This is a genomic window from Candidatus Methanocrinis alkalitolerans (assembly GCF_029167205.1).
GTDB classification, from domain to species: domain Archaea; phylum Halobacteriota; class Methanosarcinia; order Methanotrichales; family Methanotrichaceae; genus Methanocrinis; species Methanocrinis alkalitolerans.
The window spans coordinates 1-56,337 of sequence record NZ_JARFPL010000003.1 but is presented as its reverse complement, the minus strand read 5'-3'; the positions used below and the strand labels follow the sequence as shown (position 1 = coordinate 56,337).

Genomic DNA, 56,337 nt, shown 5'->3' with positions numbered 1-56,337 from the left:
GCGGATCCTGGATAGGTCAGTCTCTTACGCACCATCCCCGTTCCCCCCCGGCCATCCCGCAAAGGCTTTACCCCCCCAGAACGATCCCTCATCCGGAGAGTTTCAGGATGGAGATTCTGGCGGACGTCGGCGGAAGGCCCGGGATAGACTGCAAGGGCTTTTGCAGCTACTGCTACTTCAAAGGCGTGAAGACCAACGAGCTTTCGCCCTTCGGATGCAAGAGGTGCCTCCCCTTCAAAAAGGGTTGCGACTACTGCTCCCGGGCGATCGCCGAGGCGTACCCCGGCTTCAAGCCGATGGAGACGGTGGTGATGGAGGTGGCGGGGGCCACCTTCGGCAGAAGGCCCGAGAAGGTGACGATCAGCGGCGGCGGCGACCTCAGCTGCTACCCCCGCCTCCTGGATCTCGCCCGGATGGTGGGGCAGGGAGGGGTGCCGATCCACCTCGGCTACACCAGCGGGAAGGGGTTTGTCAGGGGGGACGAGGCCGAACCCCTCATGGAGGCTGGGGTGAAGGAGGTCTCCTTCACCGTCTTCTCCACCGACCCGGAGCTTCGGAGGAGGTACATGAACGACCGTCACCCCGAGGCCGCCCTCGCCAACCTCCGGAAGTTCGCCGAAGGCTGCGACGTCTACGCCGCCTCCGTCCTGATACCGGGGGTCAACGACGGCCCTGAGCTGGACCGGACCTGCAGGGACCTGGAGGAGATGGGGGTCAAGAACCTGATCCTCATGAGGTTCGCCAACACCCGGGAGCAGGGGCTCATCCTGGGAAACGAGCCGATCATCCCCGGCGTCGTCCCCCACTCCGTCCAGGAGTTTCGAGATATCGTGACGGAGACGAACGAGAAGCACTCCTTCAGGGTGGCGGGGACCCCCCTCTGGGACCCGGTGACCAAATCCCCCTTCGCCCTGGCGTACCATAAAGAAGAGATCCGGCGACTTCCCGCCGTCCGGAAGGGGGCGACGGTCATCACCAGCTCCGTCGCAGCCCCCCTCTTATCGGCGATCTTCGCAGAGCTCGGAGATCTTGTGAACGTCGTCGCCGTCGATAAGGATATCGGATGCCTCATAACCATCCGAGACCTCCTCACCCTCGACCTCGCCGACGTAAAAGAGACTGTGATCCTCCCCGGAAGGACGATGGCCTTCGACCCGGAGATGAGAAAGGTCCTATCGAGGGACGGGGTCGCACGGCTCGTCCGGCGCGGCCCCGACAGGCTCACCGTCGACGGCGAGATGTCCATCAGCATGACCCCCGAAGAGGTGATCGAGGTGGAGGTGGAGGCCTTCACCGAACTGATCGAGGAGATCAACGGCCTTGGGGTATGAATATGAAGACGACGATAGTATCACCGAAGATCTACACCTACGGCTCTCTCGTCCTGGGCGGAGTCCTCAGGGACCGGGGCCACTCAGTCTCCATCACCCGGGACCTCCGATCCAAGGGAGAGGTGACCCTCTTAAGCCTCTTCTCCACCTCCCAGCTCCTCGACCCCGAGATCCGAGAGTTTGCAAAGGGCTCTTCGAGGATATACGTCGGGGGTCCCGTCGGCCTCGTCCCCGAGATCGTCCTGGGAGAGCTCGATGTCGACGGCGTCGTGATGGGGGAAGGAGAAGAGGTCGCCCCTGACCTCGTCGAAAGAGGGGCCTGCGCCGAGATCCCCGGCGTTGCCTTCCGTCGGGGGGAGGTGGTGGTCAAGACCGAGCCGGTCCCCATCGCCGACCTCGACCACGCCATGCCCCTGATCCCCCAAGACCTACGGAGCCAGAACGTCCGAGGCGCCAACGTCTACATCGAGACCCACCGGGGCTGCCTCGGAGGATGCACCTTCTGCCAGGTCCCCCCCGGCCCTTAGGGATCGAGTCCGGGACCGATGGATACTGAAGGCGATGAAGAAGAGGACGTCGCTCAAGAAGAACATCCGACCATTCTATGAGAGAAGGGGTCAAAGTGGGCCTTCTTCCCCCACTTCTTCATCTCCTCCTTTAAGAGATTTAATCCTGGCATTGAGCAGCTCCAACCTGGCGCTCAAGAGCTCCAGCTCCCTTTCAAGAAGGGAGATCTCCGCATCCTTTGAGGTCACAGCTGCATCCCCCATTCCGTCCCCGGACTTCTGATCCCTCAGGACGTAGCTTCCACCTTCGATGCGGATCCCCATACCATAGACTAGAGCCGTGGCGATCTTATTTCTGGCACTGGTGAGATCGTTCCAGAAGGCCCTTCTCGAGATCCCCATGTAAAAGGCCGCCTCCTCCTGCTCCAGCTCCAGAAGATCCACCAGCCGCACCGCCTCCAGCTCCTCCAGGTTCAGAGAGGCCGCCTCGGTTCGAGGGCTGCCGTCCGGCAGAAAGCACCTCACGGCGGGAATTTCAGAGATCCAGCGCCTACCTTTTCTTCTGCCTCTAGGGGGGGTCATAATTATCACTATGCAAAGGCTGTATGTAAACTACCCCTGTGAAGAAGGGTATTTTCTTTAGCTCGAGACTTTTTTTGCCTTGTTTGAGCAGAAGAATCCCGGACCTTCAAATCCGTTTACCTTCCCTTCCGGCGCTCTTTAGAGGTATCTTCAGACCTAACCGGTATGGATTTGGACGAAAACTGCGAATACGGAAGCTCGCAAAAAAGAAAAAAGGGGTTGTAGGCTTCTTCCGCCTACAGTGCTGGCATGACCAGAGATCTCTCGCCGGCTGCGCGGAACTCTCTTGCTCCACCCATTCCGAATCCCTTGCGGATGTCGTCCCAGGTGAAGACGAGCGCGGGGTTTGCGAAGCAGACCTTGATCAGGGGGTTGACGGTGTAGGCGTCCTGTCTGGCGGCGTGGGCCGCGGAGGAGATGCCTGCATACTCGCCCTGGTGGCCGACGTTCATGGCGTAGTTCGGATAGTTCGCGCCTCTCAGCTCGACGGGGCTACCCTCGTCGCCCTGGTAGCTGAAGACGTTGGTGGGACCGCACTGGTCCTGCAGGTCGTATCCGAAGAAGCCGAGTCTTCCCCAGGCCTCCTTGTGGACCAGCATGCTGCAGTACCAGCCCGCAAGGCCGATCTGGCTGTTGCCGGTGGCGATGGCGGAAGATATGCCGGATGCTGCGGCCAGGACGGAAGCCCTCTGGGAGCCGCCGAAGTGGTCCTCCAGGACCGTCGGGAATGCCTCATACTGCTCTATGCCGTAGAGGGTCGTCTCGGTGGCGACGTCCTTGGCGGTAGCGAGGTCTACGGGGGCTGCGCACATATCGCCGTACTTGTCCACTGCATAATCGACGCCGTAGTATGAGAAGTCGTCGAGGATGTCGTTGGTGTAGGCTGCCGTGGCGTACTGGGTGAACCCGACACCGCCGGACATGTAGCTTCCGAGCCAGATCTGGTCGTAGAGCATCGTTCCTGCGGCGACGACGTTCAAAGAGACCTGAGCCGGGTCGTAGGCCTTCGTCCTGGAGGTCTGGACCATGTCGGCCATGAAGCCGAAGGAGAGTCCGCCGGGCTCGTTGGGGCCTCTAGCCCTCCTGGCGGGGAGCATGTCGGCCATCTGGATGACGGCAGCGTGCTTCGCGGCGAAGGCAAGGTCGGCGACAGCGGCCTCACCGGCGCACATGTTGTAGGCGTCGATGAAGGTCATGGACAGCTGCATCGCGCTCCACCTGGATGTGGTGCCGCCGTCACAGGTCCTGGATACGATCGTCGGGATGTGGATCGCCTGCCAGGTCGTCTTGCCCATGGCCGCCTTGATCTGCTCGGCCTGATCCTCGGGGAAGAGCTGGTTTATGTTGATGACGTACTGGTCATCGATCTCGTCCGCGAGATCGTCGTCTCCAGTGAAGATCCTGACGTTACAGTCATCGACGAGGGCGGGGTGGGTCTCCACCATGTGCTCCTGGACGACGGCCGCGCCGGGCATGGCGTGGTTGAGGATCTCCAGGTAGTTGTTGATCGTCTCGGGGGTGACCTCCTTGCCCAGACGCTTCTCCAGCACCTCGTGGGCCATATCCAGACCGACGACGATCGTCCTTCGAATGTCGTCCCACATCTGCTGCATGGCAGGGTTGTTTACAAAGTGAAGGTCGTCGCCCTCAACCACATACTCTGTCGTGGAGAGCTTGTAGGGAACGAGCTGCCTCTGGCCCAGCGGCACGCCGCCGGCGTGGACGTACGGGTTATATCCGGAAATGCCTCTCTTCCCTTCCAGCTTCTTTGCAGCCTCCATGAACTCGACTTTACGGGCGTTCTGGGTCGGCCCCTTCCTCTCATAGGTGGTCGTTGTGCCTGAAAGGTCGAAGTCCTTGCCGAACTTCTTATTGAGAGCCTTTACGAACAGCTTTTTAGTGTGAATCTTTCCCATCTTTAATCACCACCATTTACTCTGGCCTGAATCCCCACTTGCTTCTCCGCTCCCACATGTGGTGCAGGGCGATCAGACCCTCATCGAACTTACGTGCGCCCTGGGCACCACCGAAGGCCACGTTGTCGTGCCTGAATATGGTGGTCTTCTTGGCGACCTCTGCATCGCTCATCGGCTTTCCGACGTTTACCTTCCTGTCCAGGGGGATACCTACCTGGTCCTTGACGTAAGATACGTTTCCGTCAGGGCCCATCTCGGTTCTGGCCAGCATGTCGAACATGGTGCCGTCCTCAGCGAGCCTCAGGGAGTGGCCGTGAACCGTGCAGCCCCTCATGGAAGAGAGGGCAACGTCGGTCATCTCGGTGTCCATCTGAACCTTGGTATACTGCTCAATGTCCCTCTCTCTCGCCTCGATGATCTGTCTGCCGGATAGGGTTCCTGGGTCTGCGCCTCTGCAGTTGATCGCTCCCCAGTAGCTCCTCCAGTAGGGGATGGCAGGGGCGTTGTACATGGAGTCGGCGAACTGGGAGTACCTGATCCTGTCTCCAGCGGCGGCTCCGGGGGTGGGCGTGACGAGCTGCCTTATGGGGCAGTCGGGCTCTCCCATCTCGGCCAGGGGCGGGTGGGTGCTGGGGTAGTCTGAGCCGGGCGCCCTGTGGCCCATTATGGTTACGACGTCCGCGTCGGAGATGTCTCTGAGCTTCTCCAGATCGCCGGACATGTGCTTGCGCCTGTTAATTCCAACAGACGTAGTGCCGGGATAATATTGGGGTTTGTATGCCATATCCTAAACCTCCTTGTGAAAATGTTACGAGTCACCTCTGCTATCAGACAGCATGGCCAAATCTCTCTCCTTCTTGGCCTTCGGATCGACCAGTCCGAGGATCCTCTTATCCTCCACCTCGCTCCCGTACTTGGCGTAGTCCGAGACGGTAGGTCTGGTGTGGAAGAGCTGCCTCTTCTTGATATCGAAGGAGAAGGGCAACGTTCGCTCACACGCCGCTCTGACGCCCTCAATATCCTCTTCGCTCTCCAGCTCCAACCCGATCCGTCCCACCTTCACCCTCAGCTCCAGGGCCTGGTCTCCCAGCTCAAGGAGCATATTCTTATGCTCTTCTATTGGGAGGCCCTTGCCCGGACCGTAGGGGACCGCCCTTGGAAGGTTCGGCCCCTGGATCATGATCCGGAGGACGCCCCCCGACCTGTATATCTCGTCGAGGAGGCGCTGGGCGGTATCCGGGTTGAGAAACCTTCGAGGGAAGATCTCAATCTGGACCGGTTCCGTGTCTGATTTAGTGACCATGCACACTCAACCTATCTATACAGCCTCCGCAACTGCTACGATAGGCTCGCGGAACTCCTTGATCTCGCCATAAACGGTGCCCACCAGCCCGGAGGTCATCTCCGGAGTGAACATCTGGGTTCCTGCATCCAGGGCGACGGCCGCAGAGACGCAGGGGATGGCGAACCCTCGAGAGTGCCTCGTCACGACGTGGTTGCCGTTGAAGACGCCGGGTCCGCCGCCGCCGTAGATGGAGTGGCTGAAGAAGGAAAAGCCGACGGCAGTTCCCTGAACCTTGCCCCAGTCGCAGCCGGGCAGTGCAGTCTCTTTCTCCATGACGTCGTTGAAGTACAGCAGGGTTGAGGAGACGGCCTGAGCGCCTCGAAGGGCGCCGCAGTTGACCATGGTGGCGGCGAGGGTGCCTGCCGCGCAGTATGCGTTCCACTTGGGGACGTCGTTGGCCTCATACATGACAAACCCGGAGGGGAGCTTCTCGCCGGCCTTGATGACTCCGTCCTCTATGGCCCTCTCGACGACGCTCTGGACGACGGTTCCGATGGTTCCGGTCTTGCCGTTGGCCTTCACCAGGTCGTAGACCATGTTGTTGGCGTTGAGCCCCTGGTAGGCGAGGCCGAGCATCTGGTACCTCTCGAAGATGCCTATGGCGTTGCCCATCTCGAAGTTTCCGATCTGCTCGTAGATGGAAGAGAGGGCTGCGGCGTTCATGGCGTTCCTCTTGGTGATGGCCGCGATGTGGTTTGCCATGATGTTCCTCAGAGCGAAGCCGAGACCTTCATCGTTCTGGGGGATGTTGAGGACAGAGGCTATGTTTCCGCCCGACATGGGGACTGTCTGCGGGTACTGGCCCCAGACAGCGGCGTGGACCATGGGGGCGTCGACCATACCTGCCTTGAAGTTGGTGATGAGCGCCTCGGTGGTGGCGGCTGCGGCGGCCGTCATTCCGACGACGAACTCAGAGGCTGCGTCGACCCTGGCGGTGGGGATCTGGACGAGGAGCTGCTTTCCTCCGCCCAGGACCTGGACGTTGGTGTCGTCTCCATCTTCTACCTGGAGCAGCGTCTTGACGCTGGCGGCGAGGGCGTCGGCGTTGGCGGTGACGTCGTATTTCAGCTCGCGTCCCTTGATCTGCCTCCCCTGCCCTCCGACCTTGCCGGACTTCAGAGCGTTCTCGATTCCTGCCAGGTTGACAGCCACGGTCCGCTTGGTCAGGTTGATCAGTTTCTTCATCGCCGCGTTCTTGAGTGGGCTGACGGCGCTCAGGTCAACGTCACTCTTTAAAAGAACGCCACGGTCACTATAGAGGTCTATTTTGTCAGACACGTTCTTTATCCTCCTTTACCTTTTGGCAGGAGACCGAAGAGATCAGGGCTGCCGGAGCGAACGGTATGACCAAATCCTAAATCCATCATACCCGGCGACGATCCCATCAACTACAGTCTCCCGCTTAACTCTCCATGGTCATATCGCTACTTAAAGTTTTTGTGCGATCCGTTTTATAACAATACATTTATTTGAATGTGTAAAAATATGTTCTGGAGTGTGAAAAACCGATAAATTGATGGCCTTGCGGGCTCATAGAACAAAATACAGATGATATAGCTATATAATACACCCGATAGTCAGAATTATGGCCCCATTATGAACAAACTATCCCCCTATATCGATCTTGCTGCCTCTGAGGGCGAGGCAGATATCTGACGAAATTTTCCGAATAAGTATACCAAATGTATGTGATTGTGTTACAATGGGATAACAGTCTCAGACCAGTTTCACATAATAAGTATCATCTGTAAATATACGTTCGAGGGGGAGGGCGCGATGAGAGGGGAATAGAACTCATGAGAGGAGAGGACCGGAGAGCGACCCTTTCCTCGGCCTTGCGCCCTCCGGCGCCCACCGTTGACGGTCGCCGGCCGGATTGCGATAGTTACTTATATCATATCCAGAACTGGCGGAGAGCGGATGCATCTCATCATTGCGGAAAAGCACAACGTTGCCAAGAGGATTGCCCAGATCCTCGCCGGCACCAAGCCCAAGGTCAAACGGGTCCACGGGGTCGAGACATTCCATTTCGACGAAAAGGTGGTGATGGGGCTCTCCGGCCATATCGTCGGGGTGGACTATCCGCCCGGATATAACAACTGGCAGAAGGTGGACTATCGAGATCTTATCCACGCCCAGGTGGTGACGAAGCCCACCCAGGCGAAGATAGTATCCGCCCTCAAAGACCTCGGTGCGGATGCAGACAGGATCACCATAGCCACCGACTACGACCGGGAGGGGGAGCTGATCGGCGTCGAGGCGCTCCGGATAGCAGAAGAGGCGAATCCGAAGATCGAGGCCGACAGGGTCAGGTTCAGCGCCATAACCAAAGGGGAGATCCTGGACGCCTTCGAATCCCCCGGGGAGGTGGACTTCAACCTCGCATCCTCCGGAGAGGCGAGGCAGGTGGTGGACCTGATATGGGGCGCAGCCCTCACCCGGTTCATATCCATCACCTCCGGAAGGCTCGGGAAGGGCTTTCTCTCGGTGGGGAGGGTCCAGTCTCCGACCCTGGCCCTCATCGTCGATCGGGAGAAGGAGATCGAGGCATTCAAGCCCCAGCCGTACTGGGAGATATATGCAGACCTGGAGAAGGACCTCCGGGTGAAGCACGAGAAGGGGAGGATCTGGGACGGCGACCTGGCGAGGTCCATATTCGAGAACCTCGGGGACGAGGCCACCGTCCTATCCATAAAGGAGAAGACGAGGACCGACAGGCCCCCAGCCCCCTTCGACACCACCTCCTTCATCAGCGCCGCCAGCGGCATCGGCTTTTCAGCATCCAACGCCATGAGGATCGCAGAGTGGCTCTACACCAGCGGGTTCATCAGCTACCCCCGGACCGAGAACACCGTCTACCCCCCCACCCTCGACCTCCGGGACCTCGTCTCGGCCTTCAAGAAGGGACCGTTCCGGGAGGACGCCGAGAGGGTGCTGAAGGGGCCTATGGTCCCCACCAGGGGGAAGAGGTTCTCGACCGACCACCCCCCGATATACCCGACGGCTCCGGCCACCAAGAAGGATATGAAGCCCGATCAGTGGAAGATCTACGAGCTGGTGGTCAGGCGCTTCTTTGCTACCCTCTCTGAGCCGTCCCGGTGGATCGTCATGAACGTCCAGCTCGACATCGGAGGAGAGCCCTTCAGGGCCATGGGCGCCCGGCAGATCGAGGCAGGATGGAGGGCATCTTACCCCTACAGCAAGGCGGCAGAGCAGATCCTCCCCGACCTCTCCCAGGGGGAGAAGCTATCGGTACTGGGAAAAGAGATTATGGACAAGGAGACGCAACCCCCTTCAAGATACGGCCAGGGGAGGCTGGTGAAGCTGATGGACGAGCTCGGCCTTGGGACTAAGTCGACTAGGCACGAGATAATAAGCAAGCTCTACGCCCGAGCCTACGTCCAGGGAAACCCCATGAAGCCGACGAACACCGCCTACGCCGTCATCGAGGCGCTGGAACGCCATTCTCCCACCATCACAAAGCCGGATATGACCCGGACCCTGGAGGAGGAGATGACGAAGATCGCCGAGCGGAAGATCGGAGAAGAGAAGGTGATCGAGGAGTCCAGATCGATGCTCGATGCCGTCTTCGACGACCTCCTCCAGCATCAGGGGGAGATAGAGACGACCCTCCGGGAGGGGCTGCGGACAGACAAGATCGTCGGCGACTGCCCTTCCTGCGGCAACGAGCTGATCATCAGGAGGGGGAGGCGGGGGAGCAGGTTCATCGGATGCGCCGGCTACCCCGAATGCACCAAAACGCTCCCCCTCCCCAAGTTCGGGATGATCATCGTCACCGACAAAATCTGCTCCGACCACGGGATGTACCACATCAGGATCATCAACAAGGGAAAACGCCCCTGGGACCTGGGCTGCCCCCAGTGCAACTTCGACCAGTGGCAGGCGAAGAAGGCTGAGGAGGCGAAGAAGAAGGCAGAGATCGACGCCCTGGCCAAGATCCCGGGGATCGGCCCCAAGACCCTGGAGAAGCTCGAAACCGCCGGGGTCAGGACCGCCCTGGACCTGGCCGAGGCCAGTGCCGAGGAGCTGGCCGAGAAGACCGGCCTCAAAATTAATAAAATATCCTCCTGGCAGCTCCTCGCCAAGAGCGTGGCAGAAGAGCCATCCGGCTGCTGAGACGGCAGCCGGGCTTTTTTATTTGAGATGATGGGCCTGGCCGGATTTGAACCGGCGACCACTCGGTTATGAGCCGAGCGCTCTAACCGGACTAAGCTACAGGCCCAAGAAACGTTTATTTTGGACGCCGCCAACAGGGCTCGAACCTGTGACGATCTGGTTAACAGCCAGACACTCTACCAACTGAGTTATGGCGGCTCGAACCCTGCCTTTTCGGGCAATCCATTTAAGCCTTTTGATCAGAGGGGTACCTCATGCGCGTTCTCAGAAAGAGCCTCCGCGGCCTGGAGGGGGAGATCGGCCTCGTTCCCGAGTCGATCGACGACCTCTGGCACCTCAAATACCTGATAGCTCCCGGAGACCTCGTCTTCGCCCTCACCCACCGGAAGGCGACCGCATCCACCGATAAGCTCCGGCCCGAGAAGCTCGAACGAAGGCCCGTGAGGCTCGGGATAAGGGCGGAGTCGGTGGAGTTTCACACCTCCTCCAACTGGCTCCGGGTCCACGGGTTGATCGAGGTGGGGCCGGAGGTCGCGTCCTACCATACCCTCAACCTGGAGCCGGGAGCCGACGTCTCCATCGTCAAGACTTGGCGCCCCGACGAGCTCGACCGGATCCGGGAGGCCGTCGCCGAGTCGAAGAGGCCGAAGGTGGTGATCTGCCTCATAGAGGAGGGGGAAGCGGCGATCGGGGTCCTCCGGCAGTTCGGGGTCGAGACCGCCTCAGAGATCAAGATGGGCGGGGGGAAGGGGATGGGAGGAAAAGGGGGCGACCGAAGATCCGAGTTCCTCGATGAGGTGGGAAAGGAGGCGGCCAGGGTTGCCGCCACCGACTCGAAGGTGATCCTGGCGGGGCCGGGCTTCACCAAGGAGGACCTCAAAAAGAGGATCGACGCCTCCCACCCGGACCTGGCCCCCCGGATCATCCTCTATGACGCCACCGCCATGGGAGTCTCCGGCTTCCAGGAGGTCCTCCGCCGGGGCGCCATCGACAAGATTCTGGAGGATAGCAGGCTCGCCCTGGAGACGACGCTGATGGAGGACCTCCTCCGAGAGATCGCCACCGACGGCCGGGCGGCCTATGGACCCGCCGAGGTGACGGCGGCGGCGTCCCAGGGAGCGGTCGAGACCCTGATGGTGGCAGATCAGCTCGTCCGAAGCGCCGAGGTGGAGGAGCTGATGAGGTCCGTCTCCGAGGCCAGGGGTAGGGTCGTCATATTCAGCTCGGAGTTTGAGCCTGGAAAGAGGCTCTCGGCCCTGGGGGGCCTGGCAGCGATAACGAGGTACAAGCTCGGCCGGTGACGGGATAAAGCCGACGGAGCTGGATACGTTCTTATATACCGTAAGATCCCGATACCGGTACCATGATCTCATGCGACAGGTGCTCGCAACGGGCGGTCATATTTCAGAAGTACTCGGGACGGCACCTCTGCTCCCGTCACTTCCAGGAGGACGTCCACCGGAGGGTGAGGGAGGTCCTCCGGACATACAGGATCTTCGGAAAATCCTGCAGGATAGCGGTGGCGGTATCCGGCGGCAAAGACAGCTCTTCCCTCCTCTCGATCCTCCACCACCTCTTCTCATACAGAGAAGACGTGGAGCTCTTGGCGGTATCCGTCGACGAGGGGATCGAAGGGTACAGGGCTAAGACCCTGGCGGCGGCGGCATCGGTCGCTGAAGAGCTGGGGGTCGAACACGTAGTCGTGAGCCACCAGGACGAGTTCGGCGTCACCACAGACCGTCTCGCCTCCGGGGACCACCCCCAGGGTCCCTGCAGCTTCTGCGGCGTCCTCCGGAAGGGGCTCCTCAACAAAACCGCCCGAGACCTGGGGGCCGACGCCGTCGCCACCGGCCACAACCTCGACGACGAGGCCCAGACGGTGATGCTCAACTACCTCAAAGGGGACGTAGACCGGCTATACAGGCTCAGGCCGAAGAGGGCTATAGCGGGGATGGTCCCTAGGATCAAGCCCCTATCCCGGATCCCCGAGAAGGAGATGGGCCTTTACGCCATAGTCCAACACATCCCCTTCGAGACGGCGGCCTGCCCCTACATAGCCAGGGCCATGAGGCAGGAGGTGAAGGACGTCTTGAACGACCTGGAGGCAAACCACCCGGGGACGAAGTACTCCATCATGAGGGGTTTTGAGAAGATCCTCGACCTCCAGCCCCCCGGATCCTACGAAGCCGTCCCATGCGAGAGGTGCGGCGAGCCCTCCAGCGACGGAGTCTGCGCCAGCTGCAGGCTCCTGGAACGGGTGAGGGGAGAGGAAAGTCTTTAAATGTTGAAGAGGGAGGGTGAGGCGGGCCTCGGTGGCTCAGCTGGCTAGAGCGAGTGACTTGTAATCACTAGGTCGCGTGTTCGAATCACGCCCGGGGCTTAAATAAGGTTCTATATATTCCGGAGGGAATACGTGCGTCTATTATTCTTCCTGCTCTTCTCGATGGTGGCGGCGGCATCGGCCGCTTTCGACCCCCTCGCCCTCAACTTCACAGGCGACCTCGACGAGCTGGAGGCGCTCCTGGCGGGCGCTGGGATCGGCGTTGTTAACCGATCGGCAGGAGACGGCATCTTCAATGATACCGGGGCAGACGCCGAGACTGAGCCGCCCTTCTACCATCTCATGAGAGGCGTGAGCATATTCCACGACTTCCAGAACCTGACAGCCCCGAGGGATCCGGCCCCCTTCAGCGTCGAAGCCCTGATGAACAAGTCATTCTTCGAGACCCTCCTCAGGGACTGGTGGTGAGGCGAACCCTTGCGAATGGGCCATCGCCCCCGTATCGCGGGGGCGACGACGGCGGACGAGCGTGAGGGGAGACGGGAAGGAGGAGGAAAGGAAAACTATAATCCTTTTCAGATCGGATGGGGATGATCTATGAGGGACTTGGCCAAAGAGATCTTGGAGGTTTTGGAGGAGAACGCCAGGGCCACCCCCGGGGAGATCGCGACCCTGGTAGGCCTTTCAGAGGAGGAGGTCGGTGGAGAGATCAAACGCCTGGAGGATGCGGGGGTCATAAGGAAGTACATGACCATGATCAACTGGGAGAAGATAGATGACGGGTACGTCTACGCCATCGTCGAGCTGAAGGTCTCCCTCCATCGGGACAAGGGTTACGACGCCATCGCCGAGAGGATCTCCCGGTTCTCAGAGGTCCAGTCGGTGAGGCTGATATCCGGGGACCACGACATATCCTTCACCGTCAGGGGAAAGTCGATGAAGGACGTCGCCTTCTTCGTCACCGAGAAGATAGCAACCCTGGAGGGGGTGGAGTCGACCTGCACCCACTTCGTCCTCAAGAGCTACAAGGAGCATGGGGTCATACTATACGATAGGGCCCAGCCGAAACGACTGGTGGTCACTGCATGACCAACGGCGATATCGGCGCGGGGAAGAAGAGGCTCGCGATGGAGAAGCCTGCCCTCTGGCGCCCCGACTCCCACCTATCGACGACGGTGAGGGATATGCCCCCTTCGGGGATCAGAAAGTTCTTCGACATCGTGGTGGGGATGGAGGACGTCATCAGCCTGGGGGTCGGAGAGCCTGACTTTCCGACCCCCTGGCACATCCGGGAGGCGTGCATCTACTCCCTCGAAGGCGGCCACACATCCTACACCTCAAATAAGGGGCTCATCGAGCTGAGGGAGATCTTGGCCGAGTCGGCGAAAGAGGATCTGGGCCTCGACTACGACCCCGAAGAGGAGGTCCTGATCACCACCGGCGTCTCCGAGGCCGTCGACCTCGCCTTTCGGGCGACTTTGAACCCCGGCGACGAGGTGATCGTCCCCCAGCCCTGCTACGTCGCCTACGTCCCCGACGTCCTCCTGGCGGGAGGCGTCCCCCGGCCTGTGGCTACGAGGCTCTCCGAGGAGTTCAAGCTGCGCCCCGAAGATTTCCGGGACGAAATAAACGATAGGACGAAGGCCCTGGTCCTCAGCTACCCCAACAACCCCACAGGAGCCGTAATGACCCGAGAGGACCTGGAGGAGATCGCCGACCTGGTGGCAGAAAAAGACCTTTTGGTCATATCCGACGAGGTCTATGACAAGCTCACCTACGATGGAAAGCACACCAGCTTCGCCCAGCTGGAGGGGATGCAAGAGAGGACGGTCCTTCTGAACGGCCTCTCCAAGTCCTGCGCCATGACGGGGTGGAGAGTAGGCTACGCCCTCGGCGACCCCGCCATCGTCGGGGCGATGACCAAGGTCCACCAGTACACGATGCTCTGTGCACCCACCATGGCCCAGGTGGCGGCGATCGAGGCGCTCCGGCGGGGCGAAGCCGAGGTCATGGCTATGAAGCGGGAGTACGATCGGAGGCGTCGGCTCTTCATCTCGGAGCTGGAGAGGCTCGGCCTCCCATGCTTCGAGCCGAAGGGGGCATTCTATGCCTTCCCCTCCATCGTGGGGACGGGCCTCTCCTCCGAGGAGTTCGCAGAGCAGCTCTTAAAAGAGCAGAAAGTGGCGGCAGTCCCCGGAAACGCCTTCGGCGAGAGCGGCGAGGGGTTCATCCGATGCTCATATGCGACTTCGAGAGAGGAGATCCTGGAGGCGGTCGACAGGATCGAGCGGTTCCTCGCGGACCTCGCAGCATAAGAGCGGGTTGCGACGGAGATAAAAAGTGTTTAATACCTACTTTCCGTTTCGACCTCTCGATGCTCAAGTCCCGTCTGGTGGACGGAAAGAAGATGGATAGGCGGCTCGCGGTGCTCGCCCGCCTCGGCATATCCCCCAACGGCTGGACAGCCCTCGCCCTGGCGGTCGCCGTCGGCGGCTTCTTAGCCCTCTGGAGAGGCGAGCTCCTTGCCGGCTTCCTTCTATTCCTGATATCAGGAGCCCTCGACATCGTCGACGGGGCGGTGGCGAGGGCGACTGGGAGGGCCTCGGCGGCTGGGGCCTTCCTCGACGGCGTCCTGGACAGGTACGTCGAGGCGCTCCTGATCCTCGGCCTCCTCTTCTACCTCGGCCCCGGCGCGGAATTTCTCATCCCCGTCGGCGCCTGGATCGCGATCCTCATCTTCGGGGCGGTAATGACCTCCTTCGTCCGGGCCTACGCCGACCACAGGGGGCTGGTCAAAGACCAGGAGGTTCTGGCAAAGGAGATGGGAGGGGTCCTCGAGAGGGCCGAGAGGCTGATGCTCATCTACGCCGGGATGGTGGGAGCCCTCCTCTTCGGCGACGGCTGGCTTTTGGGCGCGATAGTCCTCGCCGCCGTCCTCTCTAACCTCACCGCGGCCCAGAGGATACATCTCGCCATCAAGTACGGCGGACGGATCTGACGCCATATTTAAGACGGGTAAAAGCGGGAGAGCGGGGGCGAAGGTCGCTCAACCTTGGAGCCCCCTTCTGTCTAAATGGGCAGAGTTTCGGCATGGACTTCTTGCGGTGGAGGTCAGGATTTCGCTTCCTGGCGCGGCGTTACGTCCCATGATCATATTTAGTAATAAGCTTTTCGGTTAGGTTGCTACAAGACGGGCTGAGGTGGATCGGGATGGACTAGAGCTCCGAAGGGTTGGTGTCATATCGAGGATGTGCGTTCTACCTTTTCGAGGTGTAGCAGGCCAATAGGCGTGGATCTGAAGCCGCTGCCCCAGGGTTCCACCACCATGGCCTTCTCCAGCATCGCCAGGTGGAAGGCCGCCCGCCTTTCATCGATGTCGAACTCTGTGGCGACCTCCTCTGCCGATCGGATCTCCTCGCCGATGAACTTCAAAATATCCCTCCTCACCGCGAGCTGGAGGACCTCCAGGGCGAACCTGTGCCCCTCAGCCGACTCCCACCACCTCGGCTCCTCTCCGCCGCCTTCGGCGAGTTCAATCCTCGTTTCCGCTCCGGATCGGACCATTGATCCATCCTCCAGACCTGTCTCCTCAGAAACCATCTTAAGGCCTTTGTCGGACCAGGGCCGAAAGCCCACCGGCAGGAGACAGAAGGTCGCTGAAAGGAGGAAGCAATTTTGAAATATGTTGAGATTCTAAGACGGTTCGCGAGATGTCGGCGAAGCATTCCACGGACCTGAGCCCATCGATATCGATCCGGACCGACCTGCTGCCCGGCGACATAGGGATGGTGGTCCACCTCCATGGAGCCATCTATGCCCAGGAGCAGGGGTGGGACTCCACCTTCGATGCCTACGTTGCGGGGCCGATCGCCAAGTTCGTCAGGTCTCGATCCCATCGGGACCGGATCTGGATCGTCGAATTGGAGGCCGGCGAAGTTGGAGGAGGAACCTCGAAGCGGATCGTGGGGTCCGTCGCCATCGTCAAGGTCTCCGAGACCGAAGCCCAGCTGAGGTGGCTCCTTCTGGACCCGGTGGCGAGGGGGCTCGGCCTGGGCAGGAAGCTCGCGGAAGAGGCGGTGGAGTTCTCCAAGTCCGCTGGGTACTCCTCCATATTCCTATGGACCGTCCGGGGTCTGGAGGCGGCGACGGGCCTCTACGAGTCCCTGGGATTTGAGGAGAAGGAGGAGAAGACCTCCGAGATCTAGGGGAGGACCATCACCGAGGTGAGGTACGACCTCAGACTTTGAGATGGTGAGATCGAAATTGAGATCATAATTGAAATCGGAGACAAAGATGGAAAAAGCGATGGCAGGGAGATGCTGATCGATGGGCGAGGAGATATTCAAGGCGATCCAAAAGAGGGTCGAAGAGGAGGCCTACGCAAAGAAGATGGGGCTCGAACTGGTCGAGGTGGAAGAGGGGCGCGCCCTGGTGGAGATGGAGTTCACCGAGGATATGGAGAACATCTTCGGGATGGCCCATGGAGGTGCTATATTCTCCCTCATAGACGAGGCCTTCGAGGTCGCCGCCAACTCCCACGGCACCGTCTCCGTCGCCCTCAGCATGACCGTCAACTACGTCAGCAGCCCCAAGAAGGGCGACAGCCTCCTGGCGGAGGCGAGGGAGGTGAACAGGTCGAACCGGATCGGTACCTACGAGATCCATGTCAGAAGGGAGGAAGGCGATCTCATCGCCGTATGCCAGGCCCTCGTCTACAGAAAGAGGGAGCCTCTGCCTTTTCTGTGAAGGGCGCAAAAGAGATCGAAGCTTTGGTCGTCGATGGGTAGTTTCGGATTCTGGATGATGGGTATCGATGGGCCCAACGGCTCACCGTTTCTCTTCTGTTGAGAGCTTCAAGGCCTTGAGCTTTGAGAGCATCTTCTTCGCTCCAAAAGCGGCGGGAACGATGACGACATCCTTTCTCAGACCGGCAGCTTCAACGTGCTCGCTCGTTACGAACCCGAGACCTTTGAGATCTTTGCCGTCGAATCTGATCTCCAAAAATACGTTCAAAGATACGAACTCGTCGAACTGGTCGTCGTTCTCAGGGACGATCGCCAGGGGCAGATCCTGCCATGCCAGCCACGAGTAACATTTCTGTAGCGCCCGATGATCCTCTCGACCTTCCGGGACGGGCCATCCCTGGGGGGTCCACCTGATCCTTTCGGCTATCTCCGATGCGATGCACATCCCACCGGGGTTCAACCCCCCGGCCATATCTTCCCTCATATCAGTTCACTTTCTCGTTCGATCTCTCGACGGGGTCTGACTGATGCGCCCCATCTCTCTTCATTTTCTTCAACTGCGATCTGAGGGTCCTCATGCTCACATGGTGGACGACCGATATGGCCACCAGATCTCCATAGCCTTCAGCGGCCTCTTTTAGTGTACGTTCCAGGTTCTCTTCCGAGATCGATCCATCTTCTGCCATCATATCCAAATTGCTTCCTCCTCGATATTCAATATTTTATTCGTTTTTTCCCATATTTATCTTCGCCCATACCGATGGCCGCACCGCAAAAAGAGCGAGAACGTCAAAAGGAATAAGTCAAACCGATCCCATCGAGGACTAGAAAGACGATTCATCAGTAAAGCGGCCGAGGGCGGCGAAGAATCGCCGCCCAGGACCCTAAAGACGTTTAAGGCGGATGATAACTTCAGACCTTGTGAGCTATAGCGAACCTCTGCATAACCTTGTCGACCATTATGGTGGCTTTATCGCCAACACCGGTCTCCGGAACGAAGATAACGAACCCCTCGATCCTGGCTATGCCGTCTCCTTGCTTTGATATGTCTTCGATCTCAACTTCGTATTCCTTTCCGCTCTCCACTGGCGCAGAGGGACCAAACCCGCTGCCACCAAAGGAGCCTCTGTTATTGCCGTACAAACTTTGCACCATCCTTTGCGAAAAACCTTAAAACAGACCAGCTTAACGCGTGGATCAGAAAGGTCTGCGGCTATTTAAGCCTTTGCATGTGCGGGGCGGGGCCGAGCACAAATTGAAACCTGCCATCAATTTCGATCAAGGCGAATTCGATACGGAAGGCTCGGGTGATTAGAATGAGAATGGTCATCAAATGGTAGGTTATGATATTCTCGGTCGCGTACCCAGATTACTGAATAGCGCTAACGGGTGACGTAATGGCTGTTTGGCGGAAAATACGTCCCTTGAATTCGATTCGAGTGGCGATTTTCAGTAGATCGAGTACGCGACCATATTCTCATTGGCAACCCCAATCAATCCTTGTATCGCCCTGAGCGACGTTACAGGAACGTTCGGATGAGGGATGGAACTGTCTGGCCCCTACCAAGCAGAGAGAGCATAAATGGGATTCAAGATCGTAACCTCAAGCCTAAGGGGCGAAAGCCCCAAGATCTTCAAAACGAGGAACAAAACCGGGCCTTAATCGGCTCGGGGGAGCTGCACTCTGCTGGACAGCTCCCTCGTTTATTAAGCTTCTGCGGTCTCGTAGTCGGTATCCATGGTATCCTGCAACCCGTCCTTGGAGATGTGGGTGACCATCCGCTCGGATACGTCCTGGTCGGATATGATCTCCTCAAAGCGCTTGGTAAATCCGTCCTTCTCAGCAGCCTCCTGGCACTCGAAGATGTTCTTGTACTCGCTGATGGTGGAGGGGGCAACTCCCAGCCTTTCGCTCATCTCCTTCACCGATAGGCCAGCATCGTTCAGCTTTACGAACTCCTGCTTTTCAAAGGGCGGCTTCAGGTCTGACTCCCGGAAGAGGTGGAGCTTGATCCTGGCGCGACTGACGGTCTTGTTGAGCGCTCGATCCTCCAGCTCCTCGGCGATCTCGGTATCGCTGAGCCCTTTATAAAATAGCCTCACCACGGTGGCCAGCTGTTCGGGGGTGAGCTTGGTCTGTATGTTGTACCGCTTGGACATATCGGATACAACCACCAGAAGCTTACGTTCGATCTCTTCACTCCCCTTGAGATCGCCGTGCAGCGTGGCCTGCTTCTCGACCACTTTGGTGTTGCTTGATATCTTCAAGAACAGCTCTTTCAACTGCTCCGTCCTATCGCTCATCTAAGTAGACACCCCTTCGATAACTCCCTTGTTTATACTATAAAGAGATTTCCCATAATATTGATCGGCGGCTCTAATAAAAAATATATTAAAGAATTTTTGGTCATGTAAATCAAAATTTTTTGATATAAGCGTCGCCCTCCGCGGATTAGTCCCCGCGAAAAATCGATCGCCTGGAGGGCTGGAGCAGAGTCTATCCGGCCAGATAATTCACGAAAATCTCAGCAGGATGCCCCCGACTTCAGTCGGGGGAGGAATGCGCGCCTACTCCCGCTTTTCCTTGGCACCGAAATGTTCATCTCCATAGATGTTATACATCTATACACATGATGCAGACGCTCAAGGTCAAACTTGAACCTACTCCAGAACAGGTTCAAGCTATTCGCGAGACGATGCATCAGTTCAACGCCGCCTGCAACTTCGTGGCTGACAGAGCGTTTGAGCTTCGTACCGCCAATAAAATCGAGCTGCAGAAGGTCGTTTATTATCCGATTCGGGAACAATTTAACCTCTCCGCTCAGATGGCGGTCAGAGCCATCTCTAAGACCTGCGAAGCCTACAAGAGAGATAAATCGATCAAACCGACCTTCGATCCTGACGGATCTGTCGTCTACGATCAGAGACTCATGTCCTGGAAAGGTCTCGATCTCGTTTCTCTCTTGACTCTCGAAGGCAGGATAAAGGTCCCTGTTGTCATCTGCGAGTACCACGAACCCCGGCTCAATCGGATCCGAGGACAGGCCGACCTCATTTTCGAACGGGGTGAGTTCTATCTCTGCGTCGTCGTCGAAGTTCCCGAGTCTCCGAAGATCGAACCGATTGGTGTTATCGGCGTCGATCTTGGGATCAAGAACATTGCCGTTGATTCGACCGGCGAAGAGTTCTCCGGTGACGGTATCGAGAACGTTCGATCCAAGATAGATAACCTCAAGGCCGATCTTCAAAGCTGTGGGACCGATAGCGCCAAACGTCATCTCAAGAAACTCTCGGGTCGAGAGGCTAGGTTTCGTCGGGACGTGAACCACTGCATCTCCAAAAAGATGGTTGCGAAAGCCAAAGACACCTCTTCTGTGATCGCCCTCGAAGATCTTCAGGGTATCCGGGAGGGGATGACGGTTTCGAAGGCTCAGAGACGCAAACAGCATAGCTGGGGATTCTATCAGCTCAGGCAGTTCGTCGAGTACAAGGCAGCGATCGCTGGAGTTCCAGTGGTCTACATCGACCCTGCCTATACGTCCCAGGAATGCTCCGTTTGTCATCATATATCCCGGTCAAACCGACCTACTCGGGATCAGTTTGCCTGTGTCTGCTGTGGTTTCTCTGGCCCTGCTGACACCGTCGCAGCTCGGAACATAGCTGCAAGGGTGGGCTGTCAACCTGCCCATCGTGGCCCGATTTTTTGCGGAGCCGCAAGCCCCCAATACTGGCGAGCATCATGCCCGCCAATTCATTGGCGGGTAGTTGACCTATAAGCTCTGATGCCAAAGACGCTTCTCGCCAGGTTGAACCGCTCCTGATGAGCCTTCACCATCTCGCTGAAGTCCGGGTCGGATCTCACCTCTCCACCGATGAACGTCCATCTGCCGAGGCCGAACGAGTAAGCCTGGCCTCCAACATAGCCGTCGTACCTCATCATCGGCCCGTGGGCGCCTTCGAACCTCTCGCCGCCAACAAACCCGCTGTAAGACATCCCGGGGCCTTTGACCCCTTCGAACCGCGCCGAGGACGCCGGAGCCAGTAGCACCAGCACCATCATCATCATCACCATCTTTCGTCCCATAATCGCCCTCACCCATTATCATCTTAGACGATCCTCGATCGATCTCTTGTATCTTTCCAGTTCCGACCTCCGACTCTTGATGGTCGTTGGGGGCATAGATCTCTCGACCCCATCTTGATATGGTTAGGTCTTGGTAGACAAAAAATGTTTCGATCCTTCTCTAGACCCAACCCTTATAAGAGGACGGGGACAATCCACCGGATCTATATGCCGTTTTGCAGCGTGGAAGAGGCGATCGAGGAGGTGAGGGCCGGCCGGTTCATCCTCATCCTCGACGACGAGGGGCGGGAGAACGAGGGCGACCTGGTGATGGCGGCGGAGATGGTGACCCCCGAGGCGATCAACTTCATGGCCAAGCACGGCCGCGGCCTCATATGCGTCCCCCTCTCCAGCGAGCGGGTCGACGAGCTATCCCTACCCCTCATGACCCAGAACAACACCGAGAAGATGGGGACCGCCTTCACCGTCTCCGTTGACGCCAAGGGGAGGGGGGTGACTACGGGCATATCGGCCTTCGACCGGGCCGAGACGGTCAGGACCCTCATAGACCCCGAGGCGACGATCAACGACCTCGTCATGCCAGGCCACACCTTCCCCCTGCGGGCCCAGGAGGGGGGGGTCCTGCGGCGGGCGGGGCATACCGAGGCCTCCGTCGACCTGGCGCAGATGGCAGGGTTGTATCCGGCCGCCGTCATCTGCGAGGTGATGGCCGAGGACGGGACGATGGCCCGCCTCCTGGAGCTGGAGCGTTTCGCCGAGGTCCACGGCCTCAAGATGCTCACCATCGACCGGCTGATCAAGAGGAGGATGAGGAGCGAGAAATTGGTGAGAAGGATCGCCGAGGTCGATATGCCCACCGATTACGGCGACTTTCGGGCCATCGGCTACGAGAGCCTCGTCGATGGCCAGTGCCACCTGGCCCTGGTGGCGGGCGACCCCTCCTCCGACGACGCCCTCGTCCGGGTCCACTCCGAGTGCCTCACCGGGGACGTCTTCGGATCGAGGCGGTGCGACTGCGGCGACCAGCTCCACCTCGCCATGAGACGGATCACCGAGAACGGGAACGGGGTGCTACTTTATATGCGCCAGGAGGGAAGGGGGATAGGGATCGCGAACAAGCTGCGGGCCTACGCCCTCCAGGAGAGGGGCTACGACACCGTCGAGGCGAACCACCGGCTGGGGTATCCCGCAGACCTCCGGGATTATGGCGTCGGGGCCCAGATCCTCGTCGACCTGGGGATCAAGAAGATGAGGCTTCTCACCAACAACCCTCGGAAGGTCGTAGGTCTCGAGGGGTACGGCCTGGAGATCGTCGACCGGGCCCCCATCGAGATACCGCCGAACGATAAAAATAGAAAGTACCTGGAGACGAAGAGGGACAAGCTCCACCACCTCCTCCTCCAGGAAGGTCCTGGATCGGGGAAGGATTAGATGGCCGTATCCCCGATCCGGCCGGCCTACTCGATCTTCACCTTCTTTCGGGTCGTCACCTCCACCTTGGGGAGGTGGACGGTCAGGACGCCGTCTTTGAGGGACGCCCTCGCCTCCTCCGCCTTCACCTCCGCCGGGAGCTTTAGGGACCTTTCATACCGCGAAAAGCTCCTCTCCTTCCGGTAGAACTCTTCGCCCTTCTCCTCCGTCTCGGTCTTCCGCTCCGCCTTTATCTCCAGGAGATCCTCGGCGACGGAGATCTCGACGTCCCCTTTGTCCATCCCCGGAAGGTCCACGGTGACGACGACCTCGTCGTCAGTCTCCATGACGTCGGCGAGGGGCTTCATCACGTCTCCCGCGGTCGCCGGGGCCTCGGCCGCGAAGTCGTCGATGAGCTGGTTCATCTTATCCTGGATCTTCCTGATCTCGGGCATGTACCGCGCCTCGGCGTCGGAGATCCCGAACTCCTCCATCAGTCGGTTCATACGGCTCTGGAGCCGCTTGAAGTCGTCTTTCGGAACTAAGCCTGTCATGATCGATCACCAGTTGTTTTTACGCATATCAAACTCAAATATCTTACTATAGATACTCCGCCTGGATGGCGACGACCTCTGTGCTGTCCTTCGCCGCGGCGTACTCCTCCAGGGGCTCGCGGTTCAGCTCCAGAAAGACGTGCCCCCAGGAGATTTTTGCCAGGATCTCCTCTGCCTGGGGCCGCTCGCCCAGGATCACCAGGGCCGCTGCGAAGGCCTCGACGGTCGATAGCTTGAAGGGCTTTCCGAAGTTGACGGGGTTAGCGGCGACCAGGAAGGGAAGGGCCCTCTCCTTGAGGCGCATCTTGCCGAAGACCTCCTCTGCATGATCCCAGGAGCAGTCCAGGGCCGCTAGGCCCCTTCCCACCTCGAATCTATCGGCAGGGGAGAGGGCCTTCTCTGAGAAGGGGCTTAAGACCAGGTATCCCCGAAGCTTGTTCCACCGTTTGGTGGTCCGTGCGAGCTTGAACCTCTCAAGCTTCTTTCCGGTGCACCTCTTGGGGTCGCACTGGTTTGCGTGATAGATCAGGAGCTCCATGATTCATGTGGTCTACCGATAATCCTATTAACGTTGTTTGCAACTCTCCCCACCATTATCCCTTTCGCGGAAATAAAGAACTCAGAGGCCTTCCCGATGAGCGAGATCTCCAAGGAGTACGACTTTAAGCAGGTTGAAGAGAGGTGGGCGGAAAGCTGGGACGAGTCCGTCTACTATTTCGACTGGAACTCCGAAGCGCCCCAGTACATAATCGACACGCCGCCGCCTTATCCCACCGGAAACTTCCACATAGGCAACGCCCTCAACTGGTGCTACATCGACTTCGTTGCTCGGTACAAAAGGATGAGGGGCTACAACGTCATGTTCCCCCAGGGCTGGGACTGCCACGGCCTTCCCACCGAGGTGAAGGTGGAGGAGATCCATGGAATCACGAAGAACGAGGTTCCTAGAGAGGAGTTCCGGCGTCTCTGCGAGGAGCTGACAGTCCAGAACATCTCGAAGATGAGGGTGACGATGCGAAGGCTCGGCTTCTCCAACGACTGGTCCAACGAGTACGTGACGATGCAGCCCGAGTACTACTCCAAGACCCAGAGGTCCTTCGTCCAGATGTTCGACAAGGGGATGATCTATCGGGAAGACCACCCCGTAAACTGGTGTCCTCGCTGCGGAACCGCCATCGCCTTCGCCGAGGTGGAGTACGATTCAAGGACCTCCGCCCTCAACTACCTTCGCTTCGGCTCTCCCCTCGGAGACCTCAAGATCGCCACCAGCCGTCCCGAGCTTCTGGCGGCCTGCGTAGCCGTGGCCGTCCACCCCGAGGACGAAAAACATAAAAAGTACATCGGAACCGAGGTGAGGGTTCCCGTCTTCGACTACAATGTTTCGGTCATCGCCGACGAGGTGGTCGACCCGACTTTCGGCACGGGCGTCGTCATGATCTGCACCTTCGGCGACAAGCAGGACGTCCGATGGTGGGTCGAGCACGACCTCCCTCTCCGCCAGGCGATCGACCGGGCGGGGAGGATGACGGAGATCGCGGGCAAGTTCTCTGGCATGACGATACCCGAGTGCAAAGACGCCATCATCGAGGAGATGAGGTCGTTGGGGATCATCTACAAGCAGGAATCCCTCGACCAGAACGTCGGCCTCTGCTGGAGGTGCAAGACCGCCATCGAGATCCTTTCCGAGAGGCAGTGGTTCGTGAAGATAAACCCCGACGAGATCATCAAGACTTCCGCCGAGATCGAGTGGGTCCCCGAACATATGGAGATCAGGCTCAAGAACTGGACAGGGACGATGGACTGGGACTGGTGCATATCGCGGCAGAGGATCTTTGCGACGCCCATACCCGTCTGGTACTGTAAGAAGTGCTGCGAGCCCCTCGTCGCCAAGGAGGAGTGGCTCCCCCTCGACCCGAACCTGAAGACGCCGCCGGTTTCGTGTCCGAACTGTGGCTCAGAGAAGTTCGACCCCGAGACCGACGTTCTTGACACCTGGATGGACAGCTCGATCTCAGTCCTGAAGGTCACCGGCTGGCTTAGCGACCATCCGCCCCGCTATCCAGCCCAGCTTCGGCCCCAGGGCCACGACATCATCAGGACCTGGGCCTTCTACACCATCCTCCGGGCCAAGGCCCTTGTTGGGGTGAGGCCCTGGGACTCGATCCTCGTCAACGGGATGGTTCTCGGCGAGGACGGCCACAAGATGAGCAAGTCCCTGAACAACTTCATAGCCCCTGAAGAGGTCGTGGTGAAGTACGGCGCCGACGCCTTCCGCCAGTGGGCGGCGGTGGGCGGCAGTCCCGGAAGCGACGTGATGTTCCGGTGGAAGGACGTGATCAGTGGCGGCAGGTTCCTTCAGAAGCTCTGGAGCATGTACAGGTTTGCGTCTCCTCACGCGGTCAAATCCGACGACGCTGCCCCAAACCAGGTGGACAGGTGGCTCCTCTTTGAGCTCTCCACGATGATCGGGGCGGTCACCGACTCGATGGACAGGTTCGCGTTCGACGAGGCCTTCAGGGCGATCAGAAGCTTTGCTTGGGACGTCCTCGCCGACAACTACATCGAGCTCGTCAAGTCCCGGCTCTACGGCGCCGACGGCCCCGAGAAGAGGGCGGCCCAGTCGACGATCCGCACCGCCATCGAGGCCCTGACGAGCCTTCTTGCGCCCTTCACCCCCTTCATAGCCGAGGAGATCAGAATGAACCTCTCCGGCGAGTCCGTTCACACCTCCAACTGGCCCAAATCATCGGGCATTCCAGCCCAGCCCGAGGGAAGTCTGATCAAGGACGTGGCCGCGGCCGTGAGAAGGTACAAGTCGGACCGGGGCATGGCCCTCAACTCGCCCCTCGCCGGAATCGAGGTCTATTGCGACCTTGACCTGGAGACGACGGACCTGTCCGGCTCCACCGGCTCGCCGGTGGAGGTGAAAGGCGGCAGCCCCGATATCGAGACGAGGGCGGCGGAGGTGAGGCCTTCGATGAAGGTGATAGGTCCCGCCTTCAAGGAGAGAAGCGGCGGGATCATCGGAAAGCTGAAGGGCATGGACCCGGAGGAGGTGGCCCGGATGGTGGAGGCGGGAAGGATCGAGGTCGATCTGGGCGGCGAAGTGGTGGAGCTCTCCCCCGATGCCGTGGAGATCGCCACCGAAACCCTCTCCTCCGGGAGGGCCGTCGATATGATCTCCCTGGAAGGCGCCACCGTCCTCATCAGGACGGGTCCATGATAGAGGTGGAGGTGAAGGCCCGAGCTCCGCCGGGGATCGAGGAGAAGATCCTGGGCATAGGCGGAGTCGAGATGGGGGAGGAGGCCCACCTCGACCTCTACTTCAACTCCCCCTCTCACGACTTCGCGAGGACCGACGAGGCGCTCCGGATCCGGATCAAGGAAGAGGGGGCGGATCTCACCTACAAGGGGCCGAAGCTCGATTCCGAGACGAAGTCCCGGCTGGAGGTGCGGGTCCGGATCGAAGACCCTCAGGCGATGGAGTCGATCCTCGAATCCGTCGGCTTTTCCCGGGCAGCCGTCGTCAAGAAGAGGAGGAAGAAGTACGCCCTGAAGGAGGCTGTCCTCTGTCTAGACGATGTGGAGGGGCTGGGCGCCTTCCTGGAGGTGGAGCTCGCCGGAGGCGAAGACTGGTGGGCCCAGAAGAGGACCGCCCTCGATATCATGGCGAAGCTCGGGATATCTGAGTCGATAAGAGAGTCCTACCTTGAGCTATTGGCGGAGGGGAGAAGTGGCCCCTGAGACGATTCGGGAGCGGCTATCTCCCATGGTGGTGATGCTCCTCTTCCTGGTGGCGGTCCAAATCCTCTCCCTCTCCCTGATGGACCCCCTCTCGGAGACGGAGGTGAGGATCTTCGACGATCCAGAATCGACGGCAAACCCCTTCGGCTACATATTGCTCGTCCTGGGGTTCACCCTCTTCATACTGATGGCCCTGAGGCTGAAGAAGGGGTGGGTGGTCAGCGGCGTCGTCCTCCTGGCGATAGCCATCGGCGTCTACTACGTCCTCTCGGCGTTCCTCGCCCCCCTTCCGGCCCTGGCGTCGTCCCTGGCGGTCCTGGTCCTCCTCCACCTCCACCCGGAATGGTACGTCATCGACATCGTCGGGCTCATCGTCTCCGCCGGAGTCGGGACGCTCTTCGGCCTGAGCATGACCCCCTTCCCGGCCATCATCCTCCTTCTCATCCTCGCGGCGTACGATGCCATATCCGTCTACAAGACCCGGCACATGGTCACCCTCGCCGAGGGGGTCATGGAGATCAGGGCCCCCCTCCTCTTCGTAGTTCCCAGGAGGAGGGGCTACAGCTTCCGCCGCGAGGGAATGGGTTCCGGGGACGATCGAGGAGCCTACTTCCTCGGCCTCGGGGACGCCATCATCCCCACGGTTCTGGTGATCTCCGCCAACTGGTACTTCGCCCTTCCCGAGTTTGAGATCCTCGGCATCGGCGCAAACCTTCCCGCTCTGGGGGCGATGATGGGGACCTACCTCGGCTTCGGACTCCTCTCGGGGACCCCCAGGGATAAGCCCCAGGCAGGCCTCCCCTTCCTCAACGGCGGTGCCATCCTCGGATTTCTCGCAGGGGTCCTGATATCGGGCCATCCCCTCTTCTGAGGGGTCACCGACAACTTTTTTTTGGCAGGGGCTCATCTCGGTACCGGAGGTCATTCCAGTGGAAGATAACGACGTCGTTCTGGAGGCGCAGTTTCTGCCCTTCTGTCCGAAGTGCGGGACCGAGTGCGAGGCGAGGGAGCTGAGGCGACCTCTCGACTCAACGAACTGGAAGAAGGTGGTGGTGGAGGCGATCTACTACTGCCCCAAATGCGACAACTACTGGGGCGAGGGGCTGGTGGAAAAGGGGTACGAGTGAACTGAGATGGCGAAGATGGTGGTGGAGGGGTCTGTCACCCTCAACGTCGAGGGGGCGTTCTACAACCCGAAGATGAGGCTCAACCGGGACCTGGGTGTGGCGATGGCCAAGGCCCTGGGGATCGACGACTACCTCGACGCCCTCGCCGCCAGCGGAGTGCGGGGGCTCAGGGTGGCGAAAGAGGCGGAGGTCGGCCACGTAGCGTTGAACGACGTCAGCTCCAGAGCCGTCGCCCTCATCGAGGAGAATGCAAGGCTCAACGGCCTGGAAGGATGCGAGATCCTCACCGGCAACGCCAACGTCCTCCTCAACGAGAGGCGGTTTGAGGCCGTCGACCTCGACCCCTTCGGCTCCCCCTCCCCCTTCCTGGCGGCGGCGGCGCGATCGGCCCTGAATTACCTCTTCATCACCGCGACGGATACCGCCCCCCTCTGCGGAGCCCACCTCAAAAGCGGCATAAGAAAGTACATGGCCGTCCCCGTCAAGGCCGACCATCACCGGGAGATGGGGGCGAGGATCCTCCTGGGGGCTGTGGCGAGGGAGCTGGCCAGGGTCGACAAGGGTATGGCTCCCATCCTGACCCACGCCACCGACCATTACGTCCGGGTATACGTCAGGATCGAGAGGGGGGCGAAGAGCGCCGACGTTGCCCTCGACGAGATGGGCTACATCGAGGAGTGTCGCAGCTGCGGCAGCTGGAGGGCTGTATCAGGATTAGGCTGCCGATCCTCTGGGACGTGCTCTCTGTGCGGCGGGAGGGCTGAGGTGGCAGGCCCCCTCTGGCTGGGGCCGATCCAGGATCGCGAACGGATCGGGAAGGCCCTGACAGAGCTGGAGGGGGCGCAGGCCAGATCCGATCGCGCAGTCCGGCTCCTCCAGCTCTGCGCCGATGAGATCGATCTTCCCATGTACTACGATCATCACAGAATTTGCAGGAGATTGAAGCTTGCGCCTGGGAACGCTGACGACCTGGTGGAGAGGCTCCGGACTTCCGGCTGGAAGGCCTCCAGAACCCATTTCAGCGGCGTGGGGATCAAGACCGACGCACCCATCGGAGTCCTCAGGGAGATATTGTCCTCAGTTTGACCGTTCCGCGATCGAAATCCAACGCCGGGCACGTTGCCGGCTCGTCGATATCGCCGCTTCATCTTCGGCTTGACCCGAAAGTTAATATGGGATAAGGGACATAACGTGGGTTGACTGCAGCACCGATGAGTGCGGCAGTGATGTGGCACGAGATGATGAAAATTACCCCCTTCATTGCTACTCCCTTACGTCACCTCGTGCCAACCCTTCATTGATGCGGCCTCGTTTGGAAGTATGCCCTTATCTAAATCTGCCCTGCCCCGCGTTTCGAGGATCTATTTTCGCCGATATACCGATGGCACTCCATAATGAACATTCATTATAAATCTGTTAATAATGCGAAATGATAAAATAGGATGACCTATGACAGGCCTTTCCTATGAAGATCGCGGTTCTTGGCGGCACTGGTAGTTTTGGCATCGGGCTTGTGATGCGATGGGCGACCGAGCACGATATGATCATAGGGTCGCGAGAGGCAGAGAAGGCCGAGAGGGCCGCAGAGGAGATAACCTCCCTCCTCATGGAGAGGGGGGTAAGAGCCAGGATAAGGGGTATGGAGAACCGCGCCGCCATCGAAGAGAGCGATCTCGTCGTTTTATCTATACCTTACAAGTCCGCAAGGCCTATGGTGGCGGAGCTACAAGATAGCTTCAAAGATCAGATCGTGATCTCTCCCATCGCCCCTATGGCCAAGGTGGGGAAGCGGTATTTGTACACCCCACCACCTGAGGGAAGCGCAGCCCTTCTTATACAAAACCTCCTCCCGCCTTCGGTCAGGGTGGTTGCTGCCTTCCATACCGTCTCCTCCAAAGCCATAAGGGAACTGGACGCGACGATAGAGGGCGATATCATCATCGCGGGCGACGATCCTGACTCCAAACGGGTCGTCTCCGACCTCGTGAGGATGATAAATGATCTCCGACCCCTCGATGGAGGGGACCTGACGGTCGCAGCCCAGATAGAGGGGCTGACGCCACTCCTTCTGAACCTTTCTAAGGTCGACGGCAACGGGATCAAGTGCCCGGGAATCGCTGTCGTTCTCAGCTGCCCCACCGAAAAGAAGATCGAAAGCTGCCATCGATGAACCTCGAAGTCCCTTGGGATCGGACGGAGAAGATCCACCGACCTATTGGAGATCCGCCAGCAGGTCGCACCGAGAATATACGGACGGGGAACTGCTTGCTTCTATCATCCCGCCCCTCAAATCACTGACGGCTGGAGGGGATCAGAGACCCTCGCGCTCCAGCCCATCGATTATCTTCGCAAACTGCTTCTGCGCCCGTCTCCTCTTGATGGAGGAGAGCTTTCTTATCTGCGACTCATCGACATCTTCCCTGGTGCAGCTTATCGCCTCCAGAAGCCTCCGGCCTCGGTCGGATCTGACGATCACCGTGGAGTACCCCTCGGGGCTACCCACCGATCCGACGGATATATCGGCGAGCCTGGAGACGAAATCTCCGCAATACTTGCACCCTTCCCTCACATCATCCTCCAGGTCCGATATCCTGCAGGAGTATTCTTCGTCGCCGACGAAGATCGAGAACCTCCCCTTGGATATCTGTACCCGATCCGCCTCGTCGAGATCGATGGAGAATACGTCGCGGATCTGCCGCTTCAGCCTGGCAGGATCGAAGCTCTCAAAACAGAAGAGCCCCAACAGAAATATCTCTGCATCCGGAAAAGCCTCTCCCAGATACCCTCCCGCCTGAAGCTTCCTCACCGATCTGATCGCGCAGGGGGTTCCCACCACGGCGATCCTCCTCTTGCCGCTCCCGAGCGCCTCCAGAAGCTTCGGGACGAGGGGTACCCGGACATATTTCGTCCCCGCTGACGCCATGACGCCGTCCAGGTCATCGACTATCGCCGCATATGCCCTATAATCATCCCCGGGCATGACGACGACGGCGGCATCGATGGAGCCCGTCTCGATCGCCGAGGCGAGGATGGAGGTGACGGCCCCTCCGTCCTGCCCCTCACCATGGCCCCTGCATCCAATGATCTCGCCATAGACCCCGATCTCGTCGTCGAACTCGCCCCGGAGGAGACGGCTCTCGATCTCTTCCGCCTCCTCTGACGTGAGGGGATAGATATGTTTCATTCTTTTGATCGCGGCCGTCGGACAGACGAGGGCGCAGGCGCTGCAGGCCATGCAATCCTCTGAAAAGTCCCGGTACGGTGCGTCGACGGCCCGCTCTACCCCCCGCAGGATGGGGCTTATCGCCGAGACCCCCACCAGCTCCTGGCAGACCCGGGTGCAGAGCCCGCAGAGGATGCAGCTCTCATCAGCTAGTTTGAACCTCGGACTTGAGATGCCGTATACACTCGCGAGGGCGACGATCTTCTCCTCCCCAGGAGACCTGGCGAGCAACAGCTCGATTATCATGGACCGTAGATCGAAGAGATCAGGAGAGGAGGTTTTGACTACAAGCCCCTCCTCGGCAGGATAGTTGCAGGAGGTGACGACCTTCTTTCGTCCGTTTTTTTCTATCTCCACAGAACAGAGCCTGCAGGCGCCGATGGGGGTCAGGGCAGGGTGATGGCAGAGGGTGGGTATGAAAATGCCAGCATCCTTCGCAGCCTCCAGGAGGGTCTTATCATCATCGGCCTCTACATCCCGGCCATCTATCCTCAACATCACCTTCGCCACTCCAGAATCGCCTCCTATCCCATCCCTCTTCTCATCTTCCTCGGCAGAACGACCGCCATCTCATGGGACCTGCTGGGGGGCCGATCTCCCTGAGGTCCTGGTCACCGCCATCACCTTCGACGGACATACATGAAAGCATATCCCGCAACGAGTGCATCTCGATTGATCGATGACCATGAAGGTATCCTCGTCCCCCTCCCCTTCATATATCGCCCCTGCAGGGCAGTTCTTCTCGCAGAGGCCGCAGGCTATGCAGAGATCTGGCCTGATGAAATACGATATCAGACCTTCGCATACCAGGGCAGGACACCGCTGGTCTTCGATGTGGGCGAGGTACTCATCTCTGAAGTGGCGGATGGTGCTCAACGCCGGATTCGCCGCCGTCCGGCCCAGAGCGCAGAGAGAGGCGGCCTTCATGAGAGATGCGATATCAACAAGGGCGTCCAGATCCTCTCCCTTCCCCCGTCCCGCCACGATCTCGCCCAGGATATTCCTCATCTGCCGGAGCCCTTCCCGACAGGGGACGCACTTTCCGCACGACTCGTCGCATAGAAAGTCGACGAAGTACCGGGCGAGGTCGACGGCACAGGTATCCTCATCCAGGACTATGATGCTCCCCGACCCCATCATGGAGCCGAGGCGTGTGAGCTCGTCGAAGTCCACGGGGGTGTCCAGGTGCCCCTCGGGGATTATCCCTCCCGAAGGCCCTCCTGTCTGGACCCCCTTCACCCTCTTTCCCCCCGGGATCCCGCCGCCTATATCGAATATTATCTCCCGAAGGGTCATCCCCATGGGGACTTCTACAAGGCCGGTGTTGTTCACCTTCCCCACCAGGGAGAAGATCTTCGTCCCCTTGCTCCCCTCCGTCCCGATGGAGCTGAACCAGAGGGCACCCCTGTTGATAATCACGGGGATGTTCGCCCAGGTCTCGACGTTGTTCAGAAGGCTTGGGCGGCTCCAAAGGCCCCTCTCGGAGGTGTGGACGTATTTCGGCTTCGGCTCCCCCACCTTCCCCTCCAGAGCGTTCATCAGGGCGGTGGACTCCCCGGAGACGAAGGCTCCAGCCCCTCGATGGAGTCTCACCTCGAAATTGAAGCCCGATCCGAGGATATCCTCTCCCAGGAGCCCCCGCTCCCTCGCCTGGGCGATGGCGGTCCGGGCGTTCTCCACCGCCAGGGGATACTCCGCCCGGACGTAGATGAACCCCTCCTCCGATCCTATGGCGTAGCCCCCGATCATCAACCCTTCCAGGACGCTGTGGGGGTTTCCCTCCATCAGAGCCCTGTCCATAAAGGCGCCGGGATCCCCCTCATCGCAGTTGACTATTACATATTTGGGGCTCCCTTCTGCCTCCCTCGCCGCCTCCCACTTCAGGCCGGTGGGAAAGCCTCCGCCGCCGCGACCCCGCAGGCCCGAGCTCTTCACCTCATCGATGACCTCCTGGGGGGTCATGCTGGATAGCGCTCTGGCGAGGGCGCTATAGCCCCCTTCGGCTATATAATCGTCTATATTTTTAGGATCTATTTTTATATTATTATTAATTAAAATCCTCGTCTGATGCTTATAGAAGGGGATCTCTTCCTCGTGAACGTCCTTTTCCCCCGTGACGGGGTCAACGTATAGAAGACGATCTACCAGCCTGCCATTTCGAACCGTCTCCTCTACGATCTCCGAGACGTCTTTCGGATCGACCTTCAGATAGTGAACCCCTTCGGGGTAGACCACCACTATCGGCCCCTTTTCGCAGAATCCCGGGCATCCCGTCTCCTTCAGGACGATCTCCGTTTCGAGATCCCTCCTCGATAGCTCCGCCCTGAAGGCGTCGATGACCTTCTTCGCCCCCAGAGCGAGGCACCCCGTCCCTGCACAGATGGCTATCCACGCCTCTCTTGACCTATTGGCATCTCTCCTGGACCTGAGCCCCACTCTCAAGAGCTCCAGTTCTCCAACTGAGGCTATCCTGGGCATATTTCCCCTCAACGAAGGCCCTTCAGAGCCTTCTCCGCCGCTTCCAGGGTGACGCCTCCGTGGTACTCGCCGTCCACGGTCATCACCGGACCCATGGAGCAGCATCCGAGGCAGTTCACCTTTCTGAGGGTGAACGCCAGATCCGGGGTCGTCTCCTCCGGCTTTATGCTCAGCTTCGAGGCGGTATAGTCTAGGACCTTCTGAGCTCCCCGGACCTGGCAGGCGGTCCCCATGCATACGTGTATCATGTGCCTGCCTACGGGGCTGAGGTTGATGGCTTTGTAGAAGCTGGCTATCCTGTAGATCTGACTTTTGGGAACGTCCAACCTCTCGCTCAGGTGTTCCATAAGATCCCTCGGCATCCAGTTCAGCTCGCCCTGGAGGTCCAAGAGGAGCTGGATCAGGAAGCCCTCCTGACCCCGATATCTCTCAATTATCTCATCCACCTTCACCAGATCGACAGCATCCATTCCTCTACCTGCCCTCTATCCTGTTAATGGAAATCGACATCTACCTCATCCCTCCTCCCTGGCCTCCGGGGATAGACCTTCCATAAGAAAGAAGATGGCGCCCCATATGGTATACGCCTGGGGGGATACGGACGAGCACCTCCAGGGGGGATATGGGCAGGGATAGATGCCACGGCGACGGCCCAGAAGACGGCGATGGCCCCACTCCGTCCAGAGGCATCGTATAAAGACGACTCCAACTCCTTAAAGAGATCTCTCTGCCCATGTCAGCCACAGCGGTTGTGATGTAATTGGGTAGAGAAGTAGTTTACGGGGGAGATGAGCGATCCATCTCGGAAATCGCCCCCTTCACCGATAATCGGATGAATTGAAACTGATTTGAAGCATAAATCGTGATAAAAATTGTTTCTCAATGTATCTCTGGTTGCCCGGCCCAGTCCCGGAGGTTCCCCCATCGCCGCGGACCGGGCCGCCCTGCCGCCCCCATCACCGTATCGAGATCAGGAGACGGGCCTCTCAGAACAGCCCGCCCACCAGGTCCTGGGGGCTCACCCCGGACATCTGGAGGATCAGGTAGGCGCCGAGGACCGTACCCGCCACGCTTCCTATGTTCGCCATGGCGGCCACCAGTATCACCCGGAAGAGGGGTATCGCCATCATCTCTTTGAAGGTCTCCGCCTCGGCGAGCCTCTTCGTATCGACCATCTTCGGCTTCCTCTTCCACGCCTCTGCGATCCCCGCAAACCAGCCTGCGGCCATCAGGGGGTTTAAGCTCGTCAGCCAAGCCACCATGAAGGCTGTGAGGACCGAGACGGGGTGGCCCCGGGCCAGGATCACCCCCGCAGCGCTGAGGGCGCCGTTGACGAGAAACCAGATCTTGAAGGCGGAGAAGAGGCTCTCGGTTGTGATGCCGGATAAGATGACGGCGGCTATGGTTATCAGGACGAGCAGAGTCAGACCGGCTCCGAAGATCTTCGGGGCCGAGAACCTCCGCCTGGAAGGACGGGCAATCTCCTCGAAGGCGGGGATCTTCTCGGGGTGGGCGAGATATTTCGTTATCCCCTCCCGGTGGCCTGCGCCCACCACCGCCACCACCCTCGCCTCCCTTCCCAGGCGTATCAGGTTTCGGGCGATGTAGGCGTCCCTCTCGTCGATGAGGACCTCAGCGGCCCGCGGGGATACCTCCCGGAACTCCTCTATGATGGCGGAGACGACGTCCTCTTCGGTCACCTTATCGATCTCGATCTCCTCCCCCTTCCCGAAGGCTGCGGGGATCATCGATGCCACCAGCTTCGCCTTCTCCAGGAAGCTCATCGCCGACCAGAACCTCTGGATGGTGACGCCTATATCCCTGTCGACGAGGGCTACCCGTGCCCCCATCTCCTCGGCAGCCTCTATGGCGGCGATCATCTCAGAGCCGGGCTTCACCCCCAGATCCGAGCCGATCTTCTTCTGGACGTATGCGAGGAGCCACTGGACGAGGAGGAGGTATAGCTTGCCGTCCTTCAAGATCTCCTTTATCTGGATATCTCCCGCCTCCTCCTGGCCGGTGAGGGCGCGGTACCTCCCCTGACAGAGCTCCACGGCGACGACGTCGGGATGGAGGTCCTCTATCGCCCTTATCACGTCCTGGACGCTCTTTTCGGATACGTGGGCCGTCCCCACGATTACTATCTCGCCCGTTTTCTCCTCCCCCAGGGCAGCGCCCGTCTCCACGCCATCGTATCCGCACGATTCCGAGCCGCACGATCCTATATCATCCAAATCGATTACCTCGCCGTTGGCCATCTCAGGGACGACCACCTAGAAAACCCTTTGTCCAAAGACCGGGGGGGATCTTTGGGTATGGTCCGTCGGTATCACCTTCCGGAGCAGATCTCTATCGCTCTGATGAGGTCAGAACGTGATACTATCCCCACGAGCCTCCCGTCCTCCATCACCGGAAGCCTCCGGATCTGCCGCTCCATCATCTTCCTCATCGCCCCGGCGGCTTCGTCCTCAGGCCCGATGACGTATATCTCCTTGACCATGATATCGCCGACGGTGGTGGCGCCCCTCCTCTCCTCGGGGACCTTCTGGACGTTGGATATCGTCACGATACCTCCGAGCCTCCCGTCCACCATCACCGGGTATCCTCTATGCTTCTCCCGGAACATGAGGTTGATTATATCGGGGAGCGTCGTCTCAGGGGTGACGGTCTTGAGGTCCCGGGACATTATGTCCTTCACCTTAACACCCTCAAGGGGGACGACGATGGAGGTGGCCTTCTCCTCCTCGTTGGCGGCGATGTAGACGAAGAAGGCGATGAGGATCAAGAAGGGGCTCCCCATGATCCCCAGAACCCCCATGAGGATCGCAAATAGCTTGCCTATCCCCGCCGCCCGTCTCGTTGCGTCGACGTAGGGCATCCTGGTGGCAAACCAGGCCCTGAGGATCCTCCCTCCGTCCATGGGAAACGCCGGAAGGAGGTTGAAGATCATCAGGACGATGTTGATCACCCCGAGGGTCCATAGGAGGGTGGTGAGGGGATGGCTACCCCCCAGGAGGAGAGCCGACTGGAAGCTGAAGAGGGTGCAACCGACGCCGATGATCCCGCTGACTGCGGGACCCGCCACCGCCATCCTCGCCTCCATCCCCGACTCTCGGGGGATGTCCTCCATGGAGGCGACGCCACCGAAGATGTAGAGGGTGATGCTCCTGATCGTTATACCGTACCGCATAGCCACGAAGGAGTGGCCCAGCTCGTGGAGGGCGACGCAGAGGAATAGGAGGACGGCGAAGGCGAGGGAGTAAGCCCATCTGGCCGCAGGGGGCTCGACGGATTCGAACCCATAGGAGAGGTCGTAGACCTGGCCGAAGATCTCGAGGCTGGTGGTGGCGGTGAAGGTTGAGAATATGTAGGCGACTATGGGTATGATCACGAGGAAGGTTACGTGTAACCTTATGGGGATCCCTGCGATCCTCCCGATCTGGAAGGCGGAGCTCATGATCCCAAACTCGACCTGCCCGTTAATATCTTTTTTGAGGGTTTTGGACTTGATCTCCACCGCCCCTGCGTCTCGTCCCGCCACCTTCGAACCCCAAATTTCGCCCCCTTCAAGATCAGGTCGCGTACTCGTTCTACTGAAAATCGCCAGTCGAATCGAATTCAAGGGACTCATTTTCCGCCAAATAACCATGACGTCACCAGTTAGCGCTATTCAGTAATCTGGGTACGCGACCCAAGATCATTTGTAACACTCGGATGGAAATTGTTATAACCAAACGGAGCCATTGTCCCCTCTGGCGGCGAAGGGACCGCCGCCACTTCGGAGGTGCATGAATTTGAATTCGATATCGAGATTTATGCTATCATCGTTGATCTCATCATCGATTCTCTTGATTTTGGCGGCGTCGCCGGCGGCGGGGTACACCCTCCAGATCTTCGGCAACGCCAACATGGACGCAGAGATAGACGAGCTGGACATCGTCACCCTGGAGGGGATGATCGACGGCTCTGTGGCTAATACGGAGCTTGCAGACGCCGACGGCGACGGCGACCTCGACGAAGAGGACCTCGATCGAGTGAGGGAGATCATCCGAGGCGATCCCGCGGAGATCGCCCTCATCGACTCAGTCGGGAGGATCGTGACCGTCGATGCCCCCGTATCGAGGATAGTCCCCCTCCACATGCGCCACGCCACCGCCATCGTCGTCCTCGGCGGCGAGGACGCCATCGTGGGGGTGGGAAGGACCGTCCTGGAGCGAGAGAGCCTCTTTCCGGAGCTGGCGGATAAGCCCTCCATCGGCTCTCACGCAGAGCCCGACCTGGAGGCGATCCTGGAGCTATCCCCCGACCTCGTCATCGCCTTCACCCAGACGGGAGCCCAGGACCAGCTGGAGGAGAAGCTGCCCCCCGAGGTCGCCCTCGTCCGTCTCGACCTCTCCAGAGCCGACAGCCTAAAGGAGGAGATGATGCTTCTCGGCATCCTCATCGGCAAGAAGGAGGCGGCCAGCGCTTACGATGAGTGGTACGATCTTTATGTGGGGACGGTCACGGATAGGGTCGCCGATATCCCCGAAGAGGATAGGATGAGAGCCTTCCTGGAGCGGGAGAGCCCCGATAGGGAGGCCTCAACACGGTGGGCTTACGCCGGAGATACCGGTTATTCCGATTTATGCGACGTCGCCGGCGGGGCGAACATAGCGAAAGGGAAGATCGAGTACCACGGGGACGTCGAGGCGGAGTGGGTGATGGAGGCGAACCCCGACGTCATCATCGGCCTCTCTTACGGCGGCGGCTACGCCGTCGATGACGACTCCCGCCTGAAGGCCTATAGAGACGGGATCATGAAGACGCCGGGCTTCGCCTTCGTCGACGCCGTCAAGGACTGCCGGGTCTACGTCATCTCCGGCGACTTCTCCCTGGGACCCCAGATGACCATCGGGGCGGTCGTCGTCGCCAAGTGGCTCTACCCCGACCTCTTCGCCGATCTCGACCCCCAGGAGATCCATCGGGAGTTTCTACGAGAGTTCATGGGCGTCGATCCGGATATCGCCGGGGCCGGAGCCTTCGTCTACCCGCCCTTCGATTGATCCTGGAGAGGCCGGGCCGGATGGGGCAAAGCCCGCCCAGGAGACGCCACCCCCCTTTTTTTCAACCTGTGCTGACGAGCCGCCTGATGGTGGCACTGTGCTCCACCATGGAGGCGACGATGTACGCCTCTTCGAGGGTCGCTCCGATGGCGAAGACGCCGTGACCCCGGACGATGGCAGCTCTGCTGAATCTGAGGGCGAAGGAGGCTTTATTGGCGAGGTCGTGGCTCCCCATCTCTCCATCGATGATGGGGACGGTCCCCAGGAACCGGACGCCTTCGCCGTCCATCGGCTCGAAGGGACCCACCTCCAGGATCGATGTGGCTACGGCATAGGGGGAGTGGGTGTGGATGAGAGCCCGGGCCTGCGTCCTCTCGTAGATCGCCCGGTGGACGGGGGTCTCGCAGCTGGCGAGGGCGTCCGCCGAGCAGGGCCCCCGGAGGTCGACCTCGATCACGTCCTCCTCTTCGATCTCGTCGAGCATCGATCCCGTCGCTGTGATCAGGATCTTTCCATCGGAGAGGATGCTGATGTTTCCGAAGTGGGCGTAGGTGAGGCCCGAAGCCACCAGCTTTCTTCCGAACTTGGCCATCTCCTCATCTGGTCTCAATGGTTCACCTTCTCATGCCAGGACGAAAGGGGCAACGTCCGTCCCCACCCCTCCGAAGAGATCCCTCGCCTCCACCACGATCGAATAGTCGCCGGGGTCCCAGAACCGGGTCTCCCATCTGCCGGTGTAGACCCCGTTTTTGTCGAAGTCGTTCATCGGTATCCTCACCTTTCTATCGCCGCCGACGACGGTCACCTCCGCAGAGCCGATATCTCCGGAGATCCCGGCGTGGATCATGACCGGATCTCCGGCTTTGGCCCTGGACCTGCTGAGAACGAGGCTGTAAACCTCGGGCCCCCCCCTCTCTTCGGGGAGGTCGACGAGGTCCAGGGCAGCCTTAAGGTTCAGTCGACCGTAACCGTACGTGTTGTCGGGGCCCGGCTGCCCGATATCGTCAGCGGATTTGAGGAGGACCCTCTTCGCCCCGGCAGGGTCGAGATCCGGCTGCTTCTCTTTGATGACGGCGATCGCCCCCGCCACCTGGGGCGCTCCCATGGAGGTCCCGCTCATGACGGACTTTTCCCGGAGGGTCCCCGCCCTAGCTGAGGCGACGTCCACCCCCACCGCCACCAAGTCCGGCTTGACCCTCTCGTCGGGGGTCGGCCCCCGGGACGACCTCTCGAAGACGTTCCCGAGGGGGTCGACGGCGCCGACGGTTATGACCCTCTCGGCGGTCCCCGGAGTGACTATCGACCTTGCCGAGGGGCCGAGGTTTCCTGCGGCGACGACGACGGCGATCCCCGCCTCCACCATCCTGTCGCAGGCGGAGTCCAGGAGGTTGGGGCCGTCGCTCGCCTCCTCACCGCCGACGCTGAAGGAGATGACGTCTATCCCCAGGTCCGCCCGGCTCTCGAGGATCCAGTCGAGGGCGGTGAGGGCGTCGGAGAGGTAACATGCACCGTCCCTGTCCATCACCTTCACCACAACCAGCTTCGCTCCTGGAGCGATCCCACCAGCGTCCCCCGTCCCCGCGATGAGGCTGGCACAGTGGGTCCCGTGGCCGTGGTCGTCGTACGGCCCATCCCTTCCGTTGACGAAGTCCTGGAAGGCGAGGATCTTGGGGTCGGAGGTCAAAAGCTCGTCGTCCATGTCGTCGAGAGATCGGTGGTTTGGATCAGCGCCGGTATCCAGGATCGCCACCGTCACCCCCCTGCCGGTATAATCATCGACGTCGAATCGAGGGTCGTCCCCGGGCCTGTAACCCTCCACTGCCTCCCCCAGGATCTGGAGCTTCTGATCTCGATAAACCCCTTTGACCCCTTCGATATTCGCGATTTTCTCAAGCTCTGACCCCCTGACGACCATGGAGGCCCCAGGGAGGACCCTGAACTCTCCTCCCACCCTATCCCCGATCTTCGGATCCTCTCTTCTGAGAGAGACGTTCTCCTCGGTGAGGACTATAACCTTAAGGTCCTGATCTTCCAGCTCTTCGAGGCTGTCTTCGATCCGGTTTGCGTTCAGGTCCAGGGGGTTGAGGACCCGGAGGACGAGCTCATCGGAGACGGCGGCGTTCCCCGCCCGGTCGACGGCGACGATGGTGACCCCGTGATCGCCGAAGGGGAGGTTGGAGCTCAGACGCCCCTCGTACCTCCCGTTCCGGCTGAGGTCGAGGAGAGGCGTCTGCCGCCCCGCCACCTCGGCGTAGACGGCGTCGACGGAGACGTCGTCGGCGACCCAGGCGACGATCCTCACCCTCGGGTCGCCCCGCTTCACCATCATCGGAGATACGTGGGCGTTGAGTATTACGGGGGGCTCTAGGTCGTCTCCGGGGTGGAGGGTGGCGTCGATCCTCTGGAGAAACCACCGCGGTGACGGATCCTCGGGCTCTTTCAAGGAGATGGAGATGGCCGCGCCGCTGAAGGCGATCGCCCCGATCGCCAGGAGGGCGAGAAAAAATAAGGGGCTCTTTGGGCTCATCTCCTCATTCTACGTATCTATCCGATTAATACCTTCCCAGCTTTTTGATCCCGGTGCTGGCGGCGGAGGTCGCCGTCTCCTGGACCGGAGCCGAGGAGTCGATCTCTATCGTCAGGACGTCCTCGAAGTAGGATGTCTTCCCTCCCGCCGTCGCCGCCACGGTCACGATGTAGAGGCCATCGGGGGCGCCGGAGGCGTCCCAGGTCCCCAGGTGCTCGTCGCCGAGGGTGGCAGCGAGCTCGATGGTGGCCATGACGTCGCCGTCCTGGTTCTGGATCAGGGCCCCCGCGGCGGTGATCGCCCCGGTATTAGTCTTCCCCACCGATCCGAGCTTGACGCCGCCGGTGATCGAGGAGGGGTTAGAACCCGAGGCGTATAGGGCGACGGGGTCGAAGCAGGCGACGCATCCAGTCGTCTGGACCGTCGGCCTCTCCAGGGAGGAAGCCTCCTGGATGAGATCCTCGATCTCATCGATGCCGACGACAGACCCGTTCGTCTCATCCGGGAGGCCTTCTATCTCCGGGAGGTCCTGGGCTGCGCCCTCCACTGGATCATCTGACGCGGCCTCTTCGACCTCTTCCGCCTCTTCAGAGGCGGTGATCGTCACGAATAGACCGGCGTCTGAGTCGGCCTCGTCGGGGACGACCTCAAAGGCGGCGAATATCTTGACGGGGCCGGGGCGTGCGGGGTTGGGCTCCGCCCTCGCCTCCTTCAGGACCGCCTTCACCGGGGGCCTCTTGGCATCCCAGTCGTTCCAGGAGTAGAGGCTCGATTCGTATCCCATCAGCTGGAGGGCGTACCAGACCATCGAGGCCCTGGCGCCGGCGTTGGAGTAGACGACGACCGGCTCTGCCTTATCAAGGTCGGCGAAGACCGCCGCCAGCTCATCGCCAGCCTTCATGCGGCCATTGGCGAGAACGGCGCTGTAGTCTATGTTCACGGCGCCCGGGATCTTATCGGCGCCGAACTCCTGGAAGGTCCGGGCGTCGACGATCTGGCTGACGCCTCTGGCTACGCCGTCGTAGTCGGCCAACAGATCAGACCTCACCCGGGGCGTATACGTCACAGCGGGCCTCTCGTTCGCGTTCCTCTCCGTCGGATGCCCTGCGGCGACCCAGCCGTCAAGCCCGCCGTCCAGGACCGCCACATCGTCGTGGCCGACGTACCTCATAGCCCAGAAGACGAAGGGAGCGACGGATATGCCGTCACATGTGGCGCAGTCGCCGTAGATCAGCACCGAATCCTCCGGGGAGATCCCGGCGTTCCCTAAGACCTCGGCGATCTCGGCAGGGGACCGGGGGTTGTTCTCGTCGTCGAGGAGCTCCTCCCAGTATAGGGGGACGGCCCCTTTGATGTGAGACACTGAGTACTCCGTCCCCACGTCCAGGATCACGTCGTATCCGTCTGCATCTCCGGCGGTGGCGAGGAACTCTCCGCGGACGAACCCTCCGGCGCTTCCTGCGGCCTCACCCTCCATGGCGGCTCGCGCCTCCTGGGGTCCTGGGGGCTTCTCGCCCTCATTCTCAATCACCGTCGGGTTGTGGCCCAGGAAGTTGAATATGTCCAGATTGTAGTTCGTCTCCCCTTTGCAGGTGGGGCAGTCCCACTTATCCAAACGCTCTTGATCGATCCCCTGATCTGCACCTGCACAGATGATCAGCCCCAGTACCAGGAGGACGCTCCAGGCCATCCTTCCGATCTTCGAGCCGATGCTTCCTGACTTTCTGCCAGCCCTGTCATCGGGCCGGCGGATCGAATAACCCTTTCTTCTAACCCCTAACATGGTTTTTTCCCCTTAATGAATCGTAAACTTGTGGATATATGATCACAGCCCCCGGGAGAGCGCCTCGTTGAAGTCCCGGCCGGACCTGGGGAGGAGCTCCAGCTCCCCGATCTCCTCCACCATCTCAAAGCCCCTGGCGTCCTTCGCCGTCAGGATGACGGCGTACCTTCCGGCCCCCATGAGGGCGGTCTGGAGGGTCCCCGAATAGGAGCCGTCTCCGGAAGGGTACATGGAGATATACCGGCTCGGCTCCGAGGAGGTGAGAAGGTTTCTGGTCCTGGCCGATACCTGGGCGATTCCGTGCTTCGATTCGAGGACGACCTCGACGGTCACCTGGGAGCCTATCTGGGCCCTGGCCGGATATATGGATCCGTCGACGAGGGCGATGGGGCGGGCAGCCTCCCCGACGATGGGATAAGCGTCTCTTGCCCGGTCGTTGATGACGTAGGGCTGGTCGACGAAACCGTCGGGACCCGACGCGTTCTGGCCGGGGCCGGACATCACGTCGGTCCCGGTGTGGCTATCCCAGAAGTTTCCGCCGAGGGGATAAGCTTTGTACCACTGGTTGGTACCCCGATCTTCGGCGGGGATGACGCAGTCGAAGATCCTGTTGTTGTAGATCAGGTTTCCGTCGGTGTTGACGAGGACGCCCCTCTGGCTCCCCGATATGTTGTTCTCGACGAGGGTGTTGTTTCCGGCGGGTCCCTCCAGGATCTGGACCCCGAAGTTCGAGTTTTTGGCGATCTCGTTTCCTCTGATGAGGTTATATCCCGACCCCGTCTGGAGGAATATCCCCACGACCCCATTCTCGGATATCTCGTTCTCCAGGATGTGGTTTCTGATGCAGCTTCCGATCATCTTTATCCCGGCGATCTCGTTACCCTTCAGGCGGTTTCTGGTGATGATGTTCTCGTTACAGTCGGTGAAGGCGTAGATCCCGTATTTGTTCCCCTCCGCCACGTTGCCGCTGATGACGTTATCAGAGCAGCTCGGAAAGAGGCAGATCCCGTACTCTCCGTTGAAGGATGCACCATTGTCGAGGATCTGGTTGCCGTTCGATCCGGAGAGGTATATCCCGTACCATCGGTGGGGTCCAAGGCCGTTGTAGTTGGCGACGTTCCCCTCGATCCTGTTATCGTCGGAGGATATGAGGCCGATACCCCACTGCTCAACGCCGGTGACGGTGTTGTTGGAGACGGTGCAGTTCCTGGAGCCCTCCAGGTGGATGCCGCGAAGCCCCCCTTCTACAATGAAGCCGGAGACTGTGACGTCGTCAGCAGAGATCTTGACCCCCATATTCCTCCCGCCGGCCCTGATCCTGGCGCCGTCGCCGATGAGGGTTATGCTCTTGGTTATCTCCACCCTGTCGTAGACCCCCGGCCCCGCGACGACGGTGTCTCCGGGTTGCGCTCCGTCTATGGCAGCCTGGAGGTCGGTCCCCGCCTGAAACGTAGCAGAAGATGCGGTCGTCGCAAAGAGCAACGCCAGGATCGCCGTCGCGCCCAGGAGGTGGCGCAGATCCTTTGAATATCTCAACCTAACCCACCGGGGCTAAAGAGGATCTCCAGTTAATAAAGCTAACGTGGCCTCCCCTCCGGGGAGGGTCCCCAAAATCGGAGGTTTTCACCTCCACGCCCCTTTTATAGGGGTCATGTAGGTCAGAGATGAAGGCAAGTCTTTTTTATTTATCCCGATCTTATGGGCGTTGAGGTGTTCAGTTTGAGCTATAAATTCAAATCTGCCTTCTGCATGGCGTGCGCCCTCCTCCTGGTGGGGACGGCCTTCGCCATGACATGGTCGTCCGAGAAGATTCTTGTGGGCGACTCATATATCGACAAAGGTGCTGAGGATATGAATTTCGGCAGCGAGGAGATCTTGTGGGTATCCTCCGAAGAGGATGAGCCTCTGAGGGAGTCCTGGCTCGTATTCGACACTTTCTCCATGATAGATGCCATCAAAATAAAATCCTCAGATGAGGTTGGCTCCGCGACCCTGAGGGTCTATGCCAATGAGGTGGAGAACCCCGGGGAGGTGGAGCTCCACTTCTACAACCAGGGACCCCTCGAAGACAGCATCGAATGGGACGGCAAGCCCGATTATGACGGCGATGTCGAAGCCTCCATAGATGTTGATGATGAGGGGTGGTACGAGATAGACGCCACGAGCCTCGTAAAGAAGGCGATCGCTGAGTGTAAAGACTGTCCCTTCTCCGCGGTCCTGGTGGCAAAGGGTGACGCCTCCGTCGGTTTCGCCTCAAAAGAGGACTCCGAGGGGAACGTGCCGGTCCTGAAGGTCACGACCCTCACCGTCTGATCCCTCAGATGTTGGGGGGGTGGTCCGGCCCAGCCGGCAGCCTCCTCCCGTTCTTTTTCTGCGCTCGTTTTTGTTTGATTACATATCATCGAGAGGCGGTCGATCGGGGCGGCCGATTGGGGGCGGTGCAAAAGGATTAATACCGGCGGGATGTTTTTCGGTTTCGAGGTGAACGCTTGTTTTTGATAGGAGAGGCGCTGATAGGGGAGGAGCCGGAACTCGCTCACATCGACCTAATGATAGGAGATAAAGATGGGCCCGTGGGGATCGCCTTCGCGAGCGGCCTAGCCCAGCTCTCGGCGGGGCACACCCCGCTTCTTTCCGTAATAAGGCCGAACTTGCCGGCGAAGCCCGCCACCCTGATCGTCCCGAAGGTGACTGTTAAGAATATGGACCAGGCGGCTGTGATCTTCGGCCCGGCCCAGACCGCCGTCGCCAAGGCGGTGGCGGACTCTGTCGCCGAAGGGGTGATCCCGAAGTCCAAGGTCGAGGAGATCGTCATCGTCGTCAGCGTCTTCATCCACCCCCAGTCCCGGGACTACGACGCCATTTACCGGTATAACTACGGGGCGACGAAGCTCGCCATAAAGAGGGCGATGGAAAGCTTCCCCGACATCGATACCGTCCTTTACGAGAAGGACAGGTCGACCCATCCGGTTATGGGCTTCCGGGTCATCAGGCTCTGGGACCCGCCGTACCTCCAGGTGGCTTTGGACCTGGTGGACCTCGCCGTCGTCCGGAGGGTCCTCTCCCATCTCCCGGATAGCGACCATCTCCTCATCGAGGTAGGCACCCCCCTCGTCAAGAAGTTCGGGGCCTCGGTGGTCAAAGAGATCAGGAACGTCCGGCCCAGCTCCTTTGTGGTCCTGGATTTGAAGACCCTGGACACCGGAAACCTGGAGGTCCGCCTCGCCGCCGACGCCACCGCCGACGCCGTCGTCATATCCGGCCTCGCCCCGACGAAGACCCTGGAGCTCGCCATCAGGGAGGCGAGGAAGACGGGTATCTACTCGGTGATCGATATGCTGAACGTCCCCGACCCCCTGGCAGTCCTCGCCTCCCTCTCGGCGTTGCCGGACGTGGTGGAGATGCACAGGGCTATCGATCAGGAGGCTGAGAGGCACAACTGGGCGGTGATAGCCGAGATCAAGAAGATGGCAGCCGGCGCAGACAGCAGGCTCCTGGTCGCCGTAGCCGGGGGTATCCGGGTCGATACCGTCGCCGAGGCGCTGAGATCCGGCGCCGATATTGTGGTGACGGGGAGGGCGATCACCGGCTCCAAGGACATCAGGGACGCCGCTGAGCAGTTCCTCGCAGAGCTGAATCAGACGGAGATAGACCAGTACAGGGTGATGACCGACTTCTGAGATGCGCCTCATCTTAGCCGCCCTCGCCCTCCTCCTCCTCCTGGCTGGGCCCGCCAGCCCCACCACCGAGGTCCTCGTGGGGGAGGCGGCCCGCCCGCCGGGAGCCGTCCTCCTCGTCGTCGACGGGATGGGGGCGTCTTACGTCTACCCAGAGCTTTCGCCCCGGGCGATCGACGGCTCGCCCCTGCCAAGAGCCGCCCTCTTCAACCTGACGGGGAAGGGGGCGAGGGTCCAGAACGTCGCCGTCCCCGTCCCGGAGACGGGGACATCCCACTCGGTCCTGGCGACGGGCTGCTCCTGGATGGACTCTGCCATAATCGGAACGCCGGGGGCGACGATCTTCGACGCCGCCGGGAAGGACGGCCTCCTCTGCCTCGCCCTCCTCCAGCGGGGCGACGCCATGAGCATGGTCCTGGAGCAGGACGGCGGCCTCTTCTTCGACGACAACTCCCTCTGGGGCGCAGAGCCCCTCTTGGCCACGAAAGCCGCCCTTCCTTCCGACCTCGAAGACCTCCTCTGGACCTGGAGGGACCGGTTCCCCCTCTACAACCAGGAGAGGGGGGTCCCCGGCTACGTCGGATACAACGCATGGGCCCTCGACGCCGCCGCAGACCTCGTCACTTCCATGGGGGTGCGGCCCTTCCTGCTTATCGTGAACGCCGGCGCCGTCGACAGCGCCGGCCACAACCTGGGGGCGGAGGGGTACGCCGAGACGATATCGGGCCTCGACGCGCCCCTGGGCAGGCTCGTCGAGGCCTGCGAATCGGAGGGGGTCCTCCTTCTCATCACCGCCGACCACGGCATGTCCTTTCCCTCCAATAAAGGGAAGGGCGGCCACTCCTCCTCCAAGTACTCGGGCCAGCCAGAGTCCCTCTCGGTCCCGGCGGTCTTCATGGGACCGGAGGTCGACGATATCGTCATCTCCGGCCATTGGTCGCAGGTAGACCTCGCCCCCACACTCCTTGACCTGTTGAGCATCAGATCGGCCCTTCCGCTATCCGAGGGGAGGGCGATACCCGTCTCGAAGCACTCAGACCTAACTGTCGACCTGGGCCGGGTCGGAGAGGTGGAGGTCCGGACCGGCTCCGACCTCGTGGCCCGGGCCACCGGCGATTCGAGGTACATCTTCAGGAACCTGGAGAGGGGGACCTACTCCGTCGAGTCGGGGGATAAGATGGCACTGGTCCACCTGTCCGGGGACCAGACGATCGATTTGTCAAAAAGACAGCCCACCAGCCCCTTATATCTCACCTCCTCGATCTTCGAGCCGGAGAAGAGGAAGTACGTCGCCGCCTTCCTGATAGTGGCGGTGAACGGCGTCGGATCCCTCCTGATCTACAGGATTATCAGGAGAAGGTGAGATTCGCCGGATAATTTTCGGCCAACCTTAAATCGGCCAACTTTAAATATCACCATCTCGGGAGAGATCCCAGGTGATGATTCATGGGACTTATCGAAGAGGCGAGAGCCGGCAGGATCACAGCTGAGATGGAGACGGTGGCAAAAGTGGAGGGCAAAACCCCCGAGTTCATAATGCGGGGGATCGCCAGCGGGACGATCGTGATACCCGTCAGCCCCTACCGGCACGTCCGGTTCTGCGGGATAGGAAAGGGGCTAAAGACGAAGGTGAACGCCACCGTCGGGACGAGCAGCGACATCGTCGACGTCGAGATGGAGGTGGCCAAGGCGAGGGCCGCCGAGGAGGCGGGAGCTGACACCCTGATGGAGCTATCGACAGGTGGCGACTTCTTCGATATCAGGAAGCGGGTGATCGAGAGCACGAGCCTATCCGTCGGATCCGTCCCCCTCTACCAGGCCTTCATAGAGGCTATAAGAAAATACGGCGCCGGCGTCGATATGACCGAGGACGACCTCTTCCGGATCACCGAGGAGCAGGCGAAGCTCGGGACGAACTTCATGGCGATCCATACGGGGATCAACAGGATCTGCGTCGAGAGGATGAAGAGGCAGGGTGGGCGTTACGGCGGCCTCTGCAGCCGGGGCGGCGCCTTCATGGTCGCCTGGATGCTCCACAACGACAAGGAGAACCCCCTATACAGCGACTTCGACTACCTCCTGGAGATCCTGAAGGAGCACCAGGTCACCCTCAGCATGGGCAACGGCTTTCGGGCGGGAGCGGTCCACGACGCCACCGACCGCGCCCAGATCCAGGAGCTGATAATAAACAGCGAGCTGGCGGACAGGGCCCACGAGTTCGGGGTCCAGACGATCGTCGAGGGGCCGGGGCACATCCCCATCGACGAGATCGAGGCGAATGTCAAGGTGATGAAGAGGCTCTCGGGGGAGAAGCCCTTCTACATGCTGGGCCCCCTGGTCACCGACATCGCCCCCGGCAGAGACCATATCGTGGCGGCGATCGGCGCGAGCCTCTCCAGCGCCTACGGCGCCGACTTCATCTGCTACGTCACCCCCGCAGAGCACCTCGCCCTCCCCAACGTCGAGGACGTCAGGGAAGGGGTGATGGCCTCAAGGATCGCGGCCCACGTCGGGGATATGATCAAGAACGGAAGCCGCGAACAGGATCTGGCCATGGGCCGGGCCCGCCGCGACCTCCTCTGGCCTGAGCAGTTCGACCTCGCCCTCGATCCGGAGACGGCGAAGAAGATGAGGGCGGAGAGGGCGCCGGCCGACAGCCAGGTCTGCACCATGTGCGGCGACTTCTGCGCCCACAAGATAGTGGCGGAGAACCTGGATATCCGAAAGTAGGCTACCCATCCCCTTTAGGGGATGAGTAGCTTACTTTCCCAGGAGGCCGGCGAAGAACCGGAGGGCTGGGGTGCTGGCCAGGGCTGCGGAGACCTTCAGCCTCGCCGTAAATGTCGTCCCCCTGACGGATATCTCGCCCTGGGCGGCTGCCTCCTGGAAGGCTGCCGCCGGATCGTCCGACTGAAGGACCCCTACGACGGCATCCTCTGCTGCCACCACCACGATCGTCGGGTCGTCGATCCTCCCTTCCACCGTCTTCACCACGACGGCATTCACCGTCTGTAGCCCCGCCAAGAGGACGGTCCCGTCAGCCCTGGCGATCTCCACCTGAACTTTTTCGTCTCCCAGGAGGGTCTTGACCACCCCGGGGGCGTTCTCGACCCCTGAGTTGTAGATCTCGACACCGTGCTGGATGTCGTCGAAGGCTATGGCGGAGGCGGTAGCTGTTGCTGCAAAGGCCGCCGCCAGAACGAAGATGAAGGCGAGCTCTTTCATACTTCTGAGCTGGTGGGCGGCGGTAAATAGCTTTTGATGATCGTGACTACTCCCCGCCGGGTCCACAGCTCGGCTAATCTCAATCTTTAAGTACGTTCTTCACCGATAATACTCCGAATATGGAGATCCTGGTCCTCTGCATAGATAGAGACGACGACCTGGGCCGAAAGGCGGGGATAGTCAGTCCCGTCGTCGGTCGGGCGGCGAACGTAGAGGCGACCCTCGCCCTGGGCCTCGCCGACCCCGAGGACTCGGACGTCAACACCATCCTCGGCGGGATCCAAGTCTACGACGACCTCGCATCCCAGGGCAGAGCCGTCGAGATAGCCGCGGTGGCCGGAGATCCCAACGTCGGCCTCGTATCCGACGGGAAGATAGCCCACCAGATAGACTACCTCCTGGAGAGGTTTCGGCCCCAGGGGGTGGTCGTCGTCTCCGACGGCGCCGAGGATGAGGCGATCCTCCCCATCATCCAGTCGCGGGTCAAGGTAGAAGGGGTGAAAAGGGTTCTCGTAAAGCAGAGCCACAACCTGGAGAGCACCTACTACCTCTTGAAGCAGGTCTTCAGAGACCCGAAGATCAGCCACACATTCTTCATACCCATAGGCCTCGCCCTCCTCATATACTCGACCTTCAGCTTCATCGGCAGGTCTGACTTCGCCGTCATGGCGATCCTCGCCGCCGTCGGAGTATACCTCCTCTTTAGGGGGCTGGGGCTCGACGACTTCATCGACAGCACCAAAGAGACCTTCAAGGGGAACCTCTACCGGGGGAAGATCGCCTTCATCACCTACGTCCTGGCGGCGGTCCTCGTCCTCATCGCCACGATCCAGGGGTCCGCCAAATTCTGGGACTACTATACAGGGGACATATGGTACGGGTACATAGTCCTCATGATGGTCTTCGTCTATTACAGCGTCTGGTGGTACGTCGCCGCCGCCATCTGCGTGAACCTGGGACAGGTCCTGGACCTCTACATCGAGGGGGTGGGGGACGAGAGGGCCTATTCGTACCCCTTCTTCATTTTGGCGACGGGGCTGATATTCTGGAGCGCCAGCGTCTTCATCCTCGTCAACAGCGCCGGTATGGCCTTCCCCCTGATCTCGGGACAGAGCACCCAGTACCTGGCGGCCTCTGCAGTCCTGGCGATCCTCATCACCCTCCTGGGGGTTAAGATCTCCAGGAAGATGGTGGAGAGAAGATGACGGCACCGTCGGGGACGCCTCCATGATCGAGATCGAAGGCGGCGGTGAAGGGTGTCTCTGCGACTTCACCTTCGACTTCTTCTGGCAGCACCGAGGGTCGCGCCTCGATCCCGACGGGGTCGTCTCCGGCGGCCTCTCCCGAAGGGATCTGGTGGAGGCCCTCCGGCAGGGGGAGACGGTGAGGGTTCAGGGGGACGTCGGCGGCCGCCTCGGATCGAGCCTCGGGGTCGACCTCGCCAGCTTCGGCGGGACTGGGGGCGCCATCGAGGGGACAGGCTCGATAATCGTCGACGGCGACGTAGGTCCCCGGATGGGGATCTCCATGATCCGGGGATCGATCTACGTCAGCGGCTCCGTCGCAACTCCCCTGGGCAACGTCGTCGAGGTGGAGTCAGATATGACGGGCTATCGCAAGTACATCTCGACGACGGAGGTTTTAGAGCGAGGAGGAGAGGTCCTCCCGCCGAACCGGCTGGAGGAGGGTCTCCTCATCCTCAATGACGGCCTCCTCCGGGAGACCCTAGGGGCGCGGTCCGGAGGAGAGAGGGTCCTGAGGGTCGAAGGAGACGCTGGGATGAGCGCGGGGATCCTGATGCGTTCTGGCCTCTTGGAGGTTTTGGGCGACGCCGGCAGAAATACTGGCGTTCTGATGAGGGGCGGCCGGATCGTCGTCTCCGGCAGCTGCGACGACTTCACGGCGGCGGAGATGAGAGGAGGCGAGATCTTCGTCGCCGGGGACGCCGGCGGCTACATATGCGCCAGGATGAAGGGGGGCGCCGTCTACGCCTCGAGGGGAAAGCCGATCCCACCGGTTAAGATCCTGCCAGTGAAGGGGGAGGAGGTCGGACTCATCACCAGGGCCCTTAGGATCAACGGGATTCAGGCGATGGGCTTTAAGAAGTTCTCTTTATGAGCTCGCCCCACCCCTTCAGGGGTAGGGTGGAGCCACCCGAAGGATATCGATCTCTCGAACAATATCGTCCATGACGGCATTGAGCTCCTCGGGCATGAAAGCCGTGACGTTGTAGAACTTGCCGCCGGCACCATCCGAAATCCTTCTGAGGCTCGTATACTGCATTTTTGAGGCTTCTGAGCTCTCGTTTATCCCGATGCCTATGGTGAATATGGTGTACCCCGATCTGTTCGCCTCAGATACGTAATCTTCCAGCAGCTCTCCAGGCCGAAACTCGCCGAATCCCGCCAGGAATACGATCAGTTTTGGGGATCTGACATCATCGGCGGCGTGATCACGCAACGCTGCCATCGACCCGGAGATTCCCTGGTCGTAATAGGTGAGATCCGTCTCTAAACACAGTTCGGAGAGGCGATCTAAAATCTCGGCGAGGACGGTTTCGTTCCCTTTCAGGGGAACTGGCCCGAAGACGACTTCGCTATCGTGGTCCCAGCCCACGATCGTGACGATGAGGTTATGGAAGCCAGACCATCCAGATACCATATCTGCGCCCCCATTCTGATCCGTGCTGTAGTACTCTTTCATGCTGCCGGAGGTGTCCAGAGCGAAGACTACGTACGTTCTTTCTTCTTCCGCAACTATCTCCGCATGATCGATGGCGGTGATGATCTCTCCTGTCGGGAGCGGCGTTGAGGCGGCGGCTGCCCAGAGCTTCGCCTCGAACCCCAGGTTCGCACCGCTGCTGTTGCCTTTGACGTTGCCTTTGCCGTCTCCGCCTTCTCTCTTTCTCGGTCTCCCTCGCGCCATATCCTCTAGTCATTCCCGCCAAACAAGGCACCCTCTGATCCGCGACGTTCCTTTATAGCGCTTTCTCGAAAGAATGCCGGAAGTTCGGAGTTGGGGCTCGAGGGTCCATTCGTAGGTCGGAAGAACTTAAAGGACTCAGAGAAAGCGCTCACGCTGCATGGCGGGAAGACCTGCAAATGTCGCCCTACTGTGCAGAAACCAGATAGCAGGCGCAATGATCTGTGCAGTGCAGTTCCGCAGCAACATTATTTCTCTCGCCAATGCTGGAAGGCGTCTATCAGCCGATCTGCCGCAGGTATCGGTCAAGCGTTTCGCTAAAACGGCGGAAATACGACAAGTTCTCCTTGAGCATTTCGGGGTCCAACTCCGATAAAATCTGGAATGAACGCCGCCCTTTGTCGTACCCCTTCCCTCTGCCGCAATCCTCGGTAGCGTTTTTCAGCGCCGCCAGCAGATCTTGCCGTGATCTGCGCTCCAAACCTTCCACTGGAAAGAGAGCGCTCTCTCGCAGATGCACGCCGAAAACCTTGCGCAGAGCCCCACGATCCGCCATTATCCACGTCTCCATGCAGGTCACCATCATCTGCGCCTGGTCATCCTCCGCACCAGCGGGACGGTCCCATCCGTCGCGGGACTTCAGATGATCCCAGGGGGCCATTGTAACCGGCTCTTCGCTATCGACAAGGAGCATCGGAAATTCATTCACATCGGCTGATCTCAATGCTATCTTGAACATGTCGTAGGCATTGTTGCGTCCTCCACAGGCAACGGTGCTCGGCATCCTTCCCTCAAAGCCCGTCTTTTCGATGAGCTTTCTAAACCCCTCGCGACATCGGGATTGAAGATCCTTGCTGTCGCCGCCCCCTTCGATGTATATCCGCACGCTCACCATCTCATCCCCCCAAGGGCGCCTCGGGTCCAGAGTTCGCCCAGACGATAACCTTTCAGCCATTCTTCCAGCTTCTTGCCGTCGAGACGTCCAATCTCGGTCTGGCCGTGGTGCTTCTCGCAGACGAGGACCGCTTCGGGCCGCTCGGTCATCGCATCTACGAGGATGTCCGAGTGGGTGGTGACGATCAGCTGGGTGCGCTCTGAGGCGGCGTTTAGCAGGTCGGCCACTTTGGGCAGGATGTCGGGATGGAGACCAAGCTCCGGCTCTTCGATGCAGATGAGCGGCGGAGGTGTCGGGTCGCAAAGGATCGCAAGCAAGCAGATGTATCGCAACGTTCCGTCTGACAGCCTTGTTGCTGGGATTGTAAAATCTCCCTCAGTGAAGAAGACCTGGACCGCGCCCCCTTCTATGCTCACATCGAAGTCGTCGAGGCCTTCGTAGAGGTCACGCAGCGCTTCAAGAATCGCATTCTTCGCCTTCGGATGCTGACGCAGCCGGTTCAGAAACAGACCCAGGTTCGAGAAGTCCTCTTCCAGTCGATCGTTGCGCATGTCCGCCCTCTGTGGCTCGCGGAAGATCGCGTTGCGTCCGAAGTACCACTCCCGGTATATCTTGATCTTCTCGTAAATATCCGCCAGGTAGGAGATTTCTGGATACGTCTCCGGATCGCGCCTCTGGGCCAAAATGGACTGACCTTTCTCGATCGTCTCCGGCTTAAGCTTCCGTTGTTCATCTCGTTCTCCGGTCCTGACATTGATGACCGGATTACCATGCTGGTAGCTGTAGTAGAAATAGGGCATTTCGTAACCAGAATAGGAACTTTCGTTCTCGATGCGCTCGTCAACCAAACGAAAAGTCTGGTTATCCTCCTGGAAGGCCAAAACGTGACGGAGAGGCAGGTTTCCGTGGGGGTAGCTGATAACAGCATCGAGGGAAGCCACCCCGTCGGGCTCTCCTTTCCATATCCAGTTGCCTACGCCTCCGCCCCGGCGGATGACTGCACGGATATCGCCTGGGGCTGCCCTCAGGAGGGATACGGCCTCGACAAGGTTGGACTTTCCCGAGCCGTTAGGGCCGATGAGCACGTTCAGGCTTTCGAGGGCAATAGGCTCTGTGTTGGGTCCAAAAGACAGCAGATTGCGAGGCAGGATCTCTTTCATCATTCGCATCTCATTGCCGTTCACATCCATCATCTCACCCATTTTTATATATAATTTTCATCCGTCCCCTCTCTTCCCGGCAAAACAAGACGTAATCTGGTAGATGGCGTTCTTTTATAGCGCATTCCTGAAGAATATTTGGGTTAGTATTAGGAAAGCTTGAGGGATAATTGTGAAGAGATGAACTGCCTTGATGAGAACCGAGAAATCGGTCGAAGATGCAAAAGTCATCGAAGAGAGGTGGTGAATGAGAACTCCTCGAAGATTAGTTATGAAAGAGCGCCGAGGGGGAGACCTTGTCGCGTTTTTACTGGTAAATTTGACCTATCTAACGTATCTCAGCGGGATTTGACCGATTTCCTCAATCTTGACGCCGTTTATTTCACGAAGAGAGCATAAACTTCACTGAATCAAATCAGCATCATCTATTTCATGCCATTTCTTGATAGATCGGATTATCCCATCATTTGCGGAGGGGTAAAGGTACCTTATCTTGAGATAAACGGCCGTAAAACTTAAAATAATGGATTCATATAAAAATCAATAGCGATAGTTTTTGGTTTTTGGGATCTGAATGTTTCTCACTTCATTCAGCTTACTCTTCGCAAAGGATCGACCTCATCGCATTAGTTCTATGATATTCATAATCCAAAAAGAGAGAATATCACAGATCAAGCCCCAGGGCGTCGGCTTTCATCTTCGTTGCTTTCGCCAGCGCCGCCTCCTGCGAGAGCTTCGCGACACTTCCCAGGTAAACGTTCCGGGCTCGATCGCCCTCCCACCAGGAAGCGTGCCAGTAGGTGTAGGTCCTCGCCTCCCCCTTCGCCGTGGCCTTAACTTTCTCCACCTGGTAGACGCTCAGGTCCTCAAGCCGCGCCCCTCGGATCAGAGTATCTCCTCATAGTCCAACAGAGTCTTGCTATTGGGCGAGGATATGGCCGCCCCGGCGGATATGGAGGTCCTTTTCCCGCCGCCAACGTTGCGGAGGTAGGCCTGCTGATGGGCCGGAGTCCCGATCCATCCCCTCTCTCGGCATACCTCTAGATCGGACTCCTCCCCACAGACCACCCAAAGGAGGATCTCGTCGGTCCCGGCGTGCTCCTCTGCCAAAACTGCCTCGGCAATCACCTTCTCAATCCCGTGAGATCCGAAAGAGTACGTGGCGTAAGCCTTCCAGCCGAGGGGAACTCCGAGAAGGGCATACTGGCGATATCGAGGGGCGACAGCCAGATCTGCCCAAATCTCGATCCCGTGAGATTGCCAGAACCTCGAAAGCCACCTCTTCCGATAAAGATGCCACAAGAAGACCGCGAAGGGCATTTCGTCGTTGGTGGAGAAGTTCGGCTCGGCTACAGCATAGCATCCCGAGTTGACCACAGGGGCCGGATTCTTCCACAGAGACTCGAAGCGATAGTCGTCGGTATAAAAATGGAACGTCCCGCCCTCTATCCGGTCGCGTCTCGCCCGAGCGCCCCACCTATTGGTCGGAAGCTCCAGGCCCCTAGGCTGCATGTCCTTCGAGAGGAGGGGTATCGAGAGGGCGTTATCACTAGGCCAGATCCAGTCCCCGACGTCCCCCGCCGTTAACTTGGTCCTCGTTTCTGCCTCGCCGAGGAGAGGCCGCAGGTCGATCACATCTT

Annotated in this window: 54 protein-coding genes and 3 tRNA genes; 27 read left to right on the top strand and 30 right to left on the bottom strand. The window is 59.8% G+C overall.

Annotated features, from left to right (window positions below; all coding sequences use genetic code 11):
* Positions 1-107 precede the first annotated feature (107 nt).
* The gene (gene mmp10, locus P0O24_RS01525; protein WP_316967975.1) at positions 108-1,331 is read left to right on the top strand and encodes a methyl coenzyme M reductase-arginine methyltransferase Mmp10; all 1,224 of its coding nucleotides are present in this window, start codon (positions 108-110) and stop codon (positions 1,329-1,331) included.
* Between the two features lie 2 nt (positions 1,332-1,333).
* A complete protein-coding gene (locus P0O24_RS01520; protein ID WP_316967974.1) occupies positions 1,334-1,858 on the top strand; it encodes a hypothetical protein in 525 nt (174 codons plus the stop codon).
* 90 nt (positions 1,859-1,948) lie between these two features.
* Here the strand turns inward: P0O24_RS01520 and P0O24_RS01515 are convergent, their stop codons facing one another.
* From P0O24_RS01515 to mcrB, 5 genes are all read right to left on the bottom strand, one after another.
* Positions 1,949-2,419 carry a DUF134 domain-containing protein gene (locus P0O24_RS01515; protein WP_316967973.1) on the bottom strand — a complete coding sequence of 157 codons (471 nt, stop codon included), beginning with the start codon at positions 2,417-2,419 and terminating at the stop codon, positions 1,949-1,951.
* A gap of 236 nt (positions 2,420-2,655) precedes the next feature.
* Positions 2,656-4,335 carry a coenzyme-B sulfoethylthiotransferase subunit alpha gene (mcrA, locus tag P0O24_RS01510; protein WP_316967972.1) on the bottom strand — a complete coding sequence of 560 codons (1,680 nt, stop codon included), beginning with the start codon at positions 4,333-4,335 and terminating at the stop codon, positions 2,656-2,658.
* A 16-nt stretch (positions 4,336-4,351) separates the two neighbouring features.
* Positions 4,352-5,119 (bottom strand): coenzyme-B sulfoethylthiotransferase subunit gamma, encoded by a 768-nt coding sequence (mcrG, locus tag P0O24_RS01505; RefSeq protein WP_316967971.1) that lies wholly within the window; start codon positions 5,117-5,119, stop codon positions 4,352-4,354.
* 24 nt (positions 5,120-5,143) lie between these two features.
* Entirely contained in the window at positions 5,144-5,638 is a 495-nt protein-coding gene (gene mcrD, locus P0O24_RS01500; RefSeq protein WP_316967970.1) for a methyl-coenzyme M reductase operon protein D, read from the bottom strand.
* Between the two features lie 15 nt (positions 5,639-5,653).
* On the bottom strand, positions 5,654-6,958 hold the full coding sequence (gene mcrB / locus P0O24_RS01495; protein ID WP_316967969.1) for a coenzyme-B sulfoethylthiotransferase subunit beta: 1,305 nt from the start codon (positions 6,956-6,958) through the stop codon (positions 5,654-5,656).
* A gap of 642 nt (positions 6,959-7,600) precedes the next feature.
* On the opposite strand from mcrB, the gene P0O24_RS01490 reads away from it, so the two are divergent.
* Positions 7,601-9,817 carry a DNA topoisomerase I gene (locus P0O24_RS01490; RefSeq protein WP_316967968.1) on the top strand — a complete coding sequence of 739 codons (2,217 nt, stop codon included), beginning with the start codon at positions 7,601-7,603 and terminating at the stop codon, positions 9,815-9,817.
* Between the two features lie 31 nt (positions 9,818-9,848).
* On the opposite strand, the gene P0O24_RS01485 is transcribed toward P0O24_RS01490, so the two are convergent.
* Positions 9,849-9,923 (bottom strand) — tRNA-Ile (locus P0O24_RS01485).
* Positions 9,924-9,942: 19 nt separating this feature from the next.
* Positions 9,943-10,015 (bottom strand) — tRNA-Asn (locus tag P0O24_RS01480).
* A 56-nt stretch (positions 10,016-10,071) separates the two neighbouring features.
* On the opposite strand from P0O24_RS01480, the gene P0O24_RS01475 reads away from it, so the two are divergent.
* The 7 genes from P0O24_RS01475 to P0O24_RS01445 all read left to right on the top strand — a co-directional run bounded on the left by P0O24_RS01475 (position 10,072) and on the right by P0O24_RS01445 (position 15,096).
* Entirely contained in the window at positions 10,072-11,118 is a 1,047-nt protein-coding gene (locus tag P0O24_RS01475) for an mRNA surveillance protein pelota (RefSeq protein ID WP_316967967.1), read from the top strand.
* 62 nt (positions 11,119-11,180) lie between these two features.
* Positions 11,181-12,098, top strand: a complete 918-nt coding sequence (locus P0O24_RS01470; RefSeq protein ID WP_316967966.1) for a TIGR00269 family protein — start codon at positions 11,181-11,183, stop codon at positions 12,096-12,098.
* Between the two features lie 25 nt (positions 12,099-12,123).
* A tRNA-Thr gene (locus P0O24_RS01465) sits at positions 12,124-12,197 on the top strand.
* Positions 12,198-12,230: 33 nt separating this feature from the next.
* Positions 12,231-12,566 (top strand): hypothetical protein, encoded by a 336-nt coding sequence (locus P0O24_RS01460; protein WP_316967965.1) that lies wholly within the window; start codon positions 12,231-12,233, stop codon positions 12,564-12,566.
* Positions 12,567-12,695: 129 nt separating this feature from the next.
* Entirely contained in the window at positions 12,696-13,187 is a 492-nt protein-coding gene (locus P0O24_RS01455; protein ID WP_316967964.1) for an Lrp/AsnC family transcriptional regulator, read from the top strand.
* Complete coding sequence (locus P0O24_RS01450; protein WP_316967963.1) at positions 13,184-14,413, top strand: aminotransferase class I/II-fold pyridoxal phosphate-dependent enzyme; 1,230 nt, start codon at positions 13,184-13,186, stop codon at positions 14,411-14,413. The genes P0O24_RS01455 and P0O24_RS01450 overlap by 4 nt, the downstream gene beginning before the upstream one ends.
* A gap of 59 nt (positions 14,414-14,472) precedes the next feature.
* On the top strand, positions 14,473-15,096 hold the full coding sequence (locus P0O24_RS01445) for a CDP-alcohol phosphatidyltransferase family protein (protein WP_316967962.1): 624 nt from the start codon (positions 14,473-14,475) through the stop codon (positions 15,094-15,096).
* 239 nt (positions 15,097-15,335) lie between these two features.
* Here the strand turns inward: P0O24_RS01445 and P0O24_RS01440 are convergent, their stop codons facing one another.
* A complete protein-coding gene (locus P0O24_RS01440) occupies positions 15,336-15,662 on the bottom strand; it encodes a hypothetical protein (protein ID WP_316967961.1) in 327 nt (108 codons plus the stop codon).
* Positions 15,663-15,808: 146 nt separating this feature from the next.
* On the opposite strand from P0O24_RS01440, the gene P0O24_RS01435 reads away from it, so the two are divergent.
* Together P0O24_RS01435 and P0O24_RS01430 are read left to right on the top strand one after the other, a co-directional pair.
* A complete protein-coding gene (locus tag P0O24_RS01435; RefSeq protein ID WP_316967960.1) occupies positions 15,809-16,303 on the top strand; it encodes a GNAT family N-acetyltransferase in 495 nt (164 codons plus the stop codon).
* A gap of 121 nt (positions 16,304-16,424) precedes the next feature.
* Positions 16,425-16,844 (top strand): PaaI family thioesterase, encoded by a 420-nt coding sequence (locus tag P0O24_RS01430; RefSeq protein ID WP_316967959.1) that lies wholly within the window; start codon positions 16,425-16,427, stop codon positions 16,842-16,844.
* An 81-nt stretch (positions 16,845-16,925) separates the two neighbouring features.
* On the opposite strand, the gene P0O24_RS01425 is transcribed toward P0O24_RS01430, so the two are convergent.
* From P0O24_RS01425 to P0O24_RS01410, 4 genes are all read right to left on the bottom strand, one after another.
* Positions 16,926-17,327: a hypothetical protein gene (locus P0O24_RS01425; protein WP_316967958.1), complete on the bottom strand. Its 402-nt coding sequence runs from the start codon at positions 17,325-17,327 to the stop codon at positions 16,926-16,928.
* Position 17,328: 1 nt separating this feature from the next.
* Entirely contained in the window at positions 17,329-17,538 is a 210-nt protein-coding gene (locus P0O24_RS01420; protein ID WP_316967957.1) for a hypothetical protein, read from the bottom strand.
* A gap of 217 nt (positions 17,539-17,755) precedes the next feature.
* Positions 17,756-17,986, bottom strand: coding sequence for a TRAM domain-containing protein (locus P0O24_RS01415; RefSeq protein WP_316967956.1), 231 nt, complete (start codon positions 17,984-17,986; stop codon positions 17,756-17,758).
* Between the two features lie 564 nt (positions 17,987-18,550).
* Complete coding sequence (locus P0O24_RS01410) at positions 18,551-19,147, bottom strand: DNA-binding response regulator (protein ID WP_316967955.1); 597 nt, start codon at positions 19,145-19,147, stop codon at positions 18,551-18,553.
* A gap of 326 nt (positions 19,148-19,473) precedes the next feature.
* On the opposite strand from P0O24_RS01410, the gene P0O24_RS01405 reads away from it, so the two are divergent.
* Positions 19,474-20,619, top strand: a complete 1,146-nt coding sequence (locus tag P0O24_RS01405; protein ID WP_316967954.1) for an RNA-guided endonuclease InsQ/TnpB family protein — start codon at positions 19,474-19,476, stop codon at positions 20,617-20,619.
* Here the strand turns inward: P0O24_RS01405 and P0O24_RS01400 are convergent.
* Positions 20,595-20,927, bottom strand: coding sequence for a hypothetical protein (locus tag P0O24_RS01400; protein ID WP_316967953.1), 333 nt, complete (start codon positions 20,925-20,927; stop codon positions 20,595-20,597). The genes P0O24_RS01405 and P0O24_RS01400 overlap by 25 nt on opposite strands.
* A gap of 207 nt (positions 20,928-21,134) precedes the next feature.
* Here P0O24_RS01400 and P0O24_RS01395 point away from each other — a divergent pair, with 207 nt between their 5' ends.
* On the top strand, positions 21,135-22,358 hold the full coding sequence (locus tag P0O24_RS01395) for a bifunctional 3,4-dihydroxy-2-butanone-4-phosphate synthase/GTP cyclohydrolase II (RefSeq protein ID WP_316967952.1): 1,224 nt from the start codon (positions 21,135-21,137) through the stop codon (positions 22,356-22,358).
* Positions 22,359-22,384: 26 nt separating this feature from the next.
* Here the strand turns inward: P0O24_RS01395 and P0O24_RS01390 are convergent, their stop codons facing one another.
* Together P0O24_RS01390 and P0O24_RS01385 are read right to left on the bottom strand one after the other, a co-directional pair.
* The gene (locus tag P0O24_RS01390) at positions 22,385-22,891 is read right to left on the bottom strand and encodes an Hsp20/alpha crystallin family protein (RefSeq protein ID WP_316967951.1); all 507 of its coding nucleotides are present in this window, start codon (positions 22,889-22,891) and stop codon (positions 22,385-22,387) included.
* A 46-nt stretch (positions 22,892-22,937) separates the two neighbouring features.
* Positions 22,938-23,429 carry a DUF367 family protein gene (locus tag P0O24_RS01385; protein WP_316967950.1) on the bottom strand — a complete coding sequence of 164 codons (492 nt, stop codon included), beginning with the start codon at positions 23,427-23,429 and terminating at the stop codon, positions 22,938-22,940.
* A gap of 96 nt (positions 23,430-23,525) precedes the next feature.
* On the opposite strand from P0O24_RS01385, the gene P0O24_RS01380 reads away from it, so the two are divergent.
* From P0O24_RS01380 to npdG, 6 genes are all read left to right on the top strand, one after another.
* On the top strand, positions 23,526-26,114 hold the full coding sequence (locus tag P0O24_RS01380; protein WP_316967949.1) for a valine--tRNA ligase: 2,589 nt from the start codon (positions 23,526-23,528) through the stop codon (positions 26,112-26,114).
* Positions 26,111-26,635 (top strand): class IV adenylate cyclase, encoded by a 525-nt coding sequence (cyaB, locus tag P0O24_RS01375; RefSeq protein ID WP_316967948.1) that lies wholly within the window; start codon positions 26,111-26,113, stop codon positions 26,633-26,635. The genes P0O24_RS01380 and cyaB overlap by 4 nt, the downstream gene beginning before the upstream one ends.
* Complete coding sequence (locus P0O24_RS01370; RefSeq protein ID WP_316967947.1) at positions 26,625-27,506, top strand: presenilin family intramembrane aspartyl protease PSH; 882 nt, start codon at positions 26,625-26,627, stop codon at positions 27,504-27,506. Before cyaB ends, P0O24_RS01370 begins: the two co-directional genes overlap by 11 nt.
* Before the next feature lie 58 nt (positions 27,507-27,564).
* A complete protein-coding gene (locus P0O24_RS01365) occupies positions 27,565-27,762 on the top strand; it encodes a hypothetical protein (protein ID WP_316967946.1) in 198 nt (65 codons plus the stop codon).
* 6 nt (positions 27,763-27,768) lie between these two features.
* A complete protein-coding gene (locus P0O24_RS01360) occupies positions 27,769-28,848 on the top strand; it encodes a tRNA (guanine(10)-N(2))-dimethyltransferase (protein WP_316967945.1) in 1,080 nt (359 codons plus the stop codon).
* Positions 28,849-29,227: 379 nt separating this feature from the next.
* Positions 29,228-29,932: an NADPH-dependent F420 reductase gene (npdG, locus tag P0O24_RS01355; protein ID WP_316967944.1), complete on the top strand. Its 705-nt coding sequence runs from the start codon at positions 29,228-29,230 to the stop codon at positions 29,930-29,932.
* Between the two features lie 141 nt (positions 29,933-30,073).
* On the opposite strand, the gene P0O24_RS01350 is transcribed toward npdG, so the two are convergent.
* From P0O24_RS01350 to P0O24_RS01330, 5 genes are all read right to left on the bottom strand, one after another.
* Complete coding sequence (locus P0O24_RS01350; protein WP_316967943.1) at positions 30,074-31,483, bottom strand: Coenzyme F420 hydrogenase/dehydrogenase, beta subunit C-terminal domain; 1,410 nt, start codon at positions 31,481-31,483, stop codon at positions 30,074-30,076.
* Positions 31,484-31,555: 72 nt separating this feature from the next.
* Positions 31,556-33,463: an NADH-ubiquinone oxidoreductase-F iron-sulfur binding region domain-containing protein gene (locus tag P0O24_RS01345; RefSeq protein ID WP_394356653.1), complete on the bottom strand. Its 1,908-nt coding sequence runs from the start codon at positions 33,461-33,463 to the stop codon at positions 31,556-31,558.
* An 8-nt stretch (positions 33,464-33,471) separates the two neighbouring features.
* Positions 33,472-33,933 carry an NADH-quinone oxidoreductase subunit NuoE family protein gene (locus P0O24_RS01340; RefSeq protein ID WP_316967941.1) on the bottom strand — a complete coding sequence of 154 codons (462 nt, stop codon included), beginning with the start codon at positions 33,931-33,933 and terminating at the stop codon, positions 33,472-33,474.
* A gap of 516 nt (positions 33,934-34,449) precedes the next feature.
* Complete coding sequence (locus tag P0O24_RS01335; protein ID WP_316967940.1) at positions 34,450-35,736, bottom strand: TraB/GumN family protein; 1,287 nt, start codon at positions 35,734-35,736, stop codon at positions 34,450-34,452.
* A gap of 56 nt (positions 35,737-35,792) precedes the next feature.
* On the bottom strand, positions 35,793-37,004 hold the full coding sequence (locus tag P0O24_RS01330; protein WP_316967939.1) for a CBS domain-containing protein: 1,212 nt from the start codon (positions 37,002-37,004) through the stop codon (positions 35,793-35,795).
* A gap of 286 nt (positions 37,005-37,290) precedes the next feature.
* Between P0O24_RS01330 and P0O24_RS01325 the strand changes: the two genes are divergently transcribed.
* Positions 37,291-38,508 (top strand): ABC transporter substrate-binding protein, encoded by a 1,218-nt coding sequence (locus tag P0O24_RS01325; protein WP_316967938.1) that lies wholly within the window; start codon positions 37,291-37,293, stop codon positions 38,506-38,508.
* Positions 38,509-38,569: 61 nt separating this feature from the next.
* Here the strand turns inward: P0O24_RS01325 and P0O24_RS01320 are convergent, their stop codons facing one another.
* Genes P0O24_RS01320 through P0O24_RS01305 form a run of 4 tightly spaced genes read right to left on the bottom strand, consistent with a single transcriptional unit; the run spans position 38,570 to position 44,354 of the window.
* Positions 38,570-39,118, bottom strand: a complete 549-nt coding sequence (locus tag P0O24_RS01320; RefSeq protein WP_316967937.1) for an aldolase — start codon at positions 39,116-39,118, stop codon at positions 38,570-38,572.
* A 12-nt stretch (positions 39,119-39,130) separates the two neighbouring features.
* A complete protein-coding gene (locus P0O24_RS01315; protein WP_316967936.1) occupies positions 39,131-41,035 on the bottom strand; it encodes a S8 family peptidase in 1,905 nt (634 codons plus the stop codon).
* A gap of 25 nt (positions 41,036-41,060) precedes the next feature.
* Positions 41,061-42,818, bottom strand: a complete 1,758-nt coding sequence (locus tag P0O24_RS01310) for a rhodanese-like domain-containing protein (RefSeq protein WP_316967935.1) — start codon at positions 42,816-42,818, stop codon at positions 41,061-41,063.
* A gap of 42 nt (positions 42,819-42,860) precedes the next feature.
* Positions 42,861-44,354 (bottom strand): right-handed parallel beta-helix repeat-containing protein, encoded by a 1,494-nt coding sequence (locus tag P0O24_RS01305; RefSeq protein ID WP_316967934.1) that lies wholly within the window; start codon positions 44,352-44,354, stop codon positions 42,861-42,863.
* Between the two features lie 183 nt (positions 44,355-44,537).
* Between P0O24_RS01305 and P0O24_RS01300 the strand changes: the two genes are divergently transcribed.
* The 4 genes from P0O24_RS01300 to thiC all read left to right on the top strand — a co-directional run bounded on the left by P0O24_RS01300 (position 44,538) and on the right by thiC (position 49,225).
* Positions 44,538-45,131: a CBM96 family carbohydrate-binding protein gene (locus P0O24_RS01300; protein ID WP_316967933.1), complete on the top strand. Its 594-nt coding sequence runs from the start codon at positions 44,538-44,540 to the stop codon at positions 45,129-45,131.
* Between the two features lie 176 nt (positions 45,132-45,307).
* A complete protein-coding gene (locus tag P0O24_RS01295; protein WP_316967932.1) occupies positions 45,308-46,498 on the top strand; it encodes a bifunctional 5,6,7,8-tetrahydromethanopterin hydro-lyase/3-hexulose-6-phosphate synthase in 1,191 nt (396 codons plus the stop codon).
* Between the two features lies 1 nt (position 46,499).
* Positions 46,500-47,858, top strand: coding sequence for an alkaline phosphatase family protein (locus tag P0O24_RS01290; RefSeq protein ID WP_316967931.1), 1,359 nt, complete (start codon positions 46,500-46,502; stop codon positions 47,856-47,858).
* Positions 47,859-47,941: 83 nt separating this feature from the next.
* A complete protein-coding gene (gene thiC / locus P0O24_RS01285; RefSeq protein ID WP_316967930.1) occupies positions 47,942-49,225 on the top strand; it encodes a phosphomethylpyrimidine synthase ThiC in 1,284 nt (427 codons plus the stop codon).
* A 30-nt stretch (positions 49,226-49,255) separates the two neighbouring features.
* Here thiC and P0O24_RS01280 read toward each other — a convergent pair whose 3' ends face one another.
* A complete protein-coding gene (locus P0O24_RS01280) occupies positions 49,256-49,720 on the bottom strand; it encodes a hypothetical protein (protein WP_316967929.1) in 465 nt (154 codons plus the stop codon).
* 119 nt (positions 49,721-49,839) lie between these two features.
* Between P0O24_RS01280 and P0O24_RS01275 the strand changes: the two genes are divergently transcribed.
* Both P0O24_RS01275 and P0O24_RS01270 read left to right on the top strand, forming a co-directional pair.
* Positions 49,840-50,925, top strand: a complete 1,086-nt coding sequence (locus P0O24_RS01275; RefSeq protein WP_316967928.1) for a DUF373 family protein — start codon at positions 49,840-49,842, stop codon at positions 50,923-50,925.
* A gap of 22 nt (positions 50,926-50,947) precedes the next feature.
* Positions 50,948-51,838, top strand: coding sequence for a tributyrin esterase (locus P0O24_RS01270; RefSeq protein ID WP_316967927.1), 891 nt, complete (start codon positions 50,948-50,950; stop codon positions 51,836-51,838).
* A gap of 15 nt (positions 51,839-51,853) precedes the next feature.
* Here the strand turns inward: P0O24_RS01270 and P0O24_RS01265 are convergent, their stop codons facing one another.
* The 5 genes from P0O24_RS01265 to P0O24_RS01245 all read right to left on the bottom strand — a co-directional run.
* Positions 51,854-52,645 (bottom strand): vWA domain-containing protein, encoded by a 792-nt coding sequence (locus P0O24_RS01265; protein WP_316967926.1) that lies wholly within the window; start codon positions 52,643-52,645, stop codon positions 51,854-51,856.
* A 277-nt stretch (positions 52,646-52,922) separates the two neighbouring features.
* Complete coding sequence (locus tag P0O24_RS01260; protein ID WP_316967925.1) at positions 52,923-53,537, bottom strand: DUF4276 family protein; 615 nt, start codon at positions 53,535-53,537, stop codon at positions 52,923-52,925.
* Positions 53,531-54,700 carry an AAA family ATPase gene (locus P0O24_RS01255; RefSeq protein WP_394356652.1) on the bottom strand — a complete coding sequence of 390 codons (1,170 nt, stop codon included), beginning with the start codon at positions 54,698-54,700 and terminating at the stop codon, positions 53,531-53,533. Before P0O24_RS01255 ends, P0O24_RS01260 begins: the two co-directional genes overlap by 7 nt.
* A gap of 661 nt (positions 54,701-55,361) precedes the next feature.
* Entirely contained in the window at positions 55,362-55,544 is a 183-nt protein-coding gene (locus P0O24_RS01250; protein ID WP_316967923.1) for a hypothetical protein, read from the bottom strand.
* Between the two features lie 38 nt (positions 55,545-55,582).
* A partial coding sequence (locus P0O24_RS01245; RefSeq protein ID WP_316967922.1) for a DUF4417 domain-containing protein occupies positions 55,583-56,337 on the bottom strand: 755 nt, incomplete at its 5' end.

What these genes read in the sequence shown, in the direction of transcription:
- P0O24_RS01410 (WP_316967955.1), bottom strand. Translation starts at nt 19,147, where the DNA reads ATGAGCGATAGGACGGAGCAGTTGAAAGAGCTGTTCTTGAAGATATCA.
- P0O24_RS01470 (WP_316967966.1), top strand. Translation starts at nt 11,181, where the DNA reads ATGATCTCATGCGACAGGTGCTCGCAACGGGCGGTCATATTTCAGAAG.
- P0O24_RS01350 (WP_316967943.1), bottom strand. Translation starts at nt 31,483, where the DNA reads ATGTTGAGGATAGATGGCCGGGATGTAGAGGCCGATGATGATAAGACC.
- P0O24_RS01260 (WP_316967925.1), bottom strand. Translation starts at nt 53,537, where the DNA reads ATGGTGAGCGTGCGGATATACATCGAAGGGGGCGGCGACAGCAAGGAT.
- P0O24_RS01385 (WP_316967950.1), bottom strand. Translation starts at nt 23,429, where the DNA reads ATGGAGCTCCTGATCTATCACGCAAACCAGTGCGACCCCAAGAGGTGC.
- mcrD (WP_316967970.1), bottom strand. Translation starts at nt 5,638, where the DNA reads ATGGTCACTAAATCAGACACGGAACCGGTCCAGATTGAGATCTTCCCT.
- P0O24_RS01280 (WP_316967929.1), bottom strand. Translation starts at nt 49,720, where the DNA reads ATGAAAGAGCTCGCCTTCATCTTCGTTCTGGCGGCGGCCTTTGCAGCA.
- P0O24_RS01475 (WP_316967967.1), top strand. Translation starts at nt 10,072, where the DNA reads ATGCGCGTTCTCAGAAAGAGCCTCCGCGGCCTGGAGGGGGAGATCGGC.
- P0O24_RS01360 (WP_316967945.1), top strand. Translation starts at nt 27,769, where the DNA reads ATGGCGAAGATGGTGGTGGAGGGGTCTGTCACCCTCAACGTCGAGGGG.
- thiC (WP_316967930.1), top strand. Translation starts at nt 47,942, where the DNA reads ATGGGACTTATCGAAGAGGCGAGAGCCGGCAGGATCACAGCTGAGATG.
- P0O24_RS01315 (WP_316967936.1), bottom strand. Translation starts at nt 41,035, where the DNA reads ATGAGCCCAAAGAGCCCCTTATTTTTTCTCGCCCTCCTGGCGATCGGG.
- P0O24_RS01435 (WP_316967960.1), top strand. Translation starts at nt 15,809, where the DNA reads ATGTCGGCGAAGCATTCCACGGACCTGAGCCCATCGATATCGATCCGG.
- P0O24_RS01345 (WP_394356653.1), bottom strand. Translation starts at nt 33,463, where the DNA reads ATGCCCAGGATAGCCTCAGTTGGAGAACTGGAGCTCTTGAGAGTGGGG.
- P0O24_RS01290 (WP_316967931.1), top strand. Translation starts at nt 46,500, where the DNA reads ATGCGCCTCATCTTAGCCGCCCTCGCCCTCCTCCTCCTCCTGGCTGGG.
- P0O24_RS01490 (WP_316967968.1), top strand. Translation starts at nt 7,601, where the DNA reads ATGCATCTCATCATTGCGGAAAAGCACAACGTTGCCAAGAGGATTGCC.
- cyaB (WP_316967948.1), top strand. Translation starts at nt 26,111, where the DNA reads ATGATAGAGGTGGAGGTGAAGGCCCGAGCTCCGCCGGGGATCGAGGAG.
- P0O24_RS01455 (WP_316967964.1), top strand. Translation starts at nt 12,696, where the DNA reads ATGAGGGACTTGGCCAAAGAGATCTTGGAGGTTTTGGAGGAGAACGCC.
- P0O24_RS01390 (WP_316967951.1), bottom strand. Translation starts at nt 22,891, where the DNA reads ATGACAGGCTTAGTTCCGAAAGACGACTTCAAGCGGCTCCAGAGCCGT.
- P0O24_RS01430 (WP_316967959.1), top strand. Translation starts at nt 16,425, where the DNA reads ATGGGCGAGGAGATATTCAAGGCGATCCAAAAGAGGGTCGAAGAGGAG.
- P0O24_RS01275 (WP_316967928.1), top strand. Translation starts at nt 49,840, where the DNA reads ATGGAGATCCTGGTCCTCTGCATAGATAGAGACGACGACCTGGGCCGA.
- npdG (WP_316967944.1), top strand. Translation starts at nt 29,228, where the DNA reads ATGAAGATCGCGGTTCTTGGCGGCACTGGTAGTTTTGGCATCGGGCTT.
- P0O24_RS01270 (WP_316967927.1), top strand. Translation starts at nt 50,948, where the DNA reads ATGATCGAGATCGAAGGCGGCGGTGAAGGGTGTCTCTGCGACTTCACC.
- P0O24_RS01380 (WP_316967949.1), top strand. Translation starts at nt 23,526, where the DNA reads ATGAGCGAGATCTCCAAGGAGTACGACTTTAAGCAGGTTGAAGAGAGG.
- P0O24_RS01425 (WP_316967958.1), bottom strand. Translation starts at nt 17,327, where the DNA reads ATGAGGGAAGATATGGCCGGGGGGTTGAACCCCGGTGGGATGTGCATC.
- P0O24_RS01450 (WP_316967963.1), top strand. Translation starts at nt 13,184, where the DNA reads ATGACCAACGGCGATATCGGCGCGGGGAAGAAGAGGCTCGCGATGGAG.
- P0O24_RS01405 (WP_316967954.1), top strand. Translation starts at nt 19,474, where the DNA reads ATGATGCAGACGCTCAAGGTCAAACTTGAACCTACTCCAGAACAGGTT.
- P0O24_RS01520 (WP_316967974.1), top strand. Translation starts at nt 1,334, where the DNA reads ATGAAGACGACGATAGTATCACCGAAGATCTACACCTACGGCTCTCTC.
- P0O24_RS01400 (WP_316967953.1), bottom strand. Translation starts at nt 20,927, where the DNA reads ATGGGACGAAAGATGGTGATGATGATGATGGTGCTGGTGCTACTGGCT.
- P0O24_RS01445 (WP_316967962.1), top strand. Translation starts at nt 14,473, where the DNA reads ATGCTCAAGTCCCGTCTGGTGGACGGAAAGAAGATGGATAGGCGGCTC.
- P0O24_RS01255 (WP_394356652.1), bottom strand. Translation starts at nt 54,700, where the DNA reads ATGATGAAAGAGATCCTGCCTCGCAATCTGCTGTCTTTTGGACCCAAC.
- P0O24_RS01395 (WP_316967952.1), top strand. Translation starts at nt 21,135, where the DNA reads ATGCCGTTTTGCAGCGTGGAAGAGGCGATCGAGGAGGTGAGGGCCGGC.
- P0O24_RS01340 (WP_316967941.1), bottom strand. Translation starts at nt 33,933, where the DNA reads ATGGATGCTGTCGATCTGGTGAAGGTGGATGAGATAATTGAGAGATAT.
- mcrG (WP_316967971.1), bottom strand. Translation starts at nt 5,119, where the DNA reads ATGGCATACAAACCCCAATATTATCCCGGCACTACGTCTGTTGGAATT.
- mmp10 (WP_316967975.1), top strand. Translation starts at nt 108, where the DNA reads ATGGAGATTCTGGCGGACGTCGGCGGAAGGCCCGGGATAGACTGCAAG.
- P0O24_RS01310 (WP_316967935.1), bottom strand. Translation starts at nt 42,818, where the DNA reads ATGTTAGGGGTTAGAAGAAAGGGTTATTCGATCCGCCGGCCCGATGAC.
- P0O24_RS01265 (WP_316967926.1), bottom strand. Translation starts at nt 52,645, where the DNA reads ATGGCGCGAGGGAGACCGAGAAAGAGAGAAGGCGGAGACGGCAAAGGC.
- P0O24_RS01515 (WP_316967973.1), bottom strand. Translation starts at nt 2,419, where the DNA reads ATGACCCCCCCTAGAGGCAGAAGAAAAGGTAGGCGCTGGATCTCTGAA.
- P0O24_RS01440 (WP_316967961.1), bottom strand. Translation starts at nt 15,662, where the DNA reads ATGGTCCGATCCGGAGCGGAAACGAGGATTGAACTCGCCGAAGGCGGC.
- mcrA (WP_316967972.1), bottom strand. Translation starts at nt 4,335, where the DNA reads ATGGGAAAGATTCACACTAAAAAGCTGTTCGTAAAGGCTCTCAATAAG.